Here is a 50931-nt window from a genome sequence, read left to right on the forward strand (position 1 = left end):
AGTGTCGCAATCCACACCGAACCCAGAAGGCCCTCACCCGTTCAAGCACCCAGCACGCGTGTCACCAACGTGCCGGGACAGCACAACTAGGGCCTGTCCGACCCTGACCCATCGGACAGCCCCCAGAGCAACCGCACACCTGCACAGACCCAGGCACGCGAGCCCGCACCCCCCACCCACCCACAACGGGAGGGGAGTGCGGGCCGCAGGACGAAGTCCGGAGGCCCGGAACCCCACCCGAAAGCCCGCCGCAGGCGAAACACACCGAAACGGTGCCGCACCCGGCAACGAACGGTCACCCCCATCGGCCGCGGCCCGGCGCAGCGAACCGCGTAATGTGACCCCGCGTGACCACTCTCATCTGGATCGCAGCCGCCATCGTCCTCATCGGCGTCTACCTGAGCTGGACGGCCGGCCGCCTGGACCGCCTGCACACCCGCATCGACGCCGCCCGCGCGGCCCTGGACGCGCAACTCCTGCGGCGCGCTTCCGTCGCGCAGGAGGTCGGCACGTCGGGAGTCCTCGACCCCGCCGCCTCGATCGTCCTCTACCAGGCCGCGCACGAGGCCCGGCAGGCCGAGGAGGACCACCGCGAGGTGGCCGAGAGCGAACTCAGCCAGGCGCTGCGCGCGATCTTCGCCGAGGAGGCACAGCTGGAGGCCGTACGGGAGGCCCCGGGCGGCGAGCAGACGGTCACCGAACTCACCGCCGCGGTCCGCCGCGTCCCGATGGCGCGCCGCTTCCACAACGACTCCGTACGGGCCGCCCGCGCCGTCCGCCGCCACCGGCTGGTGCGCTACCTCCGGCTCGCGGGCCATGCGCCGTTCCCGCTGGCCTTCGAGATGGACGACGAGCCGCCCGCCGTCCTGGACGACCGCTCGGCCGGAAACTGACGGTGGACGCCCCGTCGGCGGGGCCGGACGCCGCCGACCGGCCGTGACGAGGAGCCGCCGCCCGGCTGTAACGAGCCACTGACCTCTAATTGGCCCTTTTCGAGCGTGCCTCACAAACGGTTGTGTGGGCGGCGGAGTAAAGCCACCCGCACTGAGTGAGGTCAACCGTGTCCAGCACGCCCACCACGCCCCAGCACCCCGAGACCGGAACCGCGCGCGTCAAGCGCGGTATGGCCGAGCAGCTCAAGGGCGGCGTGATCATGGACGTCGTCACGCCGGAAGAGGCGAAGATCGCCGAGGACGCGGGCGCCGTCGCCGTCATGGCCCTGGAGCGGGTTCCGGCGGACATCCGCAAGGACGGCGGCGTGGCCCGTATGTCCGACCCCGACATGATCGACGGCATCATCAACGCCGTGTCCATCCCGGTCATGGCCAAGTCCCGCATCGGCCACTTCGTCGAGGCCCAGGTCCTGCAGTCGCTCGGCGTCGACTACATCGACGAGTCCGAGGTCCTCACCCCGGCCGACGAGGTCAACCACTCCGACAAGTGGGCCTTCACCACCCCCTTCGTCTGTGGTGCCACCAACCTGGGCGAGGCCCTGCGCCGGATCGCCGAGGGCGCGGCCATGATCCGCTCGAAGGGCGAGGCCGGCACCGGCAACGTCGTCGAGGCGGTCCGCCACCTCCGCCAGATCAAGGCCGAGATCGCCAAGCTGCGCGGCTGTGACAACAACGAGCTGTTCGCCGCCGCCAAGGAGCTGCGCGCCCCGTACGAGCTGGTCAAGGAGGTCGCCGAGCTCGGCAAGCTGCCGGTCGTGCTGTTCTCCGCCGGCGGTGTCGCCACCCCGGCCGACGCCGCGCTGATGCGCCAGCTCGGCGCCGAGGGCGTCTTCGTCGGCTCCGGCATCTTCAAGTCCGGCGACCCGGCCAAGCGCGCCGCCGCGATCGTGAAGGCCACCACCTTCTACGACGACCCGAAGGTCATCGCGGATGTCTCGCGCAACCTCGGCGAGGCCATGGTCGGCATCAACTGCGACACCCTCCCCGAGGCCGAGCGCTACGCCAACCGCGGCTGGTAAGGACAGGGACACAGACGCACATGAGCACCCCCACCATCGGTGTGCTGGCCCTCCAGGGCGACGTCCGCGAGCACCTCACGGCGCTTGCCGAGGCGGACGCCCTGGCCAGGCCGGTACGCCGCCCCGAGGAGCTGGAGGAGCTCGACGGCCTGGTCATTCCGGGCGGCGAGTCCACCACCATGTCCAAGCTGGCGGTCGCCTTCGGCATGCTGGAGCCGCTGCGCGCGTTCGTCCGGGCGGGCAAGCCGGTCTACGGCACCTGCGCCGGCATGATCATGGTCGCGGACAAGCTGCTGGACGCCCGGGAGGACCAGGAGACGCTCGGCGGCATCGACATGATCGTGCGCCGGAACGCCTTCGGGCGGCAGAACGAGTCCTTCGAGGCGGCCGTCGAGGTCGCGGGCATCCCGGGCGGACCGGTCGAGGGCGTCTTCATCCGGGCGCCCTGGGTGGAGTCGGTCGGCGCGGCGGCGGATGTCCTGGCGACGTACGGCGGCCACACGGTGGCCGTCCGGCAAGGTAACGTCCTCGCCACGTCTTTCCACCCGGAGCTCACCGGCGACCACCGGATCCACGCGTTCTTCGTCGATATGGTGCGTACGGCGGCGTGATCGGATCCCGGTAGGATCTCAGGCGTTCGTTTCTCAATTGGTTACGCGAAGGAGACAGGCGGATGTCCGGCCACTCTAAATGGGCTACGACGAAGCACAAGAAGGCCGTGATCGATGCCAAGCGCGGCAAGCTCTTCGCGAAGCTGATCAAGAACATTGAGGTCGCGGCCCGTACCGGCGGCGCCGACCCGGACGGCAACCCGACGCTCTTCGACGCCATTCAGAAGGCCAAGAAGAGCTCGGTGCCCAACAAGAACATCGACTCCGCGGTCAAGCGCGGTGCGGGTCTTGAGGCGGGCGGCGCCGACTACGAAACCATCATGTACGAGGGGTACGGCCCCAACGGTGTCGCGGTGCTCATCGAGTGCCTCACCGACAACCGCAACCGCGCCGCCTCGGACGTCCGCGTCGCGATGACCCGCAACGGCGGTTCGATGGCCGACCCGGGCTCGGTGTCCTACCTGTTCAACCGCAAGGGCGTGGTGATCGTCCCCAAGGGCGAGCTGGCCGAGGACGACGTCCTGGGCGCGGTCCTGGACGCGGGCGCCGAAGAGGTCAACGACCTTGGTGAGTCCTTCGAGGTGCTCAGCGAGGCCACCGACCTGGTCGCGGTCCGCACCGCGCTCCAGGAAGCCGGCATCGACTACGACTCGGCCGACGCCAACTTCGTCCCGACCATGCAGGTCGAGCTGGAGGAAGAGGGCGCACGCAAGATCTTCAAGCTGATCGACGCGCTGGAGGACAGCGACGACGTGCAGAACGTCTTCGCCAACTTCGACGTCTCGGACGATGTGATGGCCAAGGTCGACGCCTGAGGGCCGACGACTGAGGCGGGGCCGGCACGGCTGACGCGACGGGCCGACGGGGGAACACGCCCCTGTCGGCCCGTCGCGTTGTCAGTGCCACCGGATACTGTGCTGAGCAGGGGATCTCCGTTCCCCCCATGGGGGAGTGGCGGGCCGAAACGGTACGGCAGCCACCCGGCTGCGGCAGGCAAGGCACGGCAAGGTACGGCATGAGGGGAGGGGCACCGTGAAGGTGCTCGGGGTGGACCCGGGGTTGACGCGTTGCGGCGTCGGCGTGGTCGAGGGGGTGGCCGGACGACCGCTGACGATGGCCGGCGTCGGCGTCGTGCGTACGCCCGCGGACGCGGACATCGCCGACCGCCTCGTCCTCATCGAGCGTGGCATTGAGCAGTGGCTCGATACGCACCGCCCCGAATACGTCGCCGTGGAGCGGGTGTTCAGCCAGCACAACGTCCGTACGGTCATGGGCACCGCCCAGGCCAGTGCGGTCGCGATGCTGTGCGCCGCCCGCCGCGGGCTGCCGGTCGCGCTGCACACCCCCAGCGAGGTCAAGGCCGCCGTGACGGGATCGGGCCGGGCCGACAAGGCCCAGGTCGGCGCGATGGTCACCCGGCTGCTGCGGCTCGACGCGCCCCCCAAACCGGCCGACGCCGCCGACGCCCTCGCGCTCGCCATCTGCCACATCTGGCGCGCCCCCGCGGTCAACCGCCTCCAGCAGGCGCATGCCGCGGCCCGCCGCGCCGCTCCCGTCCGCGCCTCCGGCATCCGCCGTGGCACCCCCCAGAAGGGCACCCGATGATCGCCTTCGTCTCCGGCCCGGTCGCGGCCCTCGCACCGGACACCGCCGTCGTCGAGGTCGGCGGAATCGGCATGGCCGTCCAGTGCACGCCGAACACCCTGTCCGGGCTGCGCATCGGACAGCAGGCCAAGCTCGCCACCTCCCTCGTCGTCCGCGAGGACTCGCTCACCCTCTACGGCTTCGCAGACGACGACGAGCGGCAGACCTTCGAGCTGCTGCAGACCGCCAGCGGCGTCGGCCCACGGCTCGCCCAAGCGATGCTGGCCGTGCACTCCCCGGACACCCTGCGCCTCGCGGTCGCCAACGGGGACGAGAAGACCCTCACCGCCGTGCCCGGCATCGGCAAGAAGGGCGCGCAGAAGCTGCTCCTGGAGCTCAAGGACCGCCTCGGCGCGCCGGTCGGCACCGGCCGCGCGGGCGTCGGCAGCGCGGTGACGGCCGGCTGGCGCGACCAGCTGCACGCCGCGCTGATCGGCCTCGGCTATGCGACGCGGGAGGCGGACGAAGCGCTCGACGCGGTCGCCCCGAAGGCCGAGGCGGCCCTCGCCGAAGGCGCGCAGCCGCAGGTGCCGCAGCTCCTCAAGGCCGCACTGCAGACCCTCAACAGGGCGCGATGACCGCCGCAACCGGGTCCCCGCGCCCCCGACCGTACGACCACGCTGGCGGCCCGGCCGCCCCGACTTCGCGAGGCAATCCGCAGTGAACTGGGACGACACCGCACCGTCCACCGCAGAGGACGCTCCCAACGGCGCGGCCGACCGGCTCGTCGGGGCCGACGCGGACGGCGAGGACTCCGCCGTCGAAGCCGCCCTGCGGCCCAAGGACCTGGAGGAATTCGTCGGCCAGGAGCGGGTGCGCGAGCAGCTCGACCTGGTGCTGCGTGCGGCCCGTGCACGCGGCGCCACCGCCGACCACGTCCTGCTCTCCGGGGCGCCGGGCCTCGGCAAGACGACCCTGTCGATGATCATCGCCGCCGAGATGGGCGCCCCGATCCGCATCACCTCCGGCCCCGCCATCCAGCACGCCGGTGATCTCGCCGCGATCCTCTCCTCCCTCCAGGAGGGCGAGGTCCTCTTCCTCGACGAGATCCACCGGATGTCCCGGCCCGCCGAGGAAATGCTCTACATGGCGATGGAGGACTTCCGCGTCGACGTCATCGTCGGCAAGGGGCCGGGCGCCACCGCCATCCCCCTCGAACTCCCGCCGTTCACCCTGGTCGGCGCCACCACCCGGGCCGGCCTGCTGCCGCCCCCGCTGCGCGACCGCTTCGGCTTCACCGGCCATATGGAGTTCTACACCCCCGCCGAGCTGGAGCGGGTCATCCACCGCTCGGCCGGCCTGCTGGATGTCGACATAGAACCCGAGGGTGCCGCCGAGATCGCCGGCCGCTCCCGCGGCACGCCCCGTATCGCCAACCGCCTGCTGCGCCGCGTCCGTGACTACGCCCAGGTCAAGGCCGACGGCGTGATCACCCGCGAGATCGCCTCGCAGGCCCTGGCGGTCTACGAGGTCGACGGCCGCGGCCTGGACCGCCTGGACCGCGCGGTGCTCACCGCCCTGCTCAAGCTGTTCGGCGGCGGCCCGGTGGGGCTGTCCACCCTCGCCGTCGCGGTGGGGGAGGAGCGCGAGACGGTCGAGGAGGTCGCCGAGCCGTTCCTGGTGCGCGAGGGTCTGCTGGCCCGTACGCCCCGCGGCCGGATCGCGACCCCGGCTGCCTGGACCCATATGGGCCTCGTCCCGCCGCAACAGCAAGCGGGAGGAAACGGGCAGCAGGGCTTGTTCGGGCCGTGACGGCGCGGAGACTCGCCCGGCTAGGAACTACGGTGCGATGCTGGGCGTTGTTCCACTGGTGGGGACTCGCTTAGACTCCGCCGATGCCGTCCGTCTGGGCCGGCATACCCACCCCCGTATATAGACCGTGCATCAGCGGTCGTGCGAAGGATTTCCGTCCCGTGAGTATCGTGACTCTCCTCCCCTTCATCGTCCTCATCGGGGCCATGTTCCTGATGACGCGGTCCGCCAAGAAGAAGCAGCAGGCGGCCCAGCAGATGCGGGATGACATGCAGGCCGGCACCGGCGTCCGGACGATCGGTGGCATGTACGCCACCGTCAAGGAAATCCACGAGGACACCGTCCTCCTGGAGGTCGCCCCCGGCGTGCACGCCATCTACGCCAAGAACGCCATCGGCGCGGTGCTCGCGGACGAGGAGTACAACCGCATTCTGGACGGCGCCGAAGCGGTCGGCCACGACGAGCCGGTCGTCCCGGACGACGCCTCCTCGCTGACCGGTGCCCCGGCCGACGAGGCCGCGGAGACGGGCGACAAGGCCGACAAGATCGACCTGGGCAAGGCCGAGGCCCCGGCCGACGCCGACAAGGACGCCGAGGCCGACGCCGACGATGTGAAGGACGCCGAGGCCAAGACCGAGGCGGACGCCGCCAAGGATGAGAAGAAGGCCGGCGGCGCCGACGCGAAGTAGTCCGCCCACAACGGAACCGCGGCGCGCCCCACGGGCGGTGCACCGCGGTTCCGGGACGGTCTAGGCTCCGGCGGGGGCACGTCCCCACAACACTTCGTGGCCGCTCGGCAGACACCCGAAGCCGAGTGGTTGGACAGGGAGATACGAGAAGGTGGCAGCACCCAAGAAGGGCCGCAGGGCGCCCGCGAGCCAGGGTCATCCGGGGCGGTCCCTGGTTCTGATCCTGATCGCGATGGTGGCGCTGGTCGGAGGAATGTTCTACTCCGGTACCACGACGCCCCGGCTGGGCATCGACCTGGCAGGCGGCACCAGCTTCACGCTGGCGGCCCAGAACCAGCCGGGCAAGCCCAACGCGATCAACGAGACCAATATGAACACCGCCGCCGGCATCATGGAGCGGCGGGTCAACGGTCTCGGTGTGTCCGAGTCCGAGGTCCAGACGCAGGGCAGCAACCACATCGTCGTGAACATCCCCAAGGGGACGGACGCGAAGCAGGCCCGGGAACAGGTCGGCACCACCGCCCAGCTCGGATTCCGCCCGGTGCTGACCACCACCACGGGCGCCAAGATCCCCGAGCCTTCCCCCAACCCCTCCAAGGAGGCGAAGGGCAGGGGCAAGAACGGCACGGATCAGGAAGCCAAGGGCAAGGACGACCAGGGCACGAAGGACGACGGCAAGCCGAACGGCTCGTCGGCGGCCACGCCCACCGCGAGCGCCACGACCCAGGGCCGTGCCGTCACGGACGCCCTGAAGAAGGCGCCCACGGCCAAGCCCACCGCGTCCTCCGGCCCGTCCAAGCCCGCCACGCCGCCGCCCCCGCCCCCGAGCGGCGCCGAGGGCGTCCCGGCCTCGCTGCAGAAGAAGTTCGCCGCGCTGGACTGCACCACGAAGCAGGGCCGCGCCGAGGCCGGTCAGCAGGCGTCGAACGCCAAGCCGTCCGACCCGGTCGTGGCCTGCAGTGACGACGGCACGCAGAAGTACGCGCTCGGCCCGGTCGGCGTCGAGGGCACCGACGTCAAGGACGCCAAGGCGGTCTTCGACAGCCAGCAGGGCCAGGGCTGGATCGTCCAGATGGACTTCACGTCCGACGGCGGCAAGAAGTTCGCGGACATCACCGGCGAGCTCGCCACCAAGGTGCAGCCGCAGAACCAGTTCGCGATCGTCCTGGACGGCGCGGTGGTCTCCGACCCGCGCGTCAGCCAGCGGCTCAACGGTGGAAGCGCCACCATCTCCGGTGGCTTCACCCAGCAGTCCGCCGAGGACCTGGGCAACATGCTGTCGTACGGCGCCCTGCCGCTCTCGTTCAAGATCGATGACGAGACCACGGTCACCGCGGCGCTCGGCAGCGAGCAGCTGGAGGCCGGTCTGATCGCCGGCGCCATCGGCCTGGCACTGGTCGTCATCTACCTGGTCGCCTACTACCGGGGCCTGGCGCTGGTCGCGCTGGCCAGCCTCGGTGTCTCGGCGGTCCTGACGTACACGATCATGACCTTGCTCGGCCCGACCATCGGGTTCGCGCTGAACCTCCCGGCGGTCTGCGGCGCCATCGTCGCCATCGGTATCACCGCCGACTCCTTCATCGTCTACTTCGAACGCATCAGGGACGAGATCCGCGAGGGCCGCACCCTTCGTCCGGCCGTCGAGCGCGGCTGGCCGCGGGCCCGCCGTACGATCCTGGTCTCCGACTTCGTGTCGTTCCTGGCCGCCGCGGTGCTGTTCATCGTCACCGTCGGCAAGGTGAAGGGCTTCGCGTTCACGCTCGGCCTGACCACCGTCCTGGACGTCGTCGTGGTCTTCTTCTTCACCAAGCCGCTGATGACGATGCTCGCCCGGCGGAAGTTCTTCTCCGAGGGCCATCCCTGGTCCGGCCTGGACCCCAAGCGGTTGGGCGCCAAGCCACCGCTGCGCCGACGCCGCAGCGCCCCCACCCAGACGAAGGAGGCGTGAGGTGTCCAAGCTCGGAAACATCGGCGCCCGGCTCTACCGCGGTGAGGTCGGCTACGACTTCATCGGCAAGCGGAAGATCTGGTACGGCATCTCGATCCTCATCACCATCACGGCCATCGTCGGCCTGGCGGTGCGCGGCCTGAACATGGGCATCGAGTTCTCCGGCGGCGCGGTCTTCACCACCCCGAAGACCTCCGTGTCGGCCACGCAGGCGGAGCACATGGCCGAGTCGGCGTCCGGCGGCCACCAGGCCGTCGTGCAGAAGCTCGGCGGCAGCGCGCTGCGCATCCAGATCGGCGGCCTGGACACCCAGCAGGCCGTCCCGGTCCAGGAAGAGCTCGCCAAGGACCTGAAGGTCCCGGTCCAGGACATCAACACCCAGCTGGTCGGCCCGAGTTGGGGCGAGGAGATCGCCAACAAGGCCTGGCTGGGCCTGGCCATCTTCATGCTCCTCGTGGTGATCTACCTGGCCATCGCCTTCGAATGGCGGATGGCACTCGGCGCCCTGATCGCGCTGATCCACGACCTCACGATCACGGTCGGCATCTACGCCCTGGTCGGCTTCGAGGTCACCCCGGGTACGGTCATCGGTCTGCTGACGATCCTCGGTTACTCCCTCTATGACACGGTCGTCGTCTTCGACAGCCTGAAGGAATCCTCCAAGGACATCACCAAGCAGACCCGCTTCACCTACAGCGAGATCGCCAACCGCAGCATCAACGGCACCCTGGTGCGCTCCATCAACACCACCGTCGTGGCGCTGCTCCCGGTCGCCGGTCTGCTGTTCGTCGGCGGTGGTGTGCTGGGCGCGGGCATGCTCAACGACATCTCGCTCGCCCTGTTCGTCGGCCTCGCGGCCGGTGCGTACTCCTCGATCTTCATCGCGACCCCGCTGGTCGCCGACTTCAAGGAGCGCGAGCCGCAGATGAAGGCCCTGGCCAAGCGGGTGCTGGCGAAGCGCGCCGCGGCTGCCGCCAAGGGCGCGGGCCAGGAGGAGCCGCAGGACGCGATCCCCGGTGCCGATGACGCCGACGACGGCGACGATGCCGCCGTCGTGGGCCCGCAGCCCGCTTCCCGCAACCGCGGACGCGGCCGGCCGTCGGGCAAGCGCCGATGAGCGCCGACGCCGAGCTGCGCGAGCTGCTCCTCAGCCGGATCTCGGACGTCCCGGACTACCCGCAGCCGGGCGTGATGTTCAAGGACATCACCCCGCTGCTGGCCGACGCGGCCGCCTTCGGCGCGCTCACCGACGCGTTCGTCGATCTGTGCGCCCGCCATCGCGCGGACAAGGTCGTGGGCCTGGAGGCGCGCGGATTCATCCTCGCCGCCCCGGTAGCGGTCCGCGCCGGCATCGGTTTCGTCCCCGTACGCAAGGCGGGCAAGCTGCCCGGCGCCACGCTCGGGCAGGCGTACGAGCTGGAGTACGGCACCGCCGAGATCGAGATCCACGCCGATGCGCTGGCCCCGGGCGACCGGGTGCTGGTGATCGACGACGTACTGGCCACCGGCGGCACCGCCGATGCGTCGTTGCAGCTCATCCGCCGTGCCGGCGCCGAGGTGGCGGGTCTCGCGGTGCTGCTGGAGCTCGGTTTCCTGGCCGGGCGGCAGCGGCTGGAGTCCGGTCTGAAGGGCGCTCCCCTGGAGGCCCTGATCACGGTCTGAGCCGAGCTCTCCCGTCGCATGAGCACCAGGGGCACCCGGAAGAATCCGGGTGCCCCTGGTGCTGTGTCATGTACGGACCCATGGCCCAGGGAGAGTCCCGACCCGGGGGTCGATACCATGGCACCCCGGCCTGTTCGTGGTCCAGGGGTCCGGAACCGCTTGAGGAGTGCTCTTGCCAGACGAGGCCCAGCCGCTCTCCCCCGGACTGCGTCCGGCGGAATCCCCCGCCGCGCGCCCGGTCGAGCCGACCCCCCACGAAGGGGCTTCCGCGGCTTCCGCGGACGCGCAGAAGCCCGAGCGGCCGAGCGCGCCCAACGGCACCACCAAGCCCGCGTCGCCGGCCGACCGGCCCGCCGCCGCGGCCCCGGCCACCGTGAACGGGTCCGCTCCGGCTGCCGACCCGGCCCCCGAGCCCAAGCCGGGTACTGCCGCGCCCAAGTCCGCGCCGGCCGCCGAGCCGGAGACCGCGTCGAAGCAGGACCCCGCGCCCAAGCCGCCCGCCAAGGCCGACCCGCCCGCCGCGGCCCCGGCGCCCAAGCCCCTGCCGCCCGCCCCCGCGGGCCGCTCTGGTTCCCCCAACCGGGTACGGGCCCGCCTCGCCCGGCTCGGTGTGCAGCGCTCCAGCCCGTACAACCCGGTCCTGGAGCCGCTGCTGCGCGTCGTACGCAGCAACGACCCCAAGATCGAGGCGGCCACGCTGCGCCAGATCGAGCGGGCCTACCAGGTCGCCGAGCGTTGGCACCGCGGTCAGAAGCGCAAGAGCGGCGACCCGTACATCACCCACCCGCTCGCGGTGACCACGATCCTCGCCGAGCTGGGGATGGATCCGGCCACGCTGATGGCGGGCCTGCTGCACGACACCGTCGAGGACACCGAATACGGCCTGGACACCCTGCGCCGCGACTTCGGCGACCAGGTCGCGCTGCTCGTCGACGGCGTCACCAAGCTCGACCGGGTCAAGTTCGGTGAGGCCGCGCAGGCCGAGACCGTCCGCAAGATGGTCGTCGCGATGGCCAAGGACCCGCGCGTCCTGGTCATCAAGCTCGCCGACCGGCTGCACAACATGCGCACCATGCGCTATCTCAAGCGGGAGAAGCAGGAGAAGAAGGCCCGCGAAACCCTTGAGATCTACGCGCCCCTGGCCCACCGCCTGGGCATGAACACCATCAAGTGGGAGCTGGAGGACCTCGCCTTCGCGATCCTCTACCCCAAGATGTACGACGAGATCGTGCGGCTGGTCGCCGAGCGGGCGCCCAAGCGCGACGAGTATCTGGCCATAGTGACCGACGAGGTCCAGACCGATCTGCGTGCCGCCCGCATCAAGGCCACCGTCACCGGCCGGCCGAAGCACTACTACAGCGTCTACCAGAAGATGATCGTCCGCGGCCGGGACTTCGCGGAGATCTACGACCTGGTGGGCATCCGCGTCCTCGTCGACACCGTCCGCGACTGCTATGCGGCGCTGGGCACCGTCCACGCGCGATGGAATCCGGTCCCCGGCCGGTTCAAGGACTACATCGCGATGCCCAAGTTCAACATGTACCAGTCGCTGCACACGACGGTCATCGGCCCCAGCGGCAAGCCCGTCGAGCTGCAGATCCGCACCTTCGACATGCACCGCCGCGCCGAGTACGGCATCGCCGCGCACTGGAAGTACAAGCAGGAGGCGGTGGCCGGCGCCTCCAAGGTGCGTACGGACGCGCCCCGGGGGGTGGGCAAGGACAAGGACGCCGTCAACGACATGGCGTGGCTGCGCCAGTTGCTGGACTGGCAGAAGGAGACCGAGGACCCGGGCGAGTTCCTCGAATCGCTGCGCTTCGACCTCTCCCGCAACGAGGTCTTCGTCTTCACGCCGAAGGGCGACGTGATAGCGCTGCCGGCCGGTGCCACCCCCGTGGACTTCGCGTACGCGGTGCACACCGAGGTCGGCCACCGCACGATAGGAGCGCGGGTCAACGGGCGGCTGGTCCCCCTCGAATCGACCCTGGACAACGGCGACCTGGTGGAGGTCTTCACCTCCAAGGCGCCCGGCGCGGGGCCGTCCCGCGACTGGCTGGGCTTCGTCAAGTCCCCCCGCGCCCGTAACAAGATCCGTGGTTGGTTCTCCAAGGAGCGCCGCGACGAGGCCATCGAGCAGGGCAAGGACGCCATCGCGCGTGCCATGCGGAAGCAGAACCTGCCGATCCAGCGGATCCTGACCGGCGACTCCCTGGTCACCCTCGCGCACGAGATGCGCTACCCCGACATCTCCTCGCTGTACGCGGCCATCGGCGAGGGCCACGTCGCCGCGCAGGGCGTCGTCCAGAAGCTGGTGCAGGCGCTCGGCGGCCAGGACGAGGCCACCGAGGACATCGCCGAGTCGACGCCGATCCGGCCGCGCTCCAAGCGGCGCTCCAGCGCCGACCCGGGCGTCGTCGTCAAGGGCGTCGACGATGTGTGGGTCAAACTCGCCCGCTGTTGTACGCCGGTTCCGGGCGACCCCATCATCGGGTTCGTCACCCGCGGCAGTGGCGTATCGGTTCACCGCGCCGACTGCGTCAACGTGGACTCGCTGTCCAAGCAGCCGGAGCGGATCCTGGAGGTCGAGTGGGCGCCCACCCAGTCCTCGGTCTTCCTGGTCGCCATCCAGGTCGAGGCGCTGGACCGCTCCCGGCTGCTGTCGGACGTCACCCGGGTGCTCTCCGACCAGCACGTCAACATCCTGTCCGCGGCCGTCCAGACCTCCCGCGACCGGGTGGCCACCTCCCGCTTCACGTTCGAGATGGGCGACCCGAAGCACCTGGGGCATGTGCTGAAGGCGGTACGGGGTGTGGAGGGCGTCTACGACGTCTACCGGGTGACTTCGGCCCGCAGACCGTAGCGACACGCAAAGAAGGAGGGCCCCGGTACTCGTACCGGGGCCCTCCTCACATATGCGCTACTTTCAGCCGCCGAACTCCTCCATGCCCTTCAGCGCCTGGTCCAGCAGTGCCTTGCGGCCCTCCAGCTCACGGGAGAGCTTGTCGGCCCTGGCGTTGTTGCCGGCCGCCCGCGCCGTGTCGATCTGCTTCTGCAGCTTGTCGACGGCGTCCTGCAGCTGACCGGTCAGCCCCGCGGCACGCGCCCGCGCCTCAGGGTTCGTCCGCCGCCACTCGGCCTCCTCGGTGTCCTGGATGGCGCGCTCGACGGCGTGCATCCGGCCCTCGATCTTCGGGCGGGCGTCCCGCGGCACATGGCCGATGGCCTCCCACCGCTCATTGATCGAGCGGAACGCGGCCCGCGCCGCCTTCAGGTCCGAGACGGGCAGCAGCTTCTCGGCCTCGACGACCAGCTCCTCCTTGCGGGTGAGGTTCTCCCGCTGCTCGGCGTCCCGCTCGGCGAAGGTCTCGCCGCGCGCCTGGAAGAAAACGTCCTGGGCGCCGCGGAAGCGGTTCCACAGGTCGTCCTCGTGCTCGCGCTGGGCGCGTCCCGCGGCCTTCCACTCCGTCATCAGCTCGCGGTAGCGGGCGGCCGTGGCCCCCCAATCCGTCGAGTTCGACAGCGACACCGCCTCGGCGACCAGCTTCTCCTTCGCCTTACGGGACTCCTCGCGCTGCGCGTCCAGCGATGCGAAGTGCGCCTTGCGCCGCTTGGAGAACGCCGAGCGGGCGTGCGAGAAGCGGTGCCACAGCTCGTCGTCCGCCTTGCGGTCCAGACGCGGCAGGCTCTTCCAGCTGTCGACCAGCGCGCGCAGCCGCTCACCGGCCGCCCGCCACTGCTCACTGGCCGCCAGCTCCTCGGCCTCGGCGACCAGCTTCTCCTTGGCCTGCCGGGCCTCGTCGCTCTGCTTGGCCTTCTGCGCCTTGCGCTCCTCGCGGCGCGACTCGACGGTGCCGACGAGCTTGTCCAGCCGCTTCGTCAGCGCCTCCAGATCACCCACCGCGTGGTGCTCGTCGACCTGCTGGCGCAGATGGCCGATCGCGGTCATGGCGTCCTTCGCCGACAGGTCGGTGGTCTTGACCCGTCGTTCGAGGAGGCCGATCTCGACGACCAGGCCCTCATACTTGCGCTCGAAGTAGGCGAGGGCCTCCTCGGGAGATCCCGCCTGCCACGATCCGACGACCTTCTCGCCATCGGCGGTACGCACGTACACGGTCCCCGTCTCGTCGACGCGGCCCCATGGGTCGCTGCTCACAGCGCCTCCTCCACATGATGCCGACCGAGGCGTGCGGCCCCCCGGCATCGTCCACAGTTTCTGTCCGGCAGAGCCGCGCCCTGGCCGGTCCGACGGGCTGTCTTGCGGGTGCGGGTGCCGCCGTCGGAGCAGGCACCTTACCCACACGCCAATCTAGGCGACCGGCGGTCGGCTGTCCGCATCCATCGCGACCGAAATTCGGCGGTTCGGATGCGGGACGGCGGCGTCCGACCGCCGGCCGGGCGGCGGTCAGGACTTCCTGACCGTTGCCCCATCGATGACGACGGTGGCGTTCGGCGCGGTGTTGCCGGTTTCCGGGTCGAGTGTCGAACCGGCCTTGGCGATCTTGCGCAGGACGTCCATACCGCCGGTGATGGTTCCGAACGGCGTGTAGTTCGGGGGTAGTTGGCTGTCCTGGTAGACGAGGAAGAACTGGCTGCCACCGGAGTCGCGGGTCTTCTCGTTCCGGCCGTCGTAGCGGTTGGCCATGGCGACCGTGCCCGCCGGGTAGATGTTGCCCTTGAGCCGGGGATCCTTGAGGTTCTCGTCCGGGATGGTGTAGCCGGGCGTCCCGCGGCCGGTGCCGGCCGGGTCGCCGCACTGCAGCACGAAGAGGCCCTGGTCGACCAGGCGGTGGCACTTGCTGTGGTCGAAATAGCCCTTCCCGGCGAGGAAGGAGAAGGAGTTCACGGTGTGCGGCGCCTTGCCGGCGTCCAGCTTCAGCTCGATCTGCCCGCAGGTCGTGTCCAGCTTGACGGCGTAGGAGGCGGAGGTGTCGATGGACATCGCCGGCTCCTTCTTCCAGGTCTCCTTGGACGGGGAGCCCTTGGCGGGCCTGCCGCACGGGTCCGGCGCCTTGGACGGCGTCGGGGTCACCGCGGCCTCGTCCGATTCCTGGTCGTTGCCGCCGGCCAGCCCGGCCGAGGCGTACGCGGCGCCGCCGGCGGCCAGGCCCACGGCCAGAACGGACGCCATGATCACGTTGCGGCGCTTGGTCTTGCGCTGGGCCGCCGCCCGGCGCTGCTGCTGGCGCTCGAACTTCTCACGGGCGAGCTGCCGCCGCCGCTGATCGTTGCTGACCACCGGTCTCTCCCTGTCTTGGCCAAGGTCGTCGAATCCCTTGGCCATCGATCGCTCTGGTCTGCCGTGGCCGTACCGTATACGGGTTCGCCCCGGCGGGAGTCCCGCCGGTAGGCTCTGGAGCTGCTGAGATCTTTCCGGGAGCGGTCCCACGGACCGGTCTCCACGACCTTTAAGGACGAACGTGCTGATTGCCGGGTTCCCCGCCGGGGCCTGGGGGACCAACTGCTACCTGGTCGCCCCCGCCGCAGGCGAGGAGTGCGTGATCATCGACCCGGGCCATCAAGCGGCCCAAGGAGTCGAGGACGCGGTCAGAAAGCATCGGCTCAAGCCCGTCGCGGTCGTCCTCACCCACGGCCACATCGACCACGTCGCCTCGGTGGTCCCGGTGTGCGGTGCGCACGACGTCCCGGCCTGGATCCACCCCGAGGACCGCTTCATGATGAGCGACCCGGAGAAGGCCATCGGCCGCTCCATCGGGCAGCAGCTCATGGGCGAACTGACCGTGGGGGAGCCGGACGACGTCAAGGAGCTGACCGACGGTGCCTCCCTGGAGCTCGCCGGGATGGAGTTCTCCGTCGCGCACGCCCCGGGCCATACCAAGGGGTCGGTGACGTTCAGGATGCCCGAGCAGGCCGACATCCCGCCGGTCTTCTTCTCGGGCGACCTGCTGTTCGCCGGCTCCATCGGACGTACCGACATGCCGGGCGGCGACCACGCCGAGATCCTGCAGTCGCTGGCGCGAGTGTGCCTGCCGCTGGAGGACTCGACCGTCGTCCTGTCCGGCCACGGCCCCCAGACCACCATCGGCCGCGAGCGCGCCACCAACCCCTATCTGCGGGAAGTGGCCGCCGGCCTCGGAGACGGCTTCAGCGCCGCTCCACGACGAGGAATGTGACGAGACCTTCCGTGAGCACCTTCAAGGCCCCCAAGGGCACGTACGACCTGCTCCCGCCGAATTCCGCGACCTATCTCGCGGTGCGCGAGGCGATCTCCGCGCCGCTGAGGAACTCCGGCTACGGCTACATCGAGACGCCCGGATTCGAGAGCGTCGAGCTGTTCGCGCGCGGCGTCGGTGAGTCCACCGACATCGTGACCAAGGAGATGTACGCCTTCGAGACCAAGGGCGGCGACCGGCTCGCGCTGCGCCCCGAGGGCACCGCGTCCGTCCTGCGGGCGGCGCTGGAGGCCAACCTCCACAAGGGCGGCAACCTGCCGGTCAAGCTCTGGTACTCCGGCTCGTACTACCGCTACGAGCGCCCGCAGAAGGGCCGCTACCGCCACTTCTCGCAGGTCGGCGCCGAGGCGATCGGCGCGGAGGACCCGGCGCTGGACGCCGAGCTGATCATCCTCGCCGACCAGGCGTACCGCTCGCTGGGGCTGCGCGACTTCCGCATCCTGCTGAACTCGCTCGGCGACACCGCGTGCCGCCCCGTCTACCGGGCCGCGCTGCAGGACTTCCTGCGCGGGCTGGAGCTGGACGAGGACACCCGGCGCCGGATCGACATCAACCCGCTGCGGGTCCTGGACGACAAGCGCGAGTCGGTCCAGGAGCAGCTCATCGGGGCGCCCATGCTCCGCGACTACCTGTGCGAGGAGTGCAAGGCGTACCACGAGCAGGTGCGCGAGCTGCTGACCGCGGCGGGCGTGGCCTTCGAGGACGACGCGAAGCTGGTGCGCGGCCTGGACTACTACACCCGCACCACCTTCGAGTTCGTCCACGACGGCCTGGGCTCGCAGTCCGCGGTGGGCGGCGGCGGCCGCTACGACGGGCTCTCCGAGATGATCGGCGGCCCCGAGCTGCCGTCCGTCGGCTGGGCGCTGGGCGTGGACCGCACGGTGCTCGCGCTGGAGGCGGAGGGCATCACGCTCGACATCCCCGCCGCCACGTCCGTGTACGCGGTACCGCTCGGCGAGGAGGCCCGCCGGGTGCTCTTCGGTACGGTCACCGCGCTGCGCAGGGCCGGTGTCGCCACCGACTTCGCGTACGGCGGCAAGGGCCTGAAGAACGCCATGAAGTCGGCCAACCGCTCCGGCGCGCGGCTGGCGCTGGTGGCCGGCGAGCGGGATCTGGCCGAGGGCCTCGTGCAGGTCAAGGACCTGGAGAGCGGTGAGCAGACCCCGGTCGCGCTGGACGCCGTGGTCGAGGAGATCCGGCGCAGGCTGGGCTGAGGACGCGTACGGCGGCGTCAAGCGCAGCGTCGGCTGCGGTGTCAGGAGCGGTGTCAACCGCGTGCGCGCGACTTCGCCCTCTTTATGCGCAGCGAACGGTGGCCCGTCGTGGAGTTGGGGCAGAATGAAGGGCGTGCCCGCGGTCCTGTGGGCCCGCCCGCCTCAGCTTCCAAGCGACCGACGGAACGGCGATATGACGACGACAGTGGTTGATGACGTGTCCACCGACGACGATCACGACGATCACGCGAGCGACCCGGCCACCATCGGCGCGGGTCGCGGCTTCGCCCTGCTTCTGGTGATCACCGGCGCGCTGGGCATCCTGGCGGCGTGGGTCATCACCCTGGACAAGTTCGAGCTGCTGAAGGACCCGGGCTACGAGCCGGCCTGCAGCCTCAACCCGATCATTTCCTGCAAGAACGTCATGAACAGCCCGCAGGCGGAGGTCTTCGGCTTCCCGAACCCGATGGCCGGGCTGCTCGGCTTCGCCGTCGTCGTCGCGATCGGCATGGCCCTGCTGGCCGGCGCCCGCTTCCGGCCCTGGTACTGGATCGGGCTGAACATCGGCACGCTGCTCGGTACGGTCTTCTGCATGTGGCTGATGGTCCAGTCGCTGTACGACATCAACTCGCTGTGCCTGTGGTGCACGCTGGCCTGGTGCGTCACCATCCTGATGTTCTGGTACACCACCGCGCACAACATCAAGCACGGCATCATCCCGGCCCCCGCGGGGCTGCGGACGGCCGTGGTGGAGTTCCACTGGGTCGTGCCGGTGCTCTGGTACGGAGTGATCGGGCTGCTGATCCTCACCAAGTGGTGGTCGTTCTGGAGCACTCTGATCTAGGCCCCGGATCCAGGACAGAGCCTGGTCCTCGGCGTTCCGGCTTCCCGACGCCCCTGGTCACTGCCGTGGCCGGGGGCGTTGTCAGTGGGGTGGCATAGGCTCATGAGCGTGGAGCCCGACCTGTTCACCGCCGCCGCCGAAGACCGTCAAGAGAAGGACCCCGCGGGGTCTCCGCTCGCCGTGCGGATGCGTCCGCGCACCCTCGACGAAGTCGTCGGGCAGCAGCATCTGCTCAAGCCCGGCTCGCCGCTGCGCCGCCTCGTCGGCGAGGGCAGCGGAGGCCCCGCGGGGCCCTCCTCGGTCTTTCTGTGGGGGCCGCCCGGCGTCGGCAAGACGACCCTCGCCTACGTGGTCAGCCAGGCGACGAACAAGCGCTTCGTCGAGCTCTCCGCGATCACCGCGGGCGTCAAGGAGGTCCGGGCGGTCATCGACGGCGCCCGGCGCGCCTCGGGCGGTTTCGGCAAGGAGACCGTCCTCTTCCTCGACGAGATCCACCGCTTCAGCAAGGCCCAGCAGGACTCCCTGCTGCCCGCGGTCGAGAACCGCTGGGTCACCCTGATCGCCGCGACCACCGAGAACCCGTATTTCTCGGTGATCTCCCCGCTGCTGTCCCGCTCGCTGTTGCTGACCCTCGAACCGCACACCGACGACGATCTGCGCGGGCTGCTGCGCCGCGCGCTGACCGATGCGCGTGGGCTCGCGGGCGCGGTCACCCTCCCCGAGGACACCGAGGGGCATCTGCTGCGTATCGCGGGCGGCGACGCCCGGCGCGCGCTGACGGCTCTGGAGGCCGGGGCCGGTTCCGCGATGGCCAAGGGCGAGAAGGAGGTCACCCTCCAGACGCTGGAGGAGACCGTCGACCGCGCGGCGGTGAAGTACGACCGGGACGGCGACCAGCACTACGACGTCGCCAGCGCCCTGATCAAGTCCATCCGCGGGTCCGACGTCGATGCCGCGCTGCATTATCTGGCGCGGATGATCGAGGCGGGGGAGGACCCGCGGTTCATCGCCCGCCGGCTGATGATCTCGGCGAGCGAGGACATCGGCCTGGCCGATCCGTCCGCCCTGCAGACCGCGGTCGCGGCCGCGCAGGCAGTGGCGATGATCGGCTTCCCGGAGGCCCGGATCACGTTGAGCCAGGCCACCATCGCGCTCGCCCTGGCGCCCAAGTCGAACGCCGCCTATCTGGCGATCGACGCCGCGCTGGCGGACGTCCGCGCCGGTCAGGCCGGTGCGGTGCCGTCCCATCTGCGCGACGGTCACTACAAGGGCGCGCAGAAGCTCGGCCACGGCCAGGGCTATCAGTACCCGCACGACCTGCCGGGCGGCATCGCGGCCCAGCAGTACGCGCCGGACGAGGTGCACGGCAAGCGGTACTACGCGCCGACGCGGCATGGCGCCGAGGCGCGCTATGCCGATGTCGCGGAGCGGGTGCGCGCCCGGCTGCGGGGGGCCTCCGGCGAGGCCGCCGCCGAATAGCCGGGCCGGGCCCGTACGGCCAACTCCCGCTCCGCTGCGGCGGGTTGGGGCTGGCCGGCTCCTGGGCTACTCCGCCGCCGCCTCGAAGAGGACATGCATCGCGCGGCGCAGTTCGGCCACGTCCTGCACCGGCTCCGGGAAGTCGAACCGCGCGTCGAACGACCGCTGCCGGGCGTCTGTGAAGCGGACCCGCAGCCCGAAGCGGTCCAGGCCCACCGGTACGGCCCGGTCGCCCGCTCCGCAGATCTGCGCGCGGTCGCCGAGCAGGGTGCACAGCCCGCGCACCTGATCGTCGTGTGCCGCGTGCAGATGCTGCAGCAGCTCCGCCTCGTGGGCCACCAGCGGATCGGGCGTCGCCTCGGCGAACTCGTCGGGTTCCACGGAGTCGGCGCCCCACAGGTCGTCCACCGCGCCCTCGCCGACCTCCAGGCGCAGCATCATCCAGGCGGTCCGCCCGTACAGCCCCGGCGCCGGGTCCGGCTGCAGCGCCTCCCTGATGCCGAGCAGCTCGCCCACGGGGTGCCGCTCGGCGAGCAGCATCGCGGCCTCGGCGCGCTGCTCATTGCGTACCGGGGTCAGCCAGCCGGCCACCCAGGCACGTCCGCGGATCCGATGGGGCACGGAAACCGGCGCGACGTCCGTGATCTCCATCACGGCGGTGAGGTCGTCGTCCTGGGCGTGGGCGGCGGCCCGAGCCGCCGCCGAGTCCCCAGGAACCAGCAATAGCACGTCTCCCTCGGGTGTCACCGTCCGGCAGACGGGTGCCGAGAGGCCGGTCTCGTCGGGGGCCTCGACGCCGGGGATGCTCAGGGACGCCATACCATTGGACTCGACGAGGGTTCGTACGCGCTCGGCGGCAGTGGGTTGCTGGGCGTTTTCCACGGGACGCGGCTGACCCGCCTCGGTGCTCTGGGCACTGGGCAGGGGGATCCCAGGTCGAAACATGCGTTCTCCTCGCGCTAAGGTAAGCCTCACCTAACTTACACGGAGGTCCGTTCCACGTGAACCAGTCGCGTCCCAAGGTCAAGAAGTCGCGCGCGCTCGGCATCGCGCTGACGCCCAAGGCCGTCAAGTACTTCGAGGCCCGTCCCTACCCGCCCGGCGAGCACGGCCGTGGCCGCAAGCAGAGCAGTGACTACAAGGTCCGTCTGCTGGAGAAGCAGCGTCTGCGTGCGCAGTACGACATCAGCGAGCGCCAGATGGCGCGTGCCTACGACCGCGCTCGGAAGGTCGACCTCAAGACAGGCGAAGCGCTGATCATCGAGCTTGAGCGCCGTCTGGACGCGCTCGTCCTGCGGTCGGGTATCGCCCGCACGATTTACCAGGCCCGCCAGATGGTGGTCCACGGCCACATCGCGGTCAACGACCGCAAGGTCGACAAGCCGTCCTTCCGCGTCCGCCCCGGCGACGTCGTGATGGTCCGCGAGCGCAGCCGCGAGAAGCACCCCTTCCAGGTTGCGCGTGAGGGTGGCTACGCCCCCGACGGCGAGACCCCCCGCTACCTGGAGGTCAACCTGCAGGCTCTGGCGTTCCGCCTCGACCGGGACCCGAACCGCAAGGAGATCCCGGTGATCTGCGACGAGCAGCTCGTCGTCGAGTACTACGCCCGCTAAGCACCACAGTAGGCGCAGCGCCACGCTCAGCCCGCCGTCTCCCCACCGCTCGCGGAGGGGGAGGCGGCGGACTCGTTTGTGCCGGGTGCATGGAGTACGGAACGTACTCGGCCGCGTGCGGAGCGTACGATCACCGCGGCGAAGCCCGCCCGCCCCTCCCGTCCACCGTCCCGCGAACACCGGGAACGGGGTACGAACGGACAGTCACGGCGCGATAAGGTCAAGGTTGCCGTTCGAGCGGGACAGCCGAGCGGGCCGAGCCCAGCCCCAACCAGTCGGAGAGTGGTGCCAACGTGTCCGGTGGAGAGGTGGCCGGGATTCTCGTGGCCGTCTTCTGGGCGATCCTCGTGTCGTTCCTCGCCCTCGTGCTGGTGAGGCTCGCGCAGACGCTCAAGGCGACCACGAAGATGGTGGCCGAGGTGTCCGGCCAGGCCGTCCCGCTCCTCGCCGACGCGTCCGCCACCGTCCGCTCCGCGCACACCCAGCTGGCCCGCGTCGACGCCATCGCGGCCGACGTCCAAGAGGTCACCGCCAACGCCTCCGCGCTCTCCTCGACCGTCTCCTCCGCCTTCGGCGGACCGCTGGTCAAGGTCGCGGCGTTCGGCTACGGCGTGCGCCGCGCGATCGGCAAGAAGGGCGCAACAGCCCCTGCCGACGGCGCAAAGCGCACCGTCGTCGTCGGCCGAACCCTGCCCGGCGCCCGCCGCGGCGGGCGCCGCAACCGTCGCTCCAAGGACTGATCACAGCGATGTTCCGCCGCGCATTCTGGTTCACCACCGGCGCCGCCGCCGGGGTGTGGGCCACCAACAAGGTCCACCAAAAGCTGCGCAAGCTGCAGCCCGACAGTCTCGCCGCGCAGGCCGCGGACAAGGCCGTCGAGACCGGACAGCGGCTGCGCCAATTTGCATTGGACGTACGCACCGGAATGGCGGACCGTGAAGAGCAGCTGCACGACGCCCTCGGTCTCAGCGAGACGAGCGACGTCCGTGAGCTGCCCGCGCCGCGTAACCCCGCGGTGCTCGAAACGCACTACCGAACCACGAGAACACCCGGACAGACCGGGCTGACCGGACCGACTGGAAATGAGGACCACTGATGGAGTCGGCTGAAATCCGCCGCCGCTGGCTGCGCTTCTTCGAAGAGCGTGGGCACACCGTCGTGCCGTCGGCGTCGCTCATCGCGGACGACCCGACGCTGCTGCTCGTCAACGCGGGCATGGTCCCCTTCAAGCCGTACTTCCTCGGCGAGGTCAAGCCGCCCGCCGCGCGCGCCACCAGCGTCCAGAAGTGCGTCCGCACGCCGGACATCGAAGAGGTCGGCAAGACCACCCGGCACGGCACGTTCTTCCAGATGTGCGGCAACTTCTCCTTCGGCGACTACTTCAAGGAAGGCGCCATCAAGTACGCCTGGGAGCTGCTGACCAGCTCGCAGGCCGACGGCGGCTACGGCCTCGACCCGGAGAAGCTCTGGATCACCGTCTACCTCGATGACGACGAGGCCGAGCGGATCTGGCGCGAGGTCGTCGGTGTCCCCGCCGAGCGGATCCAGCGGCTGGGCAAGAAGGAGAACTACTGGTCCATGGGCGTCCCGGGCCCCTGCGGCCCGTGCTCCGAGATCAACTACGACCGCGGCCCGGAATTCGGCGTCGAGGGCGGCCCGGCCGTCAACGACGAGCGGTATGTGGAGATCTGGAACCTGGTCTTCATGCAGTACGAGCGGGGCGCCGGCACCAGCAAGGAGGACTTCGAGATCCTCGGTGACCTGCCCAGCAAGAACATCGACACCGGCCTCGGTCTTGAGCGCCTGGCGATGATCCTTCAGGACGTCCCGAACATGTACGAGACGGACACCCTGCGCGTCGTCATCGACAAGGCCACCGAGCTGTCCGGCGTCCGCTACGGCACCTCGGCCGCCACCGATGTCTCGCTGCGTGTCGTCGCCGACCACATCCGCACCTCCACGATGCTCATCGGGGACGGCGTCACCCCCGGCAACGAGGGCCGCGGCTACGTCCTGCGCCGCATCATGCGCCGCGCCATCCGCAACATGCGGCTGCTCGGCGCCAAGGACCTGGTCGTCGGCGAGCTGCTGGACGTCGTCATCAAGACGATGGGCCAGCAGTACCCGGAGCTGCTGGAGGACCGTCGGCGCATCGAGACGGTCGCCCTCGCCGAGGAGGCCGCCTTCGTCAAGACGCTGAAGGCCGGCACCAACATCCTCGACAGCGCCGTCACGGACACCAAGTCCGCCGGTGGCACGGTCCTGGCCGGCGACAAGGCGTTCCTGCTCCACGACACCTGGGGCTTCCCGATCGACCTCACCCTCGAAATGGCCGCCGAGCAAGGCCTTTCGGTGGACGAGGACGGCTTCCGCAGGCTGATGAAGGAGCAGCGGGAGCGCGCCAAGGCCGATGCCCAGGCCAAGAAGCACGGCCACGCCGACCTGTCCGCCTACCGCGAGGTCGCCGACAAGTCCGGCGCCACGGAATTCACCGGCTACAGCGCCACCGAGGGCGAGTCCGCCGTCGTCGGCCTGCTGGTCAACGGCGCCCCGGCCCCCGCCGCCCACGAAGGCGACGAGGTCGAGGTCGTCCTGGACCGCACCCCCTTCTACGCCGAGGGCGGCGGCCAGCTCGCCGACACCGGCCGGATCAAGCTGGACTCCGGCGCCGTCGTCGAGGTCCGCGACGTCCAGCAGCCGGTGCCCGGCGTCACGGTGCACAAGGGCGTCGTCCAGGTCGGTGAGGTGGTGCTCGGCGCCGCCGCGTACGCCGCCATCGACGTCACCCGCCGCCGGGCCATCGCCCGCGCCCACAGCGCCACCCACCTCACGCACCAGGCGCTGCGCGACGCCCTCGGCCCGACGGCCGCCCAGGCCGGTTCGGAGAACTCCCCGGGCCGCTTCCGCTTCGACTTCGGCTCGCCGACCGCGGTGCCCGGCTCGGTCCTCACCGACGTCGAGCAGAAGATCAACGATGTGCTCGCCCGTGAGCTCGACGTGCATGCCGAGGTCATGAGCATGGAGGACGCCAAGAAGCAGGGCGCCATCGCCGAGTTCGGCGAGAAGTACGGCGACCGGGTGCGCGTGGTCACCATCGGCGACTTCTCCAAGGAGCTGTGCGGCGGCACGCACGTCCACAACACCGCCCAGCTGGGCCTGGTGAAGCTGCTGGGCGAGTCCTCCATCGGCTCCGGTGTACGCCGCGTCGAGGCGCTGGTCGGCGTGGACGCCTACCGGTTCCTGGCCCGTGAGCACACCGTCGTCTCGCAGCTCACCGAGCTGGTCAAGGGCCGTCCGGAAGAGCTGCCCGAGAAGATCTCCGGTGTCCTGGCCAAGCTGAAGGACGCCGAGAAGGAGATCGAGAAGTTCCGCGCCGAGAAGGTGCTGCAGGCCGCCGCCGGGCTGGCCGCGGGCGCCAAGGACGTGCGGGGCGTGGCGCTGGCCGTCGGCCAGGTCCCGGACGGCACCTCCGCCGACGATCTGCGCAAGCTGGTGCTGGACGTACGCGGCCGCATCGCCGGCGACCGCGCCGCCGTCGTGGCCCTGTTCTCGGTCGCCAACGGCCGCCCGGTGACCGTCATCGCCACCAACGAGGCCGCCCGCGAGCGCGGCATCAAGGCCGGCGAGCTGGTCCGTACGGCCGCCAAGACGCTCGGCGGAGGCGGCGGCGGCAAGCCGGACGTCGCCCAGGGCGGCGGACAGAAGGCCGACGCCGTGCCGGAGGCCATCGAGGCCGTCGAGCGGCTCGTCGCCGAGGTGGCCTGAAGCGCGTGAGTGCCATGCGACGCGGCAGAAGAATCGCCGTTGATGTCGGGGATGCCCGTATCGGGGTCGCCTCGTGCGACCCCGACGGGGTCCTCGCCACCCCCGTCGAGACGGTGCCGGGACGTGATGTCCCGGCGGCGCACCGGCGGTTGAAGGCGATCGTCGACGAGTACGAGCCGCTCGAAGTCGTGGTCGGCCTGCCCCGCTCCCTCAGTGGGGGAGAGGGGCCGGCCGCGGCCAAGGTCCGGGCCTTCGCGCAGGAAATGGCGAAGAACATCACACCCGTCGGGGTCCGCCTCGTCGATGAGCGGATGTCGACGGTCACCGCGACCCAGGGGCTGCGGGCCTCCGGAGTCAGGAGCAAGAAGGGCCGCTCGGTGGTCGACCAGGCCGCCGCGGTGGTCATTCTGCAGAGCGCGCTGGAAACCGAACGGGCCTCGGGGCGGCCTCCGGGCGAGAGCGTCGAAGTGGTCATCTGATCGCGGTACGGTAACGTTCCGCGCGATGTGGCGGCGGTTCGAACAGCCGCGCGTGCAAGTAGAGGCGGATCGGTACAGCAGACGCGCTGCCAGTTCGGAGTGCTCCGCCTCTCGGCTCTAGGGGATCGATGACCGAGTATGGCCGGGGCTACGGCTCCGAACCGTGGCATCCCGAGGACCCGCTCTACGGAGACCAGGGTTCCTACGGAGGCCAGGCGCAGCAGGCCCAGTGGGACGGGCGGCAGGCCCAGTCTGCGCCATACCCTCATCAGCATCCTCAGCAGCAGTACGACGGGGGCTGGGACGGCTCGCAGGGCGGGCAGCTGCCGTACGACCCGTACGACCCCTACGGCCAGCAGCCGGCCGATCCGTACAGCGGGGCGGGCGCCGACTACTACGGTGCCCAGGACGCGTACGCGCCGTACCCCCAGCAGGCGCAGCGGCAGGCGCCGCACCCGCAGCAACACCAGGTGCCGCATCAACAACAGCCGTATCCGTCGCAGGAGTACGAGCAGCACCAGTACGAGCAGCGGGTCGAGCCGCGGTTCGACGACACCGCGGAGGGCGACTGGCGGGGCGAGCCGGAGCCGCGCGAACGGGAGCCGGAGCACGCGTTCTTCGCGGACGACGACGATGACGACCGTCCCGACGACAACCCGCGTGGACGCCGGTCCGACCGCGAGCGCCGCGGCAAGAAGAACAAACGCCGCAGCGGCAGGGCGTGTCTGGTCGTCACCTTGGTGTTCGCCGGAGTTGTCGGAACCGTCGGATACTTCGGCTACGACTTCTTCATGAGCCATTTCGGACCGGCGCCCGATTACGAGGGCCAGGGTTCCGGTGACGTACAGGTCGAAATCGAGCCCGGCTCCTCGATCCTGCAGATGGGCCTGACGCTCAAAAAGGCGGGCGTGGTCAAGAGCGCCGACGCGTTCAGCGAGGCCGCTGTCGACAGCGGGAAGGACAAGAGCCTCCAGCCCGGGACGTATTCGCTGCGCAAGCAGATGTCGGCGGCGGCGGCCATCGAGCTGATGGTGGATCCCAAGAGCCGTAACGGGCTGACGGTCCGCGAGGGGCTGCGGGCGGGGGCGGTGTATGAGCTCATCGACAAGCGGCTCAAGCTCAAGGCGGGCACCACCAAGCAGATCGCCAGGAAAGACTTCAAGAGTCTTGGGCTACCGTCCTGGGCCAACAACTCCACCAAGATCAAGGATCCGCTGGAAGGCTTCCTTTACCCGTCGACGTACAGCGTCGGTGACAAGTCGAAGCCGGAGACGGTCCTGAAGGAGATGGTGGCGCGGGCCAACCAGGTGTACGGGAAGTACGACCTGGAGGGGAACGCGCGAAAGCTCCATCTCGGCTCGCCGATGCAGCTCCTCACCGTTGCCAGCCTCACGCAGGCCGAAGGCAAGTACAAACACGACTTCGTCAAGGTCGCTCGGGTGGTCTACAACCGTCTCAAGCCGGACAACACCGAGACCTACGGTCTGCTCGACTTCGACTCGACCGTGAACTACGCCAAAACGGAAAGCACGCTGGACACCGGATCCGTCGATGATCTGCGGAAGTTCAACGACCCGTACAACACCTACAAGTTCAAGGGTCTGCCGCCGGGGCCCATAGGCAACCCTGGCGAGGTAGCACTCAAATCGGCCATCAACCCGGCCCAGGGAAACTGGTACTACTTCGTCTCGATCAATCCGGAAAAGACGCTGTTCGCCGCGACGAACGAAGAGCACGAGCGCAATCGCCGTATCTACGAAAAGGAACGCGAGAAAGCCAAGCAATGAGCCCCACACGTCGAGCCGCGGTCCTCGGATCCCCGATTGCCCATTCCCTCTCGCCGGAACTGCACCGCGCCGCATACGCGGACCTGGGCCTGAGCGACTGGACGTACGACCGTCACGAGGTCGACGAGGAGAAACTGCCCGCCTTCATGGAGGGGCTGGACGCGACCTGGGCGGGCCTGTCGCTGACCATGCCGCTCAAGCGCGCGGTGATCCCGCTGCTCGACGAGATCAGTGACACCGCCGCCTCGGTCGAGGCGGTGAACACCGTCGTTTTCACCGCCGACGGGCGCCGCCTCGGCGACAACACCGACATCCCGGGCATGCTCGCCGCGCTGCGCGAACGCGGTGTCGGGAACGTCGAGCGGGCGGCCATCCTGGGAGCCGGGGCCACCGCCTCCTCGGCGCTCGCCGCGCTGTCCCGTATCTGCACCGGCGAGGTGACCGCGTACGTCCGCAGCGCGGCGCGCGCCGACGAGATGCGCGGCTGGGGCGAGCGGCTGGGCCTCGCGGTCCGTACCGCGCCCTGGGAGGACGCCGCCGAGGCGCTGCGGGCGCCGCTGACCATCGCCACCACACCGGCAGGGACCACCGACGCGCTCGCCGCCGCCGTGCCCGAACATCCCGGCACGCTCTTCGACGTCCTGTACGAGCCCTGGCCGACGACACTGGCCACGGCCTGGGCCGCGCACGGTGGCGCGGTCGTCGGCGGCCTCGACCTGCTCGTGCACCAGGCGGTGCTCCAGGTGGAGCAGATGACCGGACGGGCGCCGGCGCCGCTGGCCGCGATGCGCAAGGCCGGGCTGGCGGCCCTCGCCGCTCGTTGAGGGGGCGAGCACCGCTCCGGGCGGCCCTCGCTGGTCGTTGAGGGGGCGAGCACTGCTCCGGGCGGCACCCGCCGCTCGCTGATCTTCCTCCGCCACCTCCCGCCATCCCGCCCTCATCTGTCCCCTTCGTCCCGCCCGCGCCCGGTCCGCACCCTGGACTGGGCGCCGCTCGTCCGCTGCGACGTGGGAGGATCGGGAGGAGACCGTACGCGGACGAGCAGTACATGAGGAGCACCGTTGAGCAGGTTGCGCTGGCTGACGGCGGGGGAGTCGCACGGCCCCGCACTCGTGGCGACGCTGGAAGGACTTCCGGCCGGGGTCCCGATCACCACCGAGCTGGTGGCGGACGCGCTGGCCCGGCGTCGGCTGGGCTATGGCCGCGGTGCCCGGATGAAGTTCGAGCAGGACGAGATCACCTTCATCGGCGGGGTGCGGCACGGCCTGTCGCTGGGCTCCCCGGTGGCGATCATGGTCGGCAACACCGAGTGGCCCAAGTGGGAGCAGGTGATGGCGGCCGATCCGGTGGACGAGGAAGAGCTGGCCGCGCTGGCCCGTAACGCGCCGCTGACCCGCCCCCGTCCCGGTCACGCCGACCTGGCCGGTATGCAGAAGTACGGCTTCGACGAGGCCCGTCCGATCCTGGAGCGTGCCTCCGCCCGCGAGACCGCGGCCCGCGTCGCCCTGGGCGCGGTCGCCCGCTCCTTCCTCAAGGAGAGCGCCGGGATCGAGATCGTCTCGCACGTCGTCGAGCTGGCCGCGGCGAAGGCCCCGTACGGCGTCTACCCCAAGCCCTCCGACGTCGAGAAGCTCGACGCGGACCCGGTGCGCTGCCTGGACGCGGACGCGAGCAAGGCGATGGTCGCCGAGATCGACCAGGCCCACAAGGACGGCGACACCCTGGGCGGCGTGGTCGAGGTGCTGGCGTACGGCGTGCCGGTCGGCCTCGGCTCGCATGTTCACTGGGACCGCCGGCTGGACGCCCGGCTGGCCGCCGCCCTCATGGGCATCCAGGCCATCAAGGGCGTCGAGGTCGGCGACGGCTTCGACCTGGCGCGGGTGCCGGGGTCGAAGGCGCACGACGAGATCGTGGCCACCGAGGACGGCATCAAGCGCACGTCGGGCCGCTCCGGCGGCACCGAGGGCGGGCTGACGACCGGCGAACTCCTGCGCGTACGCGCCGCGATGAAGCCGATCGCGACGGTGCCGCGCGCGCTGGCCACCGTCGATGTGGCGACGGGTGAGGCGACCAAGGCGCACCACCAGCGCTCGGACGTCTGCGCGGTCCCGGCCGCCGGCATCGTCGCCGAGGCGATGGTGGCGCTGGTGCTGGCCGACGCGGTGGTGGAGAAGTTCGGCGGCGACAGCGTGCCGGAGACTCGCCGCAACGTGCAGGGCTTCCTCGACAACCTGGCGATCAAATGACGTCCCCGGCCGTCGTACTGATCGGCCCGCCCGGCGCCGGCAAGTCCACGGTGGGCGCGCTGCTCGCCGAGCGGCTGGGCGTGGTCTACCGGGACACCGACGCCGATATCGTCGCCACGGCCGGCCGTCCGATCGCGGAGATCTTCATCGACGAGGGCGAGCCGTACTTCCGTGACCTGGAGCGGGAGGCCGTACGCACGGCCCTCGAAGGCCATGACGGCGTGCTGTCGCTCGGCGGCGGAGCGATCATGGACGCCGGCACCCGCAAACAGCTGACGGGGCTGCCGGTCGTCTTCCTGGACGTCCAACTCGCCGACGCCGTCAAGAGGGTGGGCCTGGACGCGCCCCGCCCGCTGCTCGCCGTCAATCCGCGCAAGCGCTGGCGCGAGCTGATGGAGCACCGCCGTCCGCTGTACACCGAGGTCGCGCGTGCCGTGGTCGCCACCGGGGACCGCACCCCGGCGGAGGTCGTAGACGCGGTCCTGGACGCTTTGGAGCTACGGCAGGCCACGGGAGACGCCCCGCAGGCCGCCAACAGGGAGGAACAGGCATGACGGAGCAGGCCACCCGTATCCAGGTCGGCGGTACGGCGGGCACCGACCCGTACGAGGTGCTCGTCGGGCGGCAGCTGCTCGGTGAGCTCCCCGGCCTGATCGGGGAGGGCGCGAAGCGGGTCGCGGTGCTGCACCCGGAGGCGCTGGCCGCCACGGGTGAGGCGCTGCGCGAGGACCTCGCCGCCCAGGGCTACGAGGCGATCGCGATCCAGCTGCCGAACGCCGAGGAGTCCAAGACCGTCGAGGTCGCCGCGTACTGCTGGAAGGCGCTCGGGCAGACCGGCTTCACCCGGACCGATGTGATCGTCGGTGTCGGCGGCGGCGCCACCACCGACCTGGCCGGTTTCGTGGCCGCGACGTGGCTGCGGGGGGTGCGCTGGATCGCCGTACCGACCACCGTCCTCGGCATGGTGGACGCGGCGGTCGGCGGCAAGACCGGCATCAACACCGCCGAGGGCAAGAACCTCGTCGGGGCCTTCCACCCGCCGGCCGGTGTGCTCTGCGACCTGGCCGCGCTGGACTCGCTGCCGGTCAACGACTACGTCTCCGGGCTGGCCGAGGTCATCAAGGCCGGCTTCATCGCCGACCCGGCGATCCTCGACCTGATCGAGTCCGACCCGGAGGCCGCCAAGCGCCCGGACGGCGTGCACACCGCCGAGCTGATCGAGCGGGCGATCCGGGTCAAGGCCGAGGTGGTCTCCGCGGACCTCAAGGAGTCCGGCCTGCGGGAGATCCTCAACTACGGCCACACCCTGGCGCACGCCATCGAGAAGAACGAGCGCTACAACTGGCGGCACGGCGCGGCCGTTTCCGTCGGCATGGTCTTCGCCGCCGAACTCGGCCGGATCGCGGGCCGCCTGGACGACGCCACCGCCGACCGGCACCGCGCCGTCCTGGAGTCCGTCGGGCTGCCGCTGACCTACCGCGGCGACCAGTGGCCCAAGCTGCTGGAGACCATGAAGGTCGACAAGAAGTCCCGCGGCGACCGGCTGCGCTTCATCGTCCTCGACGGCCTCGCCAAGCCGACCGTCCTGGAGGGCCCGGACCCGGCGATGCTGCTGGCCGCGCACGCCGAGATTGCGGCGTGAGCATCGTGACCCGTCGCGTGCTGGTCCTCAACGGTCCCAACCTCGGCCGGCTGGGCTCCCGGGAGCCGGATGTCTACGGCGCCACGTCCTACGCCGGACTGGTCGAGCAGTGCACCACGCTCGGCAAGGAGCTGGGGTTCGACGCGGAGGTCCGGGAGACCAACGACGAGGGAGAGATGGTCCGTTGGCTGCATGAAGCCGCCGATGGATCGATTCCGGTCATCATCAACCCCGGCGCTTTCACGCACTATTCGTACGCGATGCGGGACGCGGCGGCCCAGCGCACCGCCCCGCTCATCGAGGTGCACATCTCGAACCCCTACGCGCGCGAGGAATTCCGGCATAATTCGGTGATCGCCGCGGTCGCCAGCGGTACGGTCGCCGGCTTCGGCATCGGCTCGTACCGTCTCGCGCTCCGTGCGCTGGCCGAGGAACTGGACGAGTAGGTCCCCTGTCCCTGCCGGCTCGCCGGGCGGACTAGGGCCCGGCCACGACCCATCGGGCAGGCCTAAGGGCCATAGGACTTACTCGTCCGGCCCGCTGACGCACCGAATGGGGCACTCCCCACCGCCCCCGGACGTTCCTTCACCGAGCGCCGGGGGTGGGGACACCACCCGGCGCGGGCAGAGTACCGTTCGCAGGAAGTACCACCCACACCGACAGCTGTGGGGCGCAACGGCCCTTCCGGGCCGGTCGGTTACCGCACGATACGCACCGGGCAGCGCGGCCCGGCGCACCGCACCACGTCGACCGCATGAGACGGAGAGCCACCGGATGCAGCACGCAGTGGGGGCTCCGCTGCCACCGCCCCAGGGGCAGGTGCCAGGCCAACCGGGACGGGCAGGGCACGGCGCCACGATGAACTGGGCCCCCCACCACGGCCGGCCCGTCCCGCCCGGCTCGCCGCCGTCGCCCGCGGCCCCGCCGGCGCCGTCCGCCCCGCCTGCTCCCGCCGCGCCGCCCGCCCAGCCCGCTCCTGCCCCGGGCGCCCCGGGCGGCGGCTGGAACGGCCCCGCGCCGCAGCAGGCCCCGCCCACGCCGCACAGCACGGACATCACCGGCCATATCCAGCTGCCGCCGGGCGCCCCGGTCGCGCTGCCCAGCCCGCCCACCGACACCGCCGCCGCGGACGCCGGACACGCCGCACACGCTTCCGTCGCGGTGCTGCTCATCGGCCCCGCGGGCGCCGGCAAGACCAGCGTCGCCCGCCACTGGGCCGACACCCGTCGGGTGCCCACCGCACACATCAGCCTCGACGACGTCCGCGAATGGGTCCGCTCCGGCTTCGCCGACCCGCAGTCGGGCTGGAACGACCACTCCGAGGCCCAGTACCGCCTCGCCCGCCGCACCTGTGGCTTCGCGGCCCGTAACTTCCTCGCCAATGGCATCTCCTGCATCCTCGACGACGCCGTCTTCCCGGACCGCCCGGTCGTCGGCCTCGGCGGCTGGAAGCGCCATGTGGGCCCCGGCCTGCTGCCGATCGTGCTGCTGCCGGGCCTGGAGATCGTCCTGGAGCGCAACGCCCGGCGCACCGGCAACCGCCGGCTGTCCGACGAAGAGGTGGCCCGGATCCACGGCCGGATGGCCGGCTGGTACGGCTCCGGCCTGCCCATCATCGACAACTCGCAGCACGACGTCGCGACGACCGTGCGGGTGCTGGACGACGTCGTCGCCCGCAGCATCGCCAGCCCGCCCAGCTGGTAGCCCGCCCGGTCCGTGAGCGGGGACCGGCGGCCCGCGTCCCCCGGCCGGGTGCTCTCAACCGGCCGCCTGCCCGGTACGGTCGTACGCTCGGGATATGTCCGAGTTGTACGCGGTCCGACGCACGCGGCTGCGCGACCGCTGCGCCGCAACCGGAAGCGTTGCCGCACTGATCTCGCGCCCCGCCAACGTCCGCTACCTCACCGGCTGCGCGCCGTCCGGCGCCGCGCTGCTGCTGGGCCCCGCCGACGACATCCTGATCTGCGGCCGGCCGCTGAGCGGCGACCCGGCCGAAGGGCGGCCCGTCGACGACGTACGCGTGTCCGTGCTGCCCACCCGTGGCGGTGACCCGTCCGTGGCCGGCGCCGACCTGGCCGCGAAGGCCGGCGCGGACACCCTCGCCGTCGAGGAGCATCACCTCACCGTCGCCCGGCACCGGGCGCTGTCCCAGGTCGCGCCCCGGATGCGGCTCACGGACCTGGCCTGCGCCGTCGAGGCACAGCGGCTGGTCAAGGACGACGACGAGATCGCCTGTCTGCGGATCGCCGCCGAGATCACCGACCAGGCGCTCGGCGAACTCCTCGAATCGATCCTCGTCGGACGCACCGAACGGCATCTCGCGCTCGAACTGGAGCGCCGCCTCGTTGACCACGGAGCGGACGGCCCAGCCTTCCCCACCTCCGTCGCGGCCGGCCAGAACTCCGGCCGCCCCGGCCATCTGCCCACCGACCGGCGGGTGGAGGAGGGCGACTTCCTGTCCGTCGGCCTGGGTGCCAACTACCGCGGCTACCGCTGCGAGATCGGCCGGACCTTTGTCATCGGCACCACGCCGACGGACTGGCAGATCGAACTGTACGACCTCGTCTTCGCAGCCCAGCGGGCCGGCCGTGAGGCGCTCGCACCGGGTGTGGAATGCCGCGAAGTGGACCGGGTGACCCGCCATGTACTGGAATCGGCGGGGTACGGCGAGGGGCTCGGACCGTGGACCGGGCACGGTGTGGGACTCGAAATCGACGAGGACCCTCAGTTGTCACCGGCCGCCATGGGTAAACTGGACGCTTGCGTGCCGGTCACCGTCGAGCCGGGGGTTCACCTCCCGGGCCGCGGAGGTGTCCGGATCGACGACACACTCGTCGTCCGCCCCGAGGCGGACGGCGGGCCCGAGCTACTCACGATCACGACCAAGGAGCTGCTCGCGCTGTGAGCCGCAGGGTTCAGCGCGTACGGCTTTGAGGTACCCACCACCTGCAGTCCAGGAGATTCCGCAACCGTGGCTTCCACGAACGACCTCAAGAACGGCCTGGTGCTCAAGCTCGAAGGGGGCCAGCTCTGGTCCGTCGTCGAGTTCCAGCACGTCAAGCCCGGTAAGGGCCCCGCCTTCGTCCGCACCAAGCTGAAGAACGTGCTCTCCGGCAAGGTCGTCGACAAGACCTTCAACGCCGGTGTGAAGGTCGAGACGGCCACTGTCGACAAGCGCGGGATGCAGTTCTCGTACATGGACGGCGAGTACTTCGTCTTCATGGACATGGACACGTACGACCAGCTGATGGTCGACCGCAAGGCCGTCGGCGACGCCGCGAACTTCCTGCTTGAGGGCTTCGAGGCCGTCGTGGCGCAGCACGAGGGCGAGGTGCTCTATGTCGAGCTGCCGGCCGCCGTCGAGCTCGTCATCGCGCACACCGAGCCCGGCGTCCAGGGCGACCGCTCCACCGGCGGCTCGAAGCCCGCCACCCTGGAGACCGGCTACGAGATCCAGGTGCCGCTCTTCATCACGGAGGGCGAGAAGATCAAGGTCGACACCCGCTCCGGCGAGTACCTCGGTCGGGTGAACAGCTAACCGTGGCTGCCCGCAACAAGGCCCGTAAGCGCGCCTTCCAGATCCTCTTCGAGGCCGATCAGCGCGGCGCCGACGTGCAGTCCGTGCTGGCGGACTGGATGCGACACGCCCGGACCGACCCCCGGCAGCCGCCGGTGAACGAGTACACCCTGGAGCTGGTCGAGGGGTACGCGGACCACGTCAAGCGCATCGACGAACTGATCTCCACGTACTCCGTCGACTGGGAGCTGGACCGGATGCCGGTCGTCGACCGCAACATCCTGCGGCTCGGCGCCTACGAGCTGATCTGGGTCGACGGCACGCCGGATGCGGTGGCGATCGACGAAGCGGTTCAGCTCGCCAAGGAGTTCTCCACGGACGATTCCCCGGCCTTCGTCAACGGCCTCCTCGGCCGGCTCAAGGACCTGAAGCCGAGCCTGCGCCGTGAGGCCGGCTAGGCGGACGCCAGAGCAGACGAAAGGGCCCGGAGCGATAGCGAGATGCTCCGGGCCCTTCGTATGCCCGCAGAAGGGCGTCTGGGGCCTTGGGGCCGGTATGCCCGGCTGCGTGTGCGAGCCGGGCCGGTCGGGTACAAAAACGACCGCCGCCCCGGTGGCCGGGGCGGCGGTACGTTTCTGCATGGTGTGTCGGCGACCGTCACATGTCGTCGTGCGCCACGGCGCGGCGGGCATCCGCGTCCAGCACGCCCCAGCTGATCAGCTGCTCGGTGAGCACCGAGGGCGACTGGTCATAGATCACCGCGAGGGTGCGCAGGTCGTCCTGACGGATCGAGAGGACCTTGCCGTTGTAGTCGCCGCGCTGGCTCTGGATCGTCGCGGCGTAGCGCTGCAGCGGTCCGGCCTTCTCCTGCGGGACATGGGCGAGCCGCTCCAGGTCCAGCACCAGCTTCGGCGGCGGCTCGGCCGCGCCGCCGGGTGTCGTGCCCGGCAGGAGCTCCTGCACCGGCACGCCGTAGAAGTCCGCGAGCTCGGCGAGGCGCTGCACGGTCACGGCACGGTCGCCGCGCTCGTAAGACCCGACCACCACGGCCTTCCAACGGCCCTGGGACTTCTCCTCGACACCATGGAGAGAGAGGCCCTGCTGGGTGCGGATGGCGCGGAGCTTGGCCCCGAGCTGTTTGGCGTATTCGCTGGACATAAAGCTCCCCAGACAGCTGATTCGAAATGCGGCTCCGCCGCGGGTTGGTAACTCACTGTGAGGTTACGCAGCGTAATCTGACTTCGTCAAGCCGAATGGGCCAGACCATCGCCCGTCAGGGGTGCGATCCGGTCCTGAGGGGCTCCCTGGTAACCTGGGCCGCGTAATTTCGACGTCCTTTAAAGTCCGTCCCGTGAGGCGGAGAAGGGGGTCCGTTTCGTATGGACGCAAGCAGTTCCGACGCACGAGCTCAGCTCCCCGCGCGCCCGGTGCTCGAAGGCCCGGACATCGCACGGATGCTCACCCGTATCGCCCACGAAATCGTCGAGCGCGCCAAGGGCGCGGACGATGTGGTGCTCCTGGGAATCCCCACCCGCGGAGTGTTCCTCGCCCGGCGGCTGGCCGCCAAGCTGGCGGAGATCACCGGCCGGACGATCCCGGTCGGCTCGCTCGACATCACGATGTACCGCGACGACCTGCGCCTGGGCCCGGCCCGTGCGCTCGCCCGTACGGACATCCCCGCCGACGGCATCGAGGGCCGGGTCGTCCTGCTCGTAGACGACGTCCTGTTCTCGGGTCGCACGATCCGCGCCGCGCTGGACGCGCTGGGCGACATCGGACGGCCGCGCGCCGTGCAGCTGGCGGTCCTCGTCGACCGCGGCCACCGCGAACTTCCGATCCGCGCGGACTATGTAGGCAAGAACCTCCCCACGTCGCTGCGGGAGACGGTCAAGGTCCAGCTCACCGAGGAGGACGGCCGGGACGCCGTGCTGCTCGGTGTCCGAGAGACCGCCCCGGCCGGCGAGCGCTAGCGCACCGCGTACGGACCCGGTGACCCCGGGCCCGCGCCCCTGCCTGCTCGACGGACATTCCCGTACACCTCCCTCACTCACGGAGAAACCGGATGAAGCGCCACCTCATCTCGGCCGCCGACCTCACGCGCGACGACGCCGTTCTGATCCTCGACACCGCCGAGGAGATGGCCCGGGTCGCGGACCGGCCGATCAAGAAGCTCCCCACCCTGCGCGGACGCACCGTCGTCAACCTGTTCTTCGAGGACTCGACCCGCACCCGTATCTCCTTCGAGGCCGCCGCCAAACGGCTCTCGGCGGACGTCATCAACTTCTCCGCGAAGGGCTCGTCGGTCTCCAAGGGCGAGTCGCTCAAGGACACCGCCCTCACCCTGGAGGCGATGGGCGCGGACGCCGTCGTCATCCGGCACCACGACTCCGGCGCCCCGCACCGCCTGGCGACCTCCGGCTGGATCGGCGGCTCCGTGGTCAACGCCGGTGACGGCACCCACGAACACCCCACCCAGGCGCTGTTGGACGCCTTCACGATGCGCCGCCGGCTCGTCGGCGCCGACGCCGGCCTCGGCAAGGACCTGGCCGGCCGCCGTATCACCATCGTCGGCGACATCCTGCACAGCCGCGTCGCCCGCTCCAACGTCCATCTGCTGACCACGCTCGGTGCCGAGGTCACCCTGGTGGCGCCGCCGACCCTGGTGCCCTTCGGCGTCGAGCAGTGGCCCTGCGAGGTCTCGTACGACCTGGACTCCGTGGTCGCCAAGTCCGACGCGGTGATGATGCTGCGCGTCCAGCGCGAGCGGATGAACGCGGCGTTCTTCCCGACCGAGCGCGAGTACGCGCGGCGCTACGGCCTCGACGGTGACCGGATGGCCCGGATGCCGGAACACGCGATCGTGATGCACCCCGGCCCGATGAACCGCGGCATGGAAATCACCGCCGCGGTCGCCGACTCGCCGCGCTGCACCGCCGTCGAACAGGTCGCCAACGGTGTCAGCATCCGTATGGCGGTCCTCTATCTGCTTCTGGGCGGCAATGAGCCCGCCGTCACCGCCACCAGCACGCCCACCGAGGAGAGCAAGTAATCATGACCAAGATCCTTATTCGCGGGGCCAAGGTCCTCGGTGGCGAGCCGCAGGACGTGCTGATCACGGGCGAGACCATCACCGCCGTCGGCACCGACCTGACCGTCTCCAGCGCCGAGGGCGCGCAGATCATCGAGGCGGACGGCCAGATCCTCCTGCCGGGCCTCGTCGACTTGCACACCCACCTGCGCGAGCCGGGCCGAGAGGACTCCGAGACCGTGCTGACCGGCACCAAGGCGGCTGCCGTCGGCGGCTTCACCGCCGTGCACGCCATGGCCAACACCTTCCCCGTCGCCGACACCGCCGGCGTCGTCGAGCAGGTCTGGCGGCTGGGCAAGGAGTCCGGCTACTGCGACGTCCAGCCGGTCGGCGCCGTAACGGTCGGTCTGGAGGGCAAGAAGCTCGCCGAGCTCGGCGCGATGCACGACTCCGCGGCCGGCGTCCGGGTCTTCTCCGACGACGGCAAGTGCGTCGACGACGCCGTCATCATGCGGCGCGCCCTGGAGTACGTGAAGGCCTTCGACGGCGTCGTCGCCCAGCACGCCCAGGAGCCCCGGCTCACCGAAGGCGCCCAGATGAACGAGGGCATCGTCTCCGCCGAGCTGGGCCTCGGCGGCTGGCCCGCGGTCGCCGAGGAGTCGATCATCGCCCGCGATGTGCTGCTCGCCGCGCACGTCGGCTCCCGGGTGCACATCTGCCACCTCTCGACCGCTGGTTCCGTCGAGCTGGTCCGCTGGGCCAAGTCCAAGGGCTGGGACGTCACCGCCGAGGTCACCCCGCACCACCTCCTGCTCACCGACGAGCTCGTCCGCAGCTACAACCCGGTCTACAAGGTGAACCCGCCGCTGCGCACCGAGGCCGATGTCCTGGCGCTGCGCGAGGCGCTGGCCGACGGCACCATCGACTGCGTCGCCACCGACCACGCCCCGCACCCGCACGAGGACAAGGACTGCGAGTGGGGCGCCGCGGCCATGGGCATGGTCGGCCTGGAGACCGCGCTGTCCGTCGTCCAGCACACGATGGTCGACAACGGGCTGCTGGACTGGGCCGGCGTCGCCGACCGGATGTCCTTCCGCCCCGCGCACATCGGCCGCCTCGAAGGCCACGGACGGCCCATCTCGGTCGGTGAGCCCGCCAACCTCACGCTGCTCGATTCCGCTTACCGTGGAGTGGTGGACCCCGCGGGCTTCGCCTCCCGCAGCCGCAACACCCCCTACGAGGGCCGTGAGCTGCCGGGACGCGTCACCCACACCTTCCTGCGGGGCCGGGCAACGGTCGTCGACGGGAAGCTGGCGTGACTCCTCCTCTCATCCAACTGGCCGAAGCGCAGCAGTCCGCGCCGGTCACCGACTGGGCCGGCCGTATCGCCTGGGTCGTCGGACTGCTGGTCTTCGTCGTCTTCGTCTACTGGCTGATGCGCGAGGGCTGGAAGTGGCGCGGCAGGCTCCAGGGCGATCTGCCCGAGCTGCCCGCCGCGCCCGCCGACGCCGCCGAGCCGAAGCTGACGATGAGCGGCCGCTACCACGGCTCCACCACCGCGGGGCAGTGGCTGGACCGGATCGTCGCGCGCGGCCTCGGCACCCGTAGCCGCGCCGAGCTGACCCTGACCGACCAGGGCCTGGACGTCGTACGGCCGGGCGCGCAGGACTTCTTCGTGCCGGCCGCCGCGCTGCGCGGCGCCCGCCTCGACAAGGGCATCGCAGGCAAGGTCCTGCCCGAGGGCGGCCTGCTGATCGTCACCTGGGAGCACGGGGACAGGGAGATCGACTCCGGGTTCCGCTCCGACCGGGCGAGCGAGCACCCGGCCTGGGTCGAGGCCCTCAACCAGCTCAGCACCACCGAGAACACGACCAGCACCACCGAGCACACCGAAACGGAAGGCGCACGATGACGACCTCCACCAGGGGGACCGCCAAGATCCCCGCCGTACTCGTCCTGGAGGACGGCCGCACCTTCCGCGGCCGTGCCTACGGGGCCGTGGGGGAGACCTTCGGCGAGGCGGTGTTCTCCACCGGCATGACCGGCTACCAGGAGACGCTGACCGACCCGTCGTACCACCGCCAGGTCGTCGTCATGACCGCCCCGCACATCGGCAACACCGGTGTGAACGACGAGGACCCCGAGTCGCAGCGGATCTGGGTGTCGGGCTATGTGGTCCGCGACCCCGCCCGTATGCCGTCCAACTGGCGCTCGGTGCGCTCGCTGGACGAGGAACTGGTCGCGCAGCACGTCGTGGGCATCAGCGGGGTCGACACCCGCGCGCTCACCCGCCATCTGCGCGAGCGGGGTGCGATGCGGGTCGGCATCTTCTCCGGCGAGGCGCTGCCCGACGCGGGCACGATGCTGGCCAAGGTGCGCCAGGCCCCCGAGATGCAGGGTGCGAACCTGTCCGCGGAGGTCGCCACCAAGGAGGCGTACGTCGTCCCCGCCATCGGGACGAAGAAGTTCACGGTCGCCGCGATCGACCTGGGCATCAAGGGCATGACCCCGCACCGCATGGCCGAGCGCGGCATCGAGGTGCACGTCCTGCCCGCGACCGCCACCGTCGAGGACGTCTACGCGGTCGAGCCGGACGGCGTGTTCTTCTCCAACGGTCCGGGCGACCCGGCCACCGCCGACCACCCGGTCTCCGTCATGCGCGGCGTCCTGGAGCGCAAGACCCCGCTGTTCGGCATCTGCTTCGGCAACCAGATCCTGGGCCGCGCGCTGGGCTTCGGCACGTACAAGCTCAAGTACGGCCACCGCGGCATCAACCAGCCGGTCCAGGACCGTACGACCGGCAAGGTCGAGGTCACCGCGCACAACCACGGCTTCGCCGTCGACGCGCCGCTCGACAAGGTCTCCGAGACCCCCTTCGGCCGCGCCGAGGTCTCCCACGTCTGCCTCAACGACAACGTGGTGGAGGGCCTCCAGCTGCTCGACCAGCCGGCCTTCAGCGTCCAGTACCACCCCGAAGCCGCCGCGGGTCCGCACGACGCCGCGTACCTCTTCGACCGCTTCGTATCCCTGATGGAGGGCCAGCGTGCCTAAGCGCACCGATATCCAGTCCGTCCTGGTCATCGGCTCCGGCCCGATCGTCATCGGCCAGGCCGCGGAGTTCGACTACTCCGGTACCCAGGCCTGCCGGGTCCTCAAGTCCGAGGGCCTGCGCGTCATCCTGGTCAACTCCAACCCGGCGACGATCATGACCGACCCGGAGATCGCCGACGCCACCTACGTCGAGCCGATCACGCCGGAGTTCGTCGAGAAGATCATCGCCAAGGAGCGCCCCGACGCGCTGCTGCCCACGCTCGGCGGCCAGACCGCGCTGAACACCGCGATCTCCATGCACGAGCAGGGTGTGCTGGAGAAGTACGGTGTCGAGCTGATCGGCGCCAACGTCGAGGCGATCCACAAGGGCGAGGACCGCGACCTCTTCAAGGGCGTGGTCGAAGCCGTCAACGCCAAGATCGGCCACGGCGAGTCCGCCCGCTCGGTGATCTGCCACTCCATGGACGACGTCCTCGACGGCGTCCGCGAGCTGGGCGGCTACCCGGTCGTCGTCCGCCCGTCCTTCACCATGGGCGGCGCCGGCTCCGGCTTCGCCCACGACGAGGAGGAGCTGCGCCGCATCGCCGGCCAGGGCCTCACGCTCTCCCCGACCACCGAGGTGCTCCTGGAGGAGTCCATCCTCGGCTGGAAGGAGTACGAGCTGGAGCTGATGCGCGACAAGAACGACAACGTCGTGGTCGTCTGCTCCATCGAGAACTTCGACCCGATGGGCGTGCACACCGGTGACTCGATCACCGTCGCCCCGGCGATGACCCTGACCGACCGCGAATACCAGCGGCTGCGCGACATCGGTATCGCGATCATCCGCGAGGTCGGCGTCGACACCGGCGGCTGCAACATCCAGTTCGCGGTCAACCCCGTCGACGGCCGCATCATCGTCATCGAGATGAACCCGCGGGTCTCGCGGTCCTCCGCGCTCGCCTCCAAGGCCACCGGCTTCCCGATCGCCAAGATCGCGGCCCGGCTGGCGGTCGGCTACACGCTGGACGAGATCCCGAACGACATCACCCAGGAGACCCCGGCGTCGTTCGAGCCGACCCTCGACTACGTCGTCGTCAAGGTGCCGCGCTTCGCGTTCGAGAAGTTCCCGGCCGCCGACGCCACGCTGACCACGACCATGAAGTCGGTCGGCGAGGCCATGGCGATCGGCCGTAACTTCCCCGAGGCGCTCAACAAGGCACTGCGCTCGCTGGAGAAGAAGGGCAGCCAGTTCGACTTCGTGGTCGAGCCCGGCAACAAGGCGGATCTGCTGAAGATCGCCCAGATCCCGACCGACGGCCGGATCAACACCGTGATGCGGGCGATCCGCGCCGGTGCCACCCGGCAGGAGGTCTTCGACGCCACGAAGATCGACCCGTGGTTCGTCGACCAGCTCTTCCTGATCAAGGAGATCGCGGACGAGATCGCGGAGGCCGCCAAGCTCGGCCCGGAGATCCTTGCGGAAGCAAAGCGCCACGGCTTCTCCGACGCCCAGATCGCCGCTATCCGCGGGCTGCGCGAGGACGTCGTCCGGGAGGTGCGGCATGCCCTCGGCGTCCGCCCGGTCTACAAGACCGTCGACACCTGCGCCGCCGAGTTCGCCGCCAACACGCCGTACTTCTACTCCTCCTACGACGAGGAGACCGAGGTCGCGCCGCGCGAGAAGCCGGCCGTGATCATCCTCGGCTCCGGCCCGAACCGCATCGGCCAGGGCATCGAGTTCGACTACTCCTGCGTCCACGCCTCGTTCGCGCTCAGCGACGCCGGCTACGAGACCGTGATGGTCAACTGCAACCCGGAGACCGTCTCCACCGACTACGACACCTCCGACCGGCTCTACTTCGAGCCGCTCACCCTGGAGGACGTCCTGGAGATCGTGCACGCCGAGACCCAGGCGGGCCCGGTCGCCGGTGTCATCGTCCAGCTCGGCGGCCAGACCCCGCTGGGCCTGGCGCAGGCGCTCAAGGACAACGGCGTGCAGATCGTCGGCACCTCGCCCGAGGCGATCGACCTCGCCGAGGAGCGCGGCGCCTTCGGCCGGGTGCTGACCGAGGCCGGCCTGCCCGCCCCCAAGTACGGCACCGCCTTCTCCTTCGACGAGGCGAAGACCATCGCCACCGAGATCGGCTACCCGGTCATGGTCCGCCCGTCCTACGTGCTGGGCGGCCGCGGCATGGAGATCGTCTACGACGAGCCGTCGCTGGGCGAGTACCTCACCCGCCACGCCGGCCTCATCGACCAGCACCCGGTCCTCATCGACCGGTTCCTCGACGACGCCATCGAGATCGACGTCGACGCCCTCTACGACGGCACCGAGCTCTACCTCGGCGGCGTCATGGAGCACATCGAGGAAGCCGGCATCCACTCCGGTGACTCCGCCTGCGCGCTGCCCCCGATCACGCTCGGCGGCTTCGACATCAAGCGGCTGCGGGCATCGACGGAGGCCATCGCCAAGGGAGTCGGCGTCCGCGGGCTGATCAACATCCAGTTCGCGATGGCCGGGGACATCCTCTACGTCCTGGAGGCGAACCCGCGCGCCTCCCGTACGGTCCCCTTCACCTCGAAGGCGACCGCGGTGCCGCTGGCCAAGGCAGCCGCCCGGATCTCGCTCGGCGCCACCATCGCCGAACTGCGGGCCGAGGGCATGCTGCCCAAGACGGGCGACGGCGGCACCCTGCCGCTGGACGCGCCGATCTCCGTCAAGGAAGCCGTGATGCCCTGGTCGCGCTTCCGCGACGCGTCGGGCCGCGGCGTGGACACCATCCTCGGCCCGGAGATGCGCTCCACCGGCGAGGTCATGGGCATCGACTCCGTCTTCGGCACCGCCTACGCCAAGTCCCAGGCCGGCGCCTACGGAGCGCTGCCCACCAAGGGCCGCGCCTTCGTCTCCGTCGCCAACCGCGACAAGCGCTCGATGATCTTCCCGGCGCGGGAACTGGTCGCGCACGGCTTCGAGCTGCTGGCCACCTCCGGCACCGCCGAGGTGCTGCGCCGCAACGGCATCAACGCCACCGTGGTGCGCAAGCAGTCCGAGGGCGAGGGCCCCGACGGCGAGAAGACCATCGTCCAGCTGATCCACGACGGCCAGGTCGACCTGATCGTCAACACCCCCTACGGCACCGGCGGCCGCCTGGACGGCTACGACATCCGTACCGCCTCCGTGGCCCGCGGCATCCCCTGCCTGACCACGGTCCAGGCGCTCGCCGCCGCCGTACAGGGCATCGAGGCCATGTCCCGCGGCCATGTGGGCGTCAGGTCACTCCAGGAGCACGCGGAACACCTGACCGCGGCCCGCGACTAGCAGCCGGCCAACGAGGGGGACACCGGAAGGTGTCCCCCTCTTCTTGAGGACACCACCATGTACCAGCTCTTCTTCAGCCTGATCTTCAAGCGCATGGACCCCGAGAAGGCCCACCACCTGGCCTTCCGCTGGATCCGCCTGGCCGCCCGTACCCCCGTGCTGCGCACCTTCGTCGCGGCCGCCCTCGCGCCCCGCCACAAGGAGCTGCGCACCGAGGCGCTCGGCCGCCGGATGCACGGCCCCTTCGGGCTGGCCGCCGGCTTCGACAAGAACGCGGTCGCCATCGACGGCATGACCATGCTCGGCTTCGACCATGTCGAGATCGGCACCGTCACCGCCCAGCCCCAGCCCGGCAACCCCAAGAAGCGCCTGTTCCGGCTCGTACCGGACCGCGCGCTGATCAACCGCATGGGCTTCAACAACGACGGCTCGGCATCCGTGGCGGCCCGCCTGGCCGCCCGTAACCCGGTCTTCAGCACGACCGTCGGCGTCAACATCGGCAAGACCAAGATCGTGCCGGAGGACGAGGCGGTGGGCGACTACGTCACCTCCACCGAGCGGCTCGCCACCCATGCCGACTACCTGGTCGTCAATGTCTCCTCGCCGAACACCCCGGGGCTGCGCAACCTCCAGGCCACGGACCACCTCCGGCCGCTGCTGACCGCCGTCCGCGAGGCCGCCGACCGTACGGTCACCGACCGCCGGGTCCCGCTCCTCGTCAAGATCGCCCCGGACCTCGCCGACGCGGACATCGACGCCGTCGCCGACCTCGCCGTCGAACTGGGCCTGGACGGCATCATCGCCACCAACACCACCATCGCCCGCGACGGCCTGGGCCTGACCTCCGACCCGGACCTGGTCAAGGAGACCGGCGGCCTGTCCGGCGCCCCCGTCAAGGCGCGCTCCCTGGAGGTCCTGCGCCGCCTGTACGCCCGCGTGGGCGACCGGATCACCCTCATCGGGGTCGGCGGCATCGAGAACGCCGAGGACGCCTGGCAGCGCATCCTGGCCGGCGCCACCCTCGTCCAGGGCTACAGCGCCTTCATCTACGAGGGCCCGTTCTGGTGCCGCGCCGTCCACAAGGGGCTGGCCGCCCGCCTGCGCAACAGCCCGTACACCACGCTCGCCGAGGCCGTCGGTGCCTCCGTCCGAGAGGAGAAGACCGCAGCATGACTCTCGACTCCGCCCCCTCTGCCCCTTCCGCCCCCTTCGGTGCCCGGCTGCGCCACGCCATGGACACCCGCGGCCCGCTCTGCGTCGGCATCGACCCGCACGCCTCGCTGCTGGCCGACTGGGGCCTGAACGACGACGTCGCGGGCCTGGCGCGGTTCACCCGTACCGTCGTGGAGGCCCTCGGCGACCAGGTCGCGGTCTTCAAGCCGCAGTCCGCGTTCTTCGAGCGCTTCGGCTCCAAGGGCCTGGCCGTCCTGGAGACCGCCCTCACCGAGGCCCGCGAGGCCGGCGCGCTGATCCTCATGGACGCCAAGCGCGGCGACATCGGCTCCACCATGGGCGCGTACGCCGACACCTACCTCAACCCGCGCAGCCCGCTGTTCTCCGACGCCGTCACCCTCAGCCCGTACCTGGGCTTCGGGTCGCTGCGTCCGGCGTTCGACGCAGCTGTGCTGAACGGCTGCGGCGTCTTCGTCCTCGCCCTCACCTCCAACCCGGAGGGCCAGGAGGTGCAGCGCGCCGTACGTGCCGACGGCGGCACCGTCGCCGCGACGATGCTCGGCCACCTCGCGGCCGAGAACGCCGGTGCCGAGCCGCTGGGCTCCTTCGGCGCGGTCGTCGGCGCCACGCTCGGCGATCTCTCCTCGTTCGATCTGGCGATCAACGGCCCGCTGCTCGCGCCCGGCATCGGCGCGCAGGGCGCCACCCCCGCCGACCTCCCCACCGTCTTCGGGGACGCGGTCCGCAATGTCGTGCCGAGCGTCAGCCGGGGAGTGCTGCGGCACGGCCCGGACGCCGCGGCTCTGCGCGCTGCGGCGGCTCGTTTTACCGACGAAGTGCGCTCGGCGGTCGGGACAGGGGCCGCTTAAGGGGCTTCCGGCCGGGACTTTGGTCCCGAAATGTCCTGGTCAGCAGAGTCTGACCAGGACTTTTCGTCTGTTCTCGCTGACTCTGGCGCCCTTGCCCGCTAGTCTCCGACGAGAGCACCGCACGTAAAGGCGTTGCTCGTTGCTCCGCAGGTGCGGGGCGACTAGGTTCCACACCGGTCCGATATCCGACAGTTCTACATCCGAGGTGACGTAGGCGTGGCTCTTCCGCCCCTTACCCCTGAACAGCGCGCAGCCGCGCTCGAGAAGGCCGCCGCGGCTCGCCGGGAGCGCGCCGAGGTCAAGAATCGGCTCAAGCACTCCGGTGCATCCCTCCATGAGGTCATCAAGCAGGGCCAGGAGAACGACGTCATCGGCAAGATGAAGGTCTCCGCCCTCCTGGAGTCCCTGCCCGGCGTCGGCAAGGTCCGCGCCAAGCAGATCATGGAGCGGCTCGGGATCTCCGAGAGCCGCCGCGTACGGGGTCTTGGCTCCAACCAGATTGCGTCGCTGGAGCGCGAGTTCGGCAGCACCGCTTCCTGAATTTCCGGCAATACCGGGAAGCTGGAATAATCGCTGCATGGCTGCAACATCCCGGGGGACGACCCCCGCGCCCCCGGACGTCCGTCCGCGACTGACCGTGCTCTCCGGCCCCTCGGGGGTCGGCAAGAGCACGGTCGTCGCGCATCTGCGCAAAGTCCACCCCGAGGTCTGGCTCTCGGTTTCGGCCACCACCCGCAAGCCGCGCCCCGGGGAGCGGCACGGCGTCCAGTACTTCTTCGTCGAGGACGAGGAATTCGACAAGCTGATCGCCAACGGCGAATTGCTGGAATGGGCCGAATTCGCGGGCAACCGCTACGGCACCCCGCGAAAGGCGGTCCTGGACCGTCTGGAGGCCGGGGAGCCGGTCCTGCTGGAGATCGATCTGCAGGGCGCCCGCCAGGTCCGCGAGTCCATGGAGGAAGCCCATCTGGTCTTCCTGGCCCCGCCGAGCTGGGACGAGCTGGTCCGCCGGCTCACGGGGCGGGGCACCGAGGCCCCCGAGGTCATCGAGCGCCGACTGGCGGCCGCCAAGGTCGAACTGGCCGCGGAGACGGAGTTCGATGTGACGCTTGTCAACACCTCCGTCGAGGACGTCAGCCGTGAGCTGCTAGCCTTGATGCTGCGTCGACCTGGGGACCAGAACATCAGCGGCTGATCCCGCGAATCCCCAGACCGCCGGATTTTTTTGAGTTTCACCCCGGCTTCATCCCCCTTCGGAAGGTAGAGAGTGTCCTCTTCCATCACCGCACCCGAGGGCATCATCAACCCGCCCATTGATGAGCTTCTCGAGGCCACCGACTCGAAGTACAGCCTCGTGATCTACGCCGCCAAGCGCGCGCGCCAGATCAACGCGTACTACTCGCAGCTCGGCGAGGGCCTGCTCGAATACGTCGGCCCCCTCGTCGACACGCACGTCCACGAGAAGCCCCTGTCGATCGCGCTCCGCGAGATCAACGCGGGTCTGCTGACCTCCGAGGCCATTGAGGGCCCGGCTCAGTAAGCACCACGATCACCTCACCACGGGCCCGGCAGCGCAGCTGTCGGGCCCGTGGTGTGTCATGGGGTACGTACGGAAGAAGAGCGTGGGGAGAGGCGATGGACAAGCCCAAGGTCGTCCTGGGGGTCAGTGGCGGGATCGCCGCGTACAAGGCGTGCGAGCTGCTGCGGCGGCTCACCGAGTCCGGGCATGACGTACGGGTCGTGCCGACCGCCGCGGCGCTGCACTTCGTCGGCGAGGCCACCTGGTCGGCGCTGTCCGGCAACCCGGCCTCCACCGAGGTCTGGGAATCCGTCCACGAGGTCCCGCACGTCCGCATCGGCCAGGCCGCCGCCCTCGTCGTGGTCGCCCCCGCCACCGCCGACATGCTGGCCAAGGCCGCCCACGGCCTCGCCGACGACCTGCTGACCAACACCCTCCTCACCGCCCGATGTCCGGTGATCTTCGCGCCCGCGATGCACACCGAGATGTGGGAGAACCCCGCCACCCAGGAGAACGTCGCCACCCTGCGGCGCCGCGGCGCGATCGTCATCGACCCCGCGGTCGGCCGGCTGACCGGCGTCGACACCGGCAAGGGCCGCTTCCCCGACCCGGCCGAGATCTTCGAACTCTGCCGCCACGTTCTGCGGAGAAGCAGCCTGGCCCACGGCGACCGGGCGCTGACGCAGGACCTCGCGGGCCGGCATGTCGTCATCAGCGCCGGCGGCACCCGCGAGCCGCTGGACCCGGTGCGCTACCTGGGCAACCGCTCCTCGGGCAAGCAGGGCTATGCCCTGGCCCGTACGGCGGTCGCCCGCGGCGCCCGCGTCACGCTGGTCGCGGGCAACACCGAGCTGCCCGATCCGGCCGGGGTGGACGTGGTCCGCATCGGTACCGCCGTCCAGCTGCGGGAGGCGGTCCTGAAGGCCGCCGCGGACGCCGACGCGGTCGTCATGGCCGCCGCCGTGGCCGATTTCCGACCGGCCGTCTACGCCACCGGCAAGATCAAGAAGAGGGACGGCAAGGAGCCGGATCCAGTCACCCTGGTCCGTAATCCGGACATCCTCGCCGAGATTTCCACCGATCGGGCCCGTCCCGGTCAGCTTGTCGTCGGTTTCGCCGCCGAAACCGACGACGTCCTCGCCAACGGCCGCGCCAAGCTCGCCCGCAAGGGTTGTGACCTGCTGGTCGTCAACGAGGTCGGGGAACACAAGGCCTTCGGCTCGGCCGAGAACGAGGCGGTGATCCTCGCCACGGACGGCACCGAGACCCCGGTCCCGTACGGTCCCAAGGAAGACCTGGCCGAAACGGTGTGGGACCTCGTCGCGCCCCGCCTCCCGGAGCCCCGCCCCTGATCACGCGGCCATCACCCCGTCGATCCCCGTCATCACCCGGCAATCGCCCTGGTCCGCCTCATCGGCCCCATCGACACCGGCGTGCCCTCTTGACCCGACCGATTCTCAAGGTGATCGTCCTATCGTGCGTCGTGGTGTCCCAGGTCACGTGGGGTCCATAAATCGAGACTGCGTGTCCGAACGTCACATACGACCGATAAACTGGCCGTGGACCGGGCCGAGCGCAGCTCTCGGCCCCTCCGCCAATGATCAGCCAGCAGCCGCTGCAACCCCAGGGAGCGATGTGTCCCGCCGCCTGTTCACCTCGGAGTCTGTCACCGAGGGCCACCCCGACAAGATCGCTGACCAGATCAGCGACACCATCCTCGACGCGCTCCTCAAGGAGGACCCGGCTTCCCGGGTCGCCGTCGAGACGCTGATCACCACCGGCCTGGTGCACGTGGCCGGCGAGGTGACGACCAAGGCGTACGCCGATATCCCCAACCTGGTCAGGAACAAGGTCCTGGACATCGGCTACGACTCGTCCAAGAAGGGCTTCGACGGCGCTTCCTGTGGCGTCTCGGTCTCCATCGGCGCACAGTCCCCGGACATCGCCCAGGGCGTCGACACCGCGTACGAGAACCGTGTCGAGGGCGATGACGACGAGCTGGACAGGCAGGGCGCCGGCGACCAGGGCCTGATGTTCGGCTACGCGTGCGACGAGACGCCGGAGCTGATGCCGCTCCCGATCAATCTCGCGCACCGTCTGTCCAAGCGTCTGTCCGAGGTCCGCAAGAACGGGACCATCCCCTACCTGCGTCCGGACGGCAAGACCCAGGTCACCATCGAGTACGACGGCCACAAGGCGGTCCGGCTCGACACGGTCGTGGTCTCCTCGCAGCACGCCAGCGACATCGACCTGGACTCCCTCCTGGCGCCGGACATCCGCGAGTTCGTCGTGGAGCATGTCCTTAACCAGCTGGTCGAGGACGGCATCAAGCTGGACACGGACGGCTACCGGCTGCTGGTCAACCCGACCGGGCGGTTCGAGATCGGCGGCCCGATGGGTGACGCCGGCCTGACCGGCCGCAAGATCATCATCGACACCTACGGCGGTATGGCCCGCCACGGTGGTGGTGCCTTCTCCGGCAAGGACCCGTCCAAGGTGGACCGCTCGGCCGCGTATGCGATGCGCTGGGTCGCCAAGAACGTGGTGGCGGCGGGCCTGGCGTCGCGCTGCGAGGTCCAGGTGGCCTACGCGATCGGCAAGGCTGAGCCGGTGGGTCTGTTCGTGGAGACCTTCGGCACCGCCACCGTCGACACCGACAAGATCGAGCAGGCCATCGGCGACGTCTTCGACCTCCGCCCGGCCGCGATCATCCGCGACCTCGACCTGCTCCGCCCGATCTACGCCCAGACCGCCGCCTACGGCCACTTCGGCCGCGAGCTGGAGGACTTCACCTGGGAGCGCACGGACCGCGTCGATGCCCTCCGCAAGGCCGCGGGCCTGTAAGGCTTCGTACCGCCGCTGGATGTGATCACGGCCCCGGTCCCCTTGGCGGGCCGGGGCCGGTGGGGGTTACGGGGGGCCGGGGGGCGGTGGG

The 50931-nt window shown here is 70.3% G+C and carries 48 protein-coding genes; 44 read left to right on the forward strand and 4 right to left on the reverse strand.

The annotated features are described in order from the left end of the window. Nucleotides 1-347 precede the first annotated feature (347 nt). The 12 genes from AB0I10_RS27180 (at nucleotide 348) to AB0I10_RS27235 (ending at nucleotide 13138) form a co-directional block, all read left to right on the forward strand. Nucleotides 348-893: a hypothetical protein gene (locus tag AB0I10_RS27180; protein ID WP_363155257.1), complete on the forward strand. Its 546-nt coding sequence runs from the start codon at nucleotides 348-350 to the stop codon at nucleotides 891-893. A 167-nt stretch (nucleotides 894-1060) separates the two neighbouring features. Continuing rightward, entirely contained in the window at nucleotides 1061-1972 is a 912-nt protein-coding gene (pdxS, locus tag AB0I10_RS27185) for a pyridoxal 5'-phosphate synthase lyase subunit PdxS (protein WP_363155258.1), read from the forward strand. 20 nt (nucleotides 1973-1992) lie between these two features. Then, nucleotides 1993-2583 (forward strand): pyridoxal 5'-phosphate synthase glutaminase subunit PdxT, encoded by a 591-nt coding sequence (gene pdxT, locus AB0I10_RS27190; protein WP_363155259.1) that lies wholly within the window; start codon nucleotides 1993-1995, stop codon nucleotides 2581-2583. Nucleotides 2584-2645: 62 nt separating this feature from the next. Then, the gene (locus tag AB0I10_RS27195; RefSeq protein ID WP_363155260.1) at nucleotides 2646-3398 is read left to right on the forward strand and encodes a YebC/PmpR family DNA-binding transcriptional regulator; all 753 of its coding nucleotides are present in this window, start codon (nucleotides 2646-2648) and stop codon (nucleotides 3396-3398) included. Between the two features lie 217 nt (nucleotides 3399-3615). Next, complete coding sequence (ruvC, locus tag AB0I10_RS27200; RefSeq protein WP_363155261.1) at nucleotides 3616-4188, forward strand: crossover junction endodeoxyribonuclease RuvC; 573 nt, start codon at nucleotides 3616-3618, stop codon at nucleotides 4186-4188. Then, entirely contained in the window at nucleotides 4185-4805 is a 621-nt protein-coding gene (gene ruvA, locus AB0I10_RS27205; RefSeq protein ID WP_363155262.1) for a Holliday junction branch migration protein RuvA, read from the forward strand. Before ruvC ends, ruvA begins: the two co-directional genes overlap by 4 nt. Nucleotides 4806-4887: 82 nt before the next feature. Then, on the forward strand, nucleotides 4888-5979 hold the full coding sequence (gene ruvB, locus AB0I10_RS27210) for a Holliday junction branch migration DNA helicase RuvB (RefSeq protein WP_363155263.1): 1092 nt from the start codon (nucleotides 4888-4890) through the stop codon (nucleotides 5977-5979). 161 nt (nucleotides 5980-6140) lie between these two features. After that, a complete protein-coding gene (gene yajC, locus AB0I10_RS27215) occupies nucleotides 6141-6668 on the forward strand; it encodes a preprotein translocase subunit YajC (RefSeq protein ID WP_363155264.1) in 528 nt (175 codons plus the stop codon). Nucleotides 6669-6819: 151 nt separating this feature from the next. Beyond that, complete coding sequence (secD, locus tag AB0I10_RS27220) at nucleotides 6820-8616, forward strand: protein translocase subunit SecD (protein WP_363155265.1); 1797 nt, start codon at nucleotides 6820-6822, stop codon at nucleotides 8614-8616. A 1-nt stretch (nucleotide 8617) separates the two neighbouring features. Continuing rightward, nucleotides 8618-9733 (forward strand): protein translocase subunit SecF, encoded by a 1116-nt coding sequence (secF, locus tag AB0I10_RS27225; protein ID WP_363155266.1) that lies wholly within the window; start codon nucleotides 8618-8620, stop codon nucleotides 9731-9733. Beyond that, nucleotides 9730-10278, forward strand: a complete 549-nt coding sequence (locus tag AB0I10_RS27230; protein ID WP_363155267.1) for an adenine phosphoribosyltransferase — start codon at nucleotides 9730-9732, stop codon at nucleotides 10276-10278. The genes secF and AB0I10_RS27230 overlap by 4 nt, the downstream gene beginning before the upstream one ends. A gap of 373 nt (nucleotides 10279-10651) precedes the next feature. After that, nucleotides 10652-13138, forward strand: coding sequence for a bifunctional (p)ppGpp synthetase/guanosine-3',5'-bis(diphosphate) 3'-pyrophosphohydrolase (locus tag AB0I10_RS27235; RefSeq protein WP_363155299.1), 2487 nt, complete (start codon nucleotides 10652-10654; stop codon nucleotides 13136-13138). Between the two features lie 63 nt (nucleotides 13139-13201). On the opposite strand, the gene AB0I10_RS27240 is transcribed toward AB0I10_RS27235, so the two are convergent. Both AB0I10_RS27240 and AB0I10_RS27245 read right to left on the reverse strand, forming a co-directional pair. Then, on the reverse strand, nucleotides 13202-14431 hold the full coding sequence (locus tag AB0I10_RS27240) for a DUF349 domain-containing protein (RefSeq protein WP_363155268.1): 1230 nt from the start codon (nucleotides 14429-14431) through the stop codon (nucleotides 13202-13204). Between the two features lie 249 nt (nucleotides 14432-14680). Beyond that, on the reverse strand, nucleotides 14681-15514 hold the full coding sequence (locus AB0I10_RS27245; RefSeq protein ID WP_363155269.1) for a peptidylprolyl isomerase: 834 nt from the start codon (nucleotides 15512-15514) through the stop codon (nucleotides 14681-14683). Nucleotides 15515-15695: 181 nt separating this feature from the next. On the opposite strand from AB0I10_RS27245, the gene AB0I10_RS27250 reads away from it, so the two are divergent. The 4 genes from AB0I10_RS27250 (at nucleotide 15696) to AB0I10_RS27265 (ending at nucleotide 20006) form a co-directional block, all read left to right on the forward strand. Next, nucleotides 15696-16409, forward strand: a complete 714-nt coding sequence (locus AB0I10_RS27250; RefSeq protein WP_363155270.1) for an MBL fold metallo-hydrolase — start codon at nucleotides 15696-15698, stop codon at nucleotides 16407-16409. Nucleotides 16410-16420: 11 nt separating this feature from the next. Beyond that, complete coding sequence (gene hisS, locus AB0I10_RS27255) at nucleotides 16421-17683, forward strand: histidine--tRNA ligase (protein WP_363155271.1); 1263 nt, start codon at nucleotides 16421-16423, stop codon at nucleotides 17681-17683. 193 nt (nucleotides 17684-17876) lie between these two features. After that, a complete protein-coding gene (locus AB0I10_RS27260; protein ID WP_363155272.1) occupies nucleotides 17877-18527 on the forward strand; it encodes a vitamin K epoxide reductase family protein in 651 nt (216 codons plus the stop codon). Between the two features lie 102 nt (nucleotides 18528-18629). Then, the gene (locus AB0I10_RS27265) at nucleotides 18630-20006 is read left to right on the forward strand and encodes a replication-associated recombination protein A (RefSeq protein WP_363155273.1); all 1377 of its coding nucleotides are present in this window, start codon (nucleotides 18630-18632) and stop codon (nucleotides 20004-20006) included. A 66-nt stretch (nucleotides 20007-20072) separates the two neighbouring features. Here the strand turns inward: AB0I10_RS27265 and AB0I10_RS27270 are convergent, their stop codons facing one another. Beyond that, nucleotides 20073-20825: a DUF2470 domain-containing protein gene (locus AB0I10_RS27270; protein WP_363155300.1), complete on the reverse strand. Its 753-nt coding sequence runs from the start codon at nucleotides 20823-20825 to the stop codon at nucleotides 20073-20075. A gap of 182 nt (nucleotides 20826-21007) precedes the next feature. Between AB0I10_RS27270 and rpsD the strand changes: the two genes are divergently transcribed. From rpsD to nusB, 15 genes are all read left to right on the forward strand, one after another. Further along, the gene (gene rpsD / locus AB0I10_RS27275; RefSeq protein WP_363155274.1) at nucleotides 21008-21619 is read left to right on the forward strand and encodes a 30S ribosomal protein S4; all 612 of its coding nucleotides are present in this window, start codon (nucleotides 21008-21010) and stop codon (nucleotides 21617-21619) included. A gap of 293 nt (nucleotides 21620-21912) precedes the next feature. Then, nucleotides 21913-22359 (forward strand): DUF948 domain-containing protein, encoded by a 447-nt coding sequence (locus AB0I10_RS27280; protein ID WP_363155275.1) that lies wholly within the window; start codon nucleotides 21913-21915, stop codon nucleotides 22357-22359. Nucleotides 22360-22367: 8 nt separating this feature from the next. Further along, nucleotides 22368-22715: a DUF6167 family protein gene (locus tag AB0I10_RS27285; RefSeq protein ID WP_363155276.1), complete on the forward strand. Its 348-nt coding sequence runs from the start codon at nucleotides 22368-22370 to the stop codon at nucleotides 22713-22715. After that, complete coding sequence (alaS, locus tag AB0I10_RS27290) at nucleotides 22715-25384, forward strand: alanine--tRNA ligase (protein ID WP_363155277.1); 2670 nt, start codon at nucleotides 22715-22717, stop codon at nucleotides 25382-25384. Before AB0I10_RS27285 ends, alaS begins: the two co-directional genes overlap by 1 nt. A gap of 14 nt (nucleotides 25385-25398) precedes the next feature. After that, a complete protein-coding gene (ruvX, locus tag AB0I10_RS27295; protein ID WP_363155301.1) occupies nucleotides 25399-25863 on the forward strand; it encodes a Holliday junction resolvase RuvX in 465 nt (154 codons plus the stop codon). A 128-nt stretch (nucleotides 25864-25991) separates the two neighbouring features. Beyond that, nucleotides 25992-27650: an endolytic transglycosylase MltG gene (gene mltG / locus AB0I10_RS27300; protein WP_363155278.1), complete on the forward strand. Its 1659-nt coding sequence runs from the start codon at nucleotides 25992-25994 to the stop codon at nucleotides 27648-27650. After that, on the forward strand, nucleotides 27647-28474 hold the full coding sequence (locus tag AB0I10_RS27305; protein WP_363155279.1) for a shikimate dehydrogenase: 828 nt from the start codon (nucleotides 27647-27649) through the stop codon (nucleotides 28472-28474). The genes mltG and AB0I10_RS27305 overlap by 4 nt, the downstream gene beginning before the upstream one ends. A 237-nt stretch (nucleotides 28475-28711) precedes the next feature. Further along, nucleotides 28712-29896: a chorismate synthase gene (gene aroC / locus AB0I10_RS27310; RefSeq protein ID WP_363155280.1), complete on the forward strand. Its 1185-nt coding sequence runs from the start codon at nucleotides 28712-28714 to the stop codon at nucleotides 29894-29896. Continuing rightward, nucleotides 29893-30450 carry a shikimate kinase gene (locus AB0I10_RS27315; RefSeq protein WP_363155281.1) on the forward strand — a complete coding sequence of 186 codons (558 nt, stop codon included), beginning with the start codon at nucleotides 29893-29895 and terminating at the stop codon, nucleotides 30448-30450. The genes aroC and AB0I10_RS27315 overlap by 4 nt, the downstream gene beginning before the upstream one ends. Next, entirely contained in the window at nucleotides 30447-31538 is a 1092-nt protein-coding gene (gene aroB / locus AB0I10_RS27320) for a 3-dehydroquinate synthase (protein WP_363155282.1), read from the forward strand. Before AB0I10_RS27315 ends, aroB begins: the two co-directional genes overlap by 4 nt. 5 nt (nucleotides 31539-31543) lie before the next feature. Then, complete coding sequence (gene aroQ, locus AB0I10_RS27325; RefSeq protein WP_363155302.1) at nucleotides 31544-31984, forward strand: type II 3-dehydroquinate dehydratase; 441 nt, start codon at nucleotides 31544-31546, stop codon at nucleotides 31982-31984. A gap of 328 nt (nucleotides 31985-32312) precedes the next feature. Continuing rightward, a complete protein-coding gene (locus AB0I10_RS27330; RefSeq protein WP_363155283.1) occupies nucleotides 32313-33242 on the forward strand; it encodes a Pro-rich N-terminal domain-containing protein in 930 nt (309 codons plus the stop codon). 94 nt (nucleotides 33243-33336) lie between these two features. Continuing rightward, on the forward strand, nucleotides 33337-34443 hold the full coding sequence (locus tag AB0I10_RS27335; RefSeq protein WP_363155284.1) for an aminopeptidase P family protein: 1107 nt from the start codon (nucleotides 33337-33339) through the stop codon (nucleotides 34441-34443). A 66-nt stretch (nucleotides 34444-34509) separates the two neighbouring features. Beyond that, complete coding sequence (gene efp, locus AB0I10_RS27340; protein ID WP_363155285.1) at nucleotides 34510-35076, forward strand: elongation factor P; 567 nt, start codon at nucleotides 34510-34512, stop codon at nucleotides 35074-35076. 2 nt (nucleotides 35077-35078) lie between these two features. Continuing rightward, a complete protein-coding gene (gene nusB, locus AB0I10_RS27345; protein ID WP_363155286.1) occupies nucleotides 35079-35513 on the forward strand; it encodes a transcription antitermination factor NusB in 435 nt (144 codons plus the stop codon). A gap of 199 nt (nucleotides 35514-35712) precedes the next feature. Here nusB and bldD read toward each other — a convergent pair whose 3' ends face one another. Further along, nucleotides 35713-36213 carry a transcriptional regulator BldD gene (gene bldD / locus AB0I10_RS27350; RefSeq protein WP_363155287.1) on the reverse strand — a complete coding sequence of 167 codons (501 nt, stop codon included), beginning with the start codon at nucleotides 36211-36213 and terminating at the stop codon, nucleotides 35713-35715. Nucleotides 36214-36434: 221 nt separating this feature from the next. Between bldD and pyrR the strand changes: the two genes are divergently transcribed. The 13 genes from pyrR to metK all read left to right on the forward strand — a co-directional run bounded on the left by pyrR (nucleotide 36435) and on the right by metK (nucleotide 50840). Further along, nucleotides 36435-37025 (forward strand): bifunctional pyr operon transcriptional regulator/uracil phosphoribosyltransferase PyrR, encoded by a 591-nt coding sequence (pyrR, locus tag AB0I10_RS27355; RefSeq protein ID WP_363155288.1) that lies wholly within the window; start codon nucleotides 36435-36437, stop codon nucleotides 37023-37025. A gap of 92 nt (nucleotides 37026-37117) precedes the next feature. After that, nucleotides 37118-38104, forward strand: a complete 987-nt coding sequence (locus AB0I10_RS27360; protein WP_363155289.1) for an aspartate carbamoyltransferase catalytic subunit — start codon at nucleotides 37118-37120, stop codon at nucleotides 38102-38104. A gap of 2 nt (nucleotides 38105-38106) precedes the next feature. Then, nucleotides 38107-39402, forward strand: coding sequence for a dihydroorotase (locus tag AB0I10_RS27365; RefSeq protein ID WP_363155290.1), 1296 nt, complete (start codon nucleotides 38107-38109; stop codon nucleotides 39400-39402). Beyond that, a complete protein-coding gene (locus AB0I10_RS27370) occupies nucleotides 39399-39995 on the forward strand; it encodes a hypothetical protein (protein WP_363155291.1) in 597 nt (198 codons plus the stop codon). The genes AB0I10_RS27365 and AB0I10_RS27370 overlap by 4 nt, the downstream gene beginning before the upstream one ends. Next, complete coding sequence (gene carA, locus AB0I10_RS27375) at nucleotides 39992-41134, forward strand: glutamine-hydrolyzing carbamoyl-phosphate synthase small subunit (protein WP_363155292.1); 1143 nt, start codon at nucleotides 39992-39994, stop codon at nucleotides 41132-41134. Before AB0I10_RS27370 ends, carA begins: the two co-directional genes overlap by 4 nt. After that, nucleotides 41127-44435, forward strand: coding sequence for a carbamoyl-phosphate synthase large subunit (carB, locus tag AB0I10_RS27380; RefSeq protein ID WP_363155293.1), 3309 nt, complete (start codon nucleotides 41127-41129; stop codon nucleotides 44433-44435). Before carA ends, carB begins: the two co-directional genes overlap by 8 nt. A 57-nt stretch (nucleotides 44436-44492) precedes the next feature. Further along, nucleotides 44493-45608 carry a quinone-dependent dihydroorotate dehydrogenase gene (locus AB0I10_RS27385; protein WP_363155294.1) on the forward strand — a complete coding sequence of 372 codons (1116 nt, stop codon included), beginning with the start codon at nucleotides 44493-44495 and terminating at the stop codon, nucleotides 45606-45608. Further along, nucleotides 45605-46477, forward strand: a complete 873-nt coding sequence (gene pyrF, locus AB0I10_RS27390) for an orotidine-5'-phosphate decarboxylase (RefSeq protein WP_363155295.1) — start codon at nucleotides 45605-45607, stop codon at nucleotides 46475-46477. The genes AB0I10_RS27385 and pyrF overlap by 4 nt, the downstream gene beginning before the upstream one ends. A 216-nt stretch (nucleotides 46478-46693) precedes the next feature. Next, the gene (locus tag AB0I10_RS27395; protein WP_006607450.1) at nucleotides 46694-47017 is read left to right on the forward strand and encodes an integration host factor; all 324 of its coding nucleotides are present in this window, start codon (nucleotides 46694-46696) and stop codon (nucleotides 47015-47017) included. 37 nt (nucleotides 47018-47054) lie between these two features. Continuing rightward, the gene (gene gmk / locus AB0I10_RS27400) at nucleotides 47055-47672 is read left to right on the forward strand and encodes a guanylate kinase (RefSeq protein WP_363155296.1); all 618 of its coding nucleotides are present in this window, start codon (nucleotides 47055-47057) and stop codon (nucleotides 47670-47672) included. A 72-nt stretch (nucleotides 47673-47744) separates the two neighbouring features. Beyond that, nucleotides 47745-48017: a DNA-directed RNA polymerase subunit omega gene (gene rpoZ, locus AB0I10_RS27405; RefSeq protein ID WP_005319902.1), complete on the forward strand. Its 273-nt coding sequence runs from the start codon at nucleotides 47745-47747 to the stop codon at nucleotides 48015-48017. A gap of 95 nt (nucleotides 48018-48112) precedes the next feature. Further along, the gene (gene coaBC, locus AB0I10_RS27410) at nucleotides 48113-49348 is read left to right on the forward strand and encodes a bifunctional phosphopantothenoylcysteine decarboxylase/phosphopantothenate--cysteine ligase CoaBC (protein ID WP_363155297.1); all 1236 of its coding nucleotides are present in this window, start codon (nucleotides 48113-48115) and stop codon (nucleotides 49346-49348) included. Nucleotides 49349-49631: 283 nt separating this feature from the next. Further along, nucleotides 49632-50840 carry a methionine adenosyltransferase gene (gene metK, locus AB0I10_RS27415; protein ID WP_363155298.1) on the forward strand — a complete coding sequence of 403 codons (1209 nt, stop codon included), beginning with the start codon at nucleotides 49632-49634 and terminating at the stop codon, nucleotides 50838-50840. The last annotated feature ends 91 nt before the right edge of the window (nucleotides 50841-50931 follow it).

This window comes from Streptomyces sp. NPDC050636 (assembly GCF_040654775.1).
Taxonomy (GTDB): Bacteria; Actinomycetota; Actinomycetes; order Streptomycetales; family Streptomycetaceae; genus Streptomyces.

Coding starts and splice junctions, on each gene's coding strand:
- AB0I10_RS27360 (WP_363155289.1), top strand. CDS start 37,118: ATGAAGCGCCACCTCATCTCGGCCGCCGACCTCACGCGCGACGACGCC.
- pyrF (WP_363155295.1), top strand. CDS start 45,605: ATGACTCTCGACTCCGCCCCCTCTGCCCCTTCCGCCCCCTTCGGTGCC.
- AB0I10_RS27385 (WP_363155294.1), top strand. CDS start 44,493: ATGTACCAGCTCTTCTTCAGCCTGATCTTCAAGCGCATGGACCCCGAG.
- AB0I10_RS27270 (WP_363155300.1), bottom strand. CDS start 20,825: ATGGCGTCCCTGAGCATCCCCGGCGTCGAGGCCCCCGACGAGACCGGC.
- gmk (WP_363155296.1), top strand. CDS start 47,055: ATGGCTGCAACATCCCGGGGGACGACCCCCGCGCCCCCGGACGTCCGT.
- AB0I10_RS27260 (WP_363155272.1), top strand. CDS start 17,877: ATGACGACGACAGTGGTTGATGACGTGTCCACCGACGACGATCACGAC.
- pdxT (WP_363155259.1), top strand. CDS start 1,993: ATGAGCACCCCCACCATCGGTGTGCTGGCCCTCCAGGGCGACGTCCGC.
- bldD (WP_363155287.1), bottom strand. CDS start 36,213: ATGTCCAGCGAATACGCCAAACAGCTCGGGGCCAAGCTCCGCGCCATC.
- coaBC (WP_363155297.1), top strand. CDS start 48,113: ATGGACAAGCCCAAGGTCGTCCTGGGGGTCAGTGGCGGGATCGCCGCG.
- ruvA (WP_363155262.1), top strand. CDS start 4,185: ATGATCGCCTTCGTCTCCGGCCCGGTCGCGGCCCTCGCACCGGACACC.
- AB0I10_RS27195 (WP_363155260.1), top strand. CDS start 2,646: ATGTCCGGCCACTCTAAATGGGCTACGACGAAGCACAAGAAGGCCGTG.
- AB0I10_RS27335 (WP_363155284.1), top strand. CDS start 33,337: ATGTCCGAGTTGTACGCGGTCCGACGCACGCGGCTGCGCGACCGCTGC.
- AB0I10_RS27305 (WP_363155279.1), top strand. CDS start 27,647: ATGAGCCCCACACGTCGAGCCGCGGTCCTCGGATCCCCGATTGCCCAT.
- ruvX (WP_363155301.1), top strand. CDS start 25,399: ATGCGACGCGGCAGAAGAATCGCCGTTGATGTCGGGGATGCCCGTATC.
- AB0I10_RS27365 (WP_363155290.1), top strand. CDS start 38,107: ATGACCAAGATCCTTATTCGCGGGGCCAAGGTCCTCGGTGGCGAGCCG.
- AB0I10_RS27315 (WP_363155281.1), top strand. CDS start 29,893: ATGACGTCCCCGGCCGTCGTACTGATCGGCCCGCCCGGCGCCGGCAAG.
- AB0I10_RS27230 (WP_363155267.1), top strand. CDS start 9,730: ATGAGCGCCGACGCCGAGCTGCGCGAGCTGCTCCTCAGCCGGATCTCG.
- carA (WP_363155292.1), top strand. CDS start 39,992: ATGACGACCTCCACCAGGGGGACCGCCAAGATCCCCGCCGTACTCGTC.
- mltG (WP_363155278.1), top strand. CDS start 25,992: ATGACCGAGTATGGCCGGGGCTACGGCTCCGAACCGTGGCATCCCGAG.
- aroB (WP_363155282.1), top strand. CDS start 30,447: ATGACGGAGCAGGCCACCCGTATCCAGGTCGGCGGTACGGCGGGCACC.
- AB0I10_RS27330 (WP_363155283.1), top strand. CDS start 32,313: ATGCAGCACGCAGTGGGGGCTCCGCTGCCACCGCCCCAGGGGCAGGTG.
- AB0I10_RS27265 (WP_363155273.1), top strand. CDS start 18,630: ATGAGCGTGGAGCCCGACCTGTTCACCGCCGCCGCCGAAGACCGTCAA.
- AB0I10_RS27285 (WP_363155276.1), top strand. CDS start 22,368: ATGTTCCGCCGCGCATTCTGGTTCACCACCGGCGCCGCCGCCGGGGTG.
- pyrR (WP_363155288.1), top strand. CDS start 36,435: ATGGACGCAAGCAGTTCCGACGCACGAGCTCAGCTCCCCGCGCGCCCG.
- alaS (WP_363155277.1), top strand. CDS start 22,715: ATGGAGTCGGCTGAAATCCGCCGCCGCTGGCTGCGCTTCTTCGAAGAG.